Here is a 46,903-nt window from a genome sequence, read left to right as displayed (position 1 = left end):
CGATCGGCCTTTCCTCGTTCAGGATCAAGCGGCAAGGATGACGCCTTCGTCTGGCCGGAGCAGCAGCACATCGTTCTCGATGAGGGGCGCCGCGGCGAGCGTCGAAAGCAGCAAACGGCAACCGGTTGTGTCCCTGGGTAACGCCAGGCGCTGCGGCTGTCCGCCGAGATTGAGCGCGATGATCAGCCGCTGAGCGCCCTCGCGCCGCTCATAGGCAAGGACGTCGCCGTCGGATTCCAGCAGCGCGAAGGCGCCGACCGCCAAGGCCGGATGGTCGCGCCTGAGTGCCAGCAGCTGGTGATAGAGCCGGAGGATCGAGGCAGGCTCCGGCATCATCCGCGCGACATTCCGCGTCGGCCAGTCCGCATTGAGTGGCAACCAGGACTGGGCCGTGCTGAAGCCCGCATGGGCGCTTCCATCCCACGGCATCGGCGTACGCACCGGATCGCGGCCCAGGCCGAGCCCGGGTTCACGCAGGCCGCGCGGGTCGTGCAGCTGTTCGGGCGGGATTGCGACATCGCTCAGACCGAGTTCGTCCCCGTAGTAAAGCGTCGGACCGCCCCGCAGCGTCAGAAGCAGCATCGCCGCGACGCGGGCTTGAGCCTGTCCAAGCCTGGTGGCGACGCGGGGCCTGTCATGATTGCCAAGCACCCAGTTCGGCCAACCGCCCGGCGGAAGTGCCGCCTCGTAAGTGGCGATGAGCGCAGCCATCGCGCGCGCCTCCCAGACGGCCTCGATCAGTTGGAAGTTGAAAGGCAGATGCATTTCCGGCCGTTCACGTCCGTAATAGTGCATCAGGCGATCGACCGGCAGATAGATCTCGCCGATCAGCACGCGCTCACCGCGCCCGGCCGCGCCGTACCCGTCGGCAATCGCGCATCTCGGCAGCGATCACATGGACTTCCGCCTGGTCGGTCGAATGGAGCTGGAGCACGCGGTGCATCTCGGCGAGCGCGGGGTGATAGGCCGGGTTMGGCGGATTGTCCGGGAAGCTCCCTGCCTTGATCAGGTGCCAGAGTACGTCGATACGGAAACCGTCCACGCCACGGTCGAACCAGAAACGCATCACGTCGTACATCGCAGCCTGGACGGCGGGGCTGCGCCAGTTGAGGTCCGGCTGCTGCTTCAGGAAGGCGTGGTAGTAATATTGGCCGGTGGCTTCGTCCCATTCCCAGGCCGAACCGCCGAAATCGCTCACCCAGTTATTGGGCGGCCCGCCATCGGGAGCGGCATCGCGCCAGAGATACCAGTCGCGTTTCGGATTATCGTGCGAGGAGCGGCTCTCGACGAACCAGGGATGCCGGTCGGAGGTGTGGTTCGGGACGAAATCGAGCAGGATCTTGATCCCGCGCGCATGGGCCTGGGCGAGCAGATCGTCGAAATCGGCGAGCGCGCCGAAACGCGGATCGATGTCGCAGTAATCGGCAACGTCATACCCGAAATCGACCATCGGCGAKGGATAGATCGGGGAAATCCAGATCGCGTCGATCCCGAGGCCGGCGAGATAGTCGAGCCGTTGCCCGATACCCCTGAGATCGCCCATGCCATCGCCATTCCCATCCTGAAAGGAGCGGGGATAGATCTGGTAGATCACGCCGCTCTGCCACCAAGGCGCGGTCATGGGAGCGGGATGCCAGGAGCGGCCGCAGCGGCGGMGCGGTCGAGCGCTTCCTTGTTCAGCCGCTGATCCTTGAACCTGGCGGAGTTGGCGTCGCGGGCTTGAATGATGGCCTCAGTCTCTGAGCTGATCCGGTTGCGTGACAGGGATCGGGTTTGCGTCTTGAGGGATGCGGCTTCCGCCTGGGTGCGGGCTCTGGTTTTTTCGGACAGCGGCTTCTCCCGATCGGCGCTAAGCCAATACCACCGGCGGATATGAAAAAGGCCAGGCGTTGAACCTGGCCCTTCCTTCCAACCTCATGACCGACACCAGTACATCCGTGGCTATCGGTGAAGCTGAATAGCGATTACGCGGCTTGCAGCTGCTCGGCGGCCATCTTGCCGGATTTGGCGTCGCGGACCGCTTCATAGCCAAGCTTCTGGCCTTCGACGATCTCGCGCATACCAGCGCGTTCGATGGCGGAGATATGGACGAAGACGTCCTGGCTTCCGTCATCTGGCTGAATGAAGCCGAAGCCCTTGGTGGAATTGAACCATTTTACTGTGCGGGTGCTCATCACGAACTCTCCTTCTGGCAATACTTGTCGGCCACCGAGCGAATGCCCGATGGGTTCACCACGATTTTCGAAGGGGGTTCGTCAGGCGCGCATAAACACGCGGAGAAAACAGCCAAAAAATTATCGACAATCAGACAGTAAACGAATTATCGAAAAAGTAAACAACAAGTTTCATTACGGAAGAAATCAAAGAACAAGGTGCTTGGCTCGAGAAAGAATTGACCCTGTTCAGCGATGCCCGTTCGTCATGACGTGAAATATCGGTGCCGATGATGCCGAAATTGCCGAGGAAGCCCGGAAAGCTGAGAGTCCGCCTGAGGATGATCTGGGTTGGCGGAGCGCCCGCTTGAGCCGCTGCGCTCGCTGACGGGGAGCACGGGCTGACCCGTGARTTGACGAGGCCTCAATGTAAATTTCAAAAAACAGCAGAGAATGGCACTGCGGTGAAAAGAAAATCTGTGATCGAAAAAGATGATACTGTTGGTCATCGGACAATTTTATTCCGATGAGGAAAGATAAAATCATGAAAATCCCAGCAGAACTGAAGCCGGCCGCCTGGGGCGCCGTCGGTGGAGCTGTCGCGCTTGCAATTATCGGCTTCAGCTGGGGCGGCTGGGTCACGCAGGGTAGGGCGGAGCGCGACGCCGCGGCGCGTTCCAGCACGGCGGTGATCTCCGCCCTCTCGCCGATCTGCGTGGTCAGGTTCCAGCAGCAGGCCAACGCGACCGAACAACTTGTCGAGCTGAAGAAGATCGGCTCATGGCAGCAGGGCGAGTTCATCGCGAAGGGGGGATGGGCGACAATGCCGGGTAGCTCGTCACCCGATTCCGATGTCGCCAAAGCCTGCGCCATCGCTCTCGGGCTGACCAAGACCTGAGGTCACTCCGGCGTCGGGTGGCCGCTTGCGCGTGGCCCCTTGTCTTCGTCCGCGGATGGGCGGCTTTCGATGCCCAGCCGCGCGCGATAGGGGATTGTCCCTTCAGGCCTTCGGAAACCAGATCAGCCCGGCCGGCTTCGGGATAAGGCCGATTGGCTTGCCGGGCTCCAATCCCCTGGCATCCTCAGGCGGAACGCTGGCGACGATCGCGCTGCCGTCGCCGAGCCGGGCATGGAGATTGGCGATCGCGCCCTGATAGGAGATCTGCTCGACGGTGGCCTTGAGGCTGCCCGGGGAGGCGTGATCGGCAAGCGCGATCGCCTCCGGCCGCAGAAGGGCTTCGCCCTGGGCACCGGGTACCGCGGCGGCGCCGGGATCGTGCAGGCGCATCTCCAGCCCGGCCGCAAGCTCCGCGACGGCGTCCTGTCCCTCACGGCGCAGGATCCGGCCGGCGAGGAAGTTCGCCCTGCCGATGAAATCCGCGACGAAGCGATTGGCCGGCCGTTCGTAGATCTCGCTGGCCGAGCCGATCTGCTGCAGCTGGCCGTCCTTCATCACCGCGATCGTGTCGGCGATGCTCATGGCTTCGGTCTGGTCATGCGTCACGAAGATCGAGGTCAGCCCGAACTCGCGCTGCAGACGCGACATTTCGAGGCCTGTGCTCTCGCGCAGCTTGGCATCGAGATTGGAGAAGGGCTCGTCGAGAAGCAGGATCGACGGGTTGATGACGAGCGCGCGGGCGACCGCCACACGCTGCTGCTGGCCGCCCGAGAGCTGGCGTGGAAGCCTGTCTGCGAGGCCCGACAGCTTCAGCTTGCCCAGCATCGCCGTCACGCGCTGTTCGCGCTCGGCGCGCGCCACGCCGCGTCGGCGCAATCCGAAGGCGATGTTCTCGGCGGCGCTCAGATGCGGGAACAGGGCGTAGTTCTGAAACACGAGGCCGGTGTCGCGCTTATGCGCCGGAAGGGTCGTGATGTCGCTGTCGCCGACGCGGATCGAGCCGGATGTCGGCGCGATGAAGCCCGCCACCATCCGCAGCGTCGTCGTCTTGCCGCAGCCGGAAGGGCCGASCAGCGCGAGCATGCGGCCTTGCGGGATTTTTGCGCTCATGTCGGCGACGGCGACCGCCGAGCCATAGGTCTTGCGCAGGTTTTGAAGCTGGATGTCCATGGTCAGTTCCGGCGGCCTCCGAAGGTGCCCAGCAGGTGATAGAGGATCATCAGGCCGAGCGTCGCCAGGACGAGCAGGCCAGAGACCGCTGCAACGGATGGCTCGAAGCCGAGCTGGACCGCCGAGTAGATCATAACCGGCAGCGTCGGAGCCCCGGGCTCCGCCAGGAACAGCGCCAGCACCACCTCGTCGAAGGAGGTGATGAAGGCGAGAACCGTGCCGGCGACGATGCCGGGCCGGACCACCGGCAGAACGACCAGGAAGAAGGCGGCGACCGGCGAGGCCCCGAGATTGCGCGCGGCCTCCTCGAGGCTGCGGTCGAAGCGGCGCAGCACCGGCAGCGAGACGCGCAGCACATAGGGTGTGCAGACGATCACATGCGCGGCAACGAGCTTCCAGGAACCGGCAAGAAGGCCGGTGCGCGTGAAGAACAGCGTGAGCCCGACGGCGAGCACCAGGGTCGGCAGGATGAGCGGCGAGAGGAAGATGGCTTCGAGCAGCCGCCGGCCGGGAAAGCTGAAGCGGGTCAGCGCATAGGCCGCCGCGACGCCAATGGTGCAGGCGATCAGCGCGCTGACGAGCGCAATGCGCAGGCTGACGGCGAGCGCCGAGAGATAGCGCGTGTCATGCAGCGCGGCGGCGTACCATTTGAACGTCAGTCCCCGGGGCGGGAAGGCGAGGTAGCCGGTATCGCCGAGCGGTGCGGCGACGACGACGAGGATCGGCAGCAGCAGGTAGACGAAGGCGAGTACGGCCAGCAGCAGCAGCACGAAGCCGAGCGGTGAACGGAAGGAGATCGTCATCGCGCCGCCTCGCGTTCGCCACGGCCTTCGAGCAGGGCGCCATAGGCCAGGGACAGCGCGAGCACGGTGACCAGCAGGATGGTCGCCAGCGCCGCGGCAAAGGGCCAGTCGAGCAGCTCGATCGCCTGTTCGTAGATCGCCGTCGCCATCACATTGGCCCGCGCGCCGCCGACCAGGCTCGGGGTCGCAAACGCGCTGATCGCCAGCGAGAAGACCAGGAGCGAGCCGGCGACGATGCCGCCGCTCGCAAGCCGCAGCGTGACGAGGCCGAGCGCGACGCTTGGCCGGGCGCCGAGGCTCATCGCGGCATATTCCAGATCGCGGTCGATCGACTTGAAGACGCCGTGCAGCGTCAGGATCATCAGGGGCAGCAGCACCTGCGCCAGCGCGATGATGACGCCGGACATCGTATACATCGTCTGCACCGGCCGGTCGGCGAGCCCAAGCGCCATCWGGCCGTGGCTGAGGAGCCCGTCGCGGAAGAAGAGCACCATCCAGCCGAAGGAGCGCACCACGGCGCTGACCAGCAGGGGGAAGGTCGTGAGCAGCAGGAGAAAGCCCGCCCAGCGCGACTGTGCGCGGGCGAGCAGATAGGCGGTGGGCACGCCGAGCACCAGCGYGATGGCGGTCACGGCCGCACCGAGCCCGAGGGTGCGCCCCAGGATTTCCCAGTAATAGGAATCCCCGGCAAAGCGCTGATAATGCGCGAGCGTGATGCCGGTTGCGTCGCTCGCGCTGATCGCCAGCAGCGACGCCTGCGGCCAGATGAAGAAGACCGCGTAGACGAAGGCGCAGGGAGCAAACAGGAGGACGGGCGCGAAGAGCGCCCACCGCGGCCCGCTGCTGCGCGTCGCTGCCTTGGTCACCGTGCGATTTCCCGGTTCCAGCGCTCGATCCAGGAGGCGCGCTTGGCGTTGATCTTGTCGCGGTCGAGCTGCGCGAGCTTGTCCACCGAGGGAACCTCGCCGGTCAGATCGGCCGGGAGCTTGGTCTCGGGGTTCGAGGCGGTCCAGCGCATCGTGCGGGCGATTTCGATTTGTGCCTCAGGCTTCAGCATCGCGTCGATCGCGGCATTGGCGATGTCGGCATTCTTGGCGCCCTTGGCGACGCAGGCTGTGATGAAGACCGCCGGGCTGCCTTCCTTCGGCGTCGCAAAGGCKACCGGCAGGCCGGCCTGCTGCAGCTTGAACGTATTGCCGGTGTCGTAGGGCATGATCCAGATATCGCCCTGGCCGAACAGCGTCGGCAGGTCGGAAGCCGCCTTGAAGATCGTCTCACCCTTGATCTGCTTCATCGCCTCGAAGCCGGGCTCGATATTGTCCTCGCTGCCGCCAAAGGCCTTGGCGAGCATGACGAGGAAATCGACACCATAACCGTTGGTGATCGCCGGAAAGGCGATGTGACCCTTGTATTCCGGCTTCAGGAAGTCCTTGTAACTCGTTGGCGGAGTGGGAATCTTGTCCTTGCGGTAGACGATTCCTTCGGCGATCACTGCCCAGGTCACCCAATGGCCGTCCGGATCCTTCAGCCCCGCCGGGATCTGTCCAAGCCGGGAGACGCCCGAGAGCGGCTGGCTCAAGCCCTCGCTCTTGGCGAAGGCTTCCTGGCCGCCCGAGAACTGGAACAGGTCGATCTGCGGGTTGCCGGCCTCGGCCTTCATGCGGGCGAGCGCAGCCGCCGACTGCATCGGCACTTGCGTCGACGAGGCGCCGGTCGCCTTGTCGAAGGGGGTGAAGACGGCCGACTGGATGATGTCCATGGTCGAGCCGCCGAAGCCGGAGCTCACCAGCTTGCGGCCGGCGAAGGCTTGAGCCTGGGCCTGGCCCGAGGCAAACGGCAATGCCGTCGAGGCGGCGAGCGCTGCAAGAAGCTGGCGCCGGTCAAGAGAGCTGGTACCCATCACGATCCCCTGTTTGTTGGACCGGGCATCCGAACCCGGTCTGGAATTACCGAGTTCAAGTGCAAGGCTCAGGCCGCGTCATATCCCTTGGTCCCGACCAGCTCGAAAACCTGGTCGCCATTGTAGATCGGCATATGCGGGCGGCGGATCGAGCCGACCCAGGCCTTCTCAACCGGGCAGCGCACCTCCTCGACGACATCTCCGAAGAGATCGACGATATCGGCGAGATGCTGGTCCTTCACCACGTCGTCGCCAGGCCCGACCTTTGGAATGAACAGGCCGCCCTTGATCGCCTTGTGATGGATCGCGTCGCCGCCGAGGCGGAACTGCGCCGGCAGGACCGGCGCGCCCGGCAGCATGCCGCGCGCCTTGCAGACATTGAAGATCGCCAGGGTGAGGCGATCGAGATCCTCGGCGGTCACGCGGGCGCCGCCGCCGCTCTCGACGATGAGCGAGGGCTTGCCGCTCCTAGTGTAATGCGTGAAATGGCAGCCCGACAGGCCTTCTTCCAGCGAGTTCCAGACATTCGGCGCGCCGCAGGCGCGTCCCAGCCGCTCGGACTCGATGCCCTCGGGCGTGCCGTTATTGTGGAACAGCGTGTAATGGCAGGTGATCGTGRGATCGCCGCCCGAATGCAGGTCCAGCATCGCGTCGGAATGGGCCAGCGACAGATCGAGCAGCCGGTGAGCGAGCTGATAGGTGTGGTGGCCGCGCGGATCGCCGGGGAAGACGCGGTTGAGGTTGTAGCCGTCCTGTGGGGTGAGCCGGTTGTAGCCGCGGAAGCCGAGCGGATTGGCCAGCATCAGGCAGACCACCCGGCCGGAGAGCTCGTTCAGGTCCACCGTCTTCAGGAAGCGCTGGATCGCGAGCGGGCCAACCACTTCCGGGCCATGGATGCAGGCCTGGAGCCAGAGCGTCGGGCCGTCCTTGCGCCCTTCGGCGATCAGGACCGGCGAGTAGATCGCGCCATCCGGATAAGAGCCAAGCTCGACATGGCCGCGGGTGATCTCCCCCTTGGCCGGTTTGGCTGTCCCGATCATCATTGGCTCCGCTCTCTCGTTCGCGGCTGTGCAGTACGTGCTCGCTGTTGTTATGTATCCTGAGTCGTCCCATATATGTCAACACTGTTATCTCTAATGGAACAGCAATGAGCTCGCTCGAAAATGGACTGCGCATTCTCTCCCTCGTCAGAGAGGAGCGACCCGTGTTGCGTGTGGGCGAGGTCTGTCGCGAACTCGACATGCCGAAGGCCTCGGTCTCGCGGCTGCTCAAGACGCTCTCCGAGGCCGGCCTGCTGGAGCGCGAGGAGCGTGACCAGGGCTATGTGGTCGGTGGAAAGGCGCTGGATCTGGCCGCGCTCTATCTCGCGCGGCACAACCTGCTCGATCTCGTGCGGGTCGCTATCGACGATCTGGTTCGCGAATTCGGCTTCACCGGCCATGCCGGCATCGTCGCGGGTCACGAGCGCGTGCTGCTCGTCGCGCAGCAGGGCACCTATGCGCTGCAGCACACCGGCTCGGTCGCCGAGCGCAAGCCAGCCTTCGATTCGATCATCGGACGGGCGATCCTGGCTCGCCTCGATGACGCGCAGGCGATGGCGCAGCTCGATGCCCAGGGCAAGCTCGGCATCCGCGCCAGCATGAGCGACGACGATGTCAGGGCCGAGTTCGCCGCCATCCGCAAGGACCGGATCGCCCGCTCATCGAGCCTGATCACGCCGGGCATCTCCTCGATCGGCGCAGCCATTGCCGATCCCGGCCGCAACGAGATCATGGGCCTGTGCCTGTCGTTTCCGACGATTGCGGCCGATGCGGCGATCCAGGACCGCATCGCTTTGAGCGTCGCAAGGCATGCGCAGGCGATCGGCCTGCGCATGCGCGATCCGGTCTGGTTGCAGGGGGACTGACCGGAGCGGCCGGCGGGGCGTTTCAGCGAGCCCCGCCCTGGGCGCGAGGGGGCATGGTCCGGGCCGGATTGGGCGCGGCTGGTCTGCGCTTCGAGGCACCGCGACCGCGATGGCGGGGCGGATTGGGGGCGTCAGGCCCGCCAGGAAGCGGCCATGCCGCTCCACGCCGCGCGTGAGATGAGCGTCGAAGCGTTTGGCGAGGGAATGGAGCAGGGCCAGGAGTTTGAGGGTACGCTGCAACATTCATGACGGCACGCATTCTGTCGGTGCGCATCTCTTCACGGGATGTACCTGACAGATATTGCGCGTCATTCTGCTTGCGATGTGCTTCTGCAGAGCGCGCCATAAACGCTCCATAAGCCACCCGCCGGGCCGTTCTGCGCCCGGCATGTCAGCAGGGTTTGGGCTTGTCGATGCGAGCCCGGCCGGGCGTTCCCGGGCACGCGGCGCCCTTACGTGAGGCCCATGCCGATCCGCATCGAATCCTTATGCGGAACCAGCCGAGACTGTGACGGTGGTCGCGCCTGACCGTCCTCCCGAGCGGGACAGCCTGTCGGGACGATGGCCCGCAGCGACGTGCCACGATCGATGGTCTGACAGGGTGAGGTTTCCGATGGATCACTGGCTTCGCGGGATGTTCACCCCGTTGGTGACGCCCTTCAGCGGCAATAGCCTGGACGAACCAGCCTTCCTGCGACTGGTGGATTGGCAGATCCAGGAGGGCGCGGACGGCATCGTTCTCGGCTCTGCCAGCGGCGAAGGCTCGACGCTGACGGATGAGGAGCGCATGCGCTTGCTCAGGCTGGCGCGGGCCGCTGCGGGGCCGGTCTATCCCATCATCGCGGCGGCCGGGTCGAACGCGACGGCGCAGAGCATCGCCGATGTCCGCAACGCCACCGCGGCGGGAGCCAATGCGATCCTGCTGCGTCTGCCCTATTACAACAGGCCGACCCAGGCCGGTCTCGTCCAGCACATCCTGTCGGTTGCCGCCGCGACCCCCTTGCCGTTGATCATCGACAATGATCCCGAGCGCTGCGCGGTCGAGCTCGCGCCCGAAACCCTGGCCGAACTGGCGGCGACGCCGACCATCATGGGCGTGCTCGAGCGTCGCGGCGACGTCGCGCGCTGCGACCGGATCATGCGCAGCTGCAGCCGGCATTTCATGCGCCTGACCGGTGCCGGCGACACCATCCCCGCCTATCTTGCCTCCGGCGGCTGCGGTGCGATCACCAGCATCGGCAATCTTGCGCCGCGGCTGCTGGGCCGGATCAGGGAGGCCTGCCGCATCGGCTCCTTCGAGCAGGCGCAGATCCTGCAGCGCCGCCTGGTTCCGCTCCTCGGCCTCACCGCCCGGGAGCCGGACCCCGTCGCCATCAAACTGGCATTGTCGCTCCAGCATCCCGGCATCAGCCCCGCCTGTCGGCTGCCCCTTGTCACGGCGGCCGCGTCGCTCGTCGAGGACCTGACCTATGCGCTCGATGATCTGCCCCGGCCGATCAACGGCCGCGCGGTCCATCGGCTTTCCGCCGCCTAGATCATCGGACCGGAAATCGCTTCCGGACCGATGATCTAACCCTTTGTGTTTGCATCGGCTTTCCCGAAAACCGCAATCCACTTTTCGGGCCGATGCTTTAGGCGCGGAACCCAGCCCTGCCTCTGAAGGAACCACCGTGCCGGTGATGCCCCTTACGCCTGCCTTATGCCGCTGGATGAGAGCTCGCATAGCGAGCTTACGGGGAGAAGGCCGATCATCCGCTTTTCGCATGACGGAGGCGAACATGGTCACCTATGAGGCATCCCTGAGGCGGCGACGCGAAGCAGTCTATCGTGCCTCGCGCCGCCATCGGCCGTTCGGCGGGATCGCGCGCGACCTGTTGCAGTCCCTTGTCCTGCTGCTGCTCTTGGCCTGCATCCTGGCGGTCCGGATCAATTTTACGGCACCGCACTAGGCGCAGGCCGGAAGCGCGGCTGCCGATGCAGGATTGGCGCACCATATGGTGGGCATGCCCACCGGCATCAGGGAGATTGCCATGAGCACCCTCAGGTCTCCGGGTGAGTTCGAGCTTCTGCCGGACCCCGATACGCTGACGGCCTTGCAGCTCTTCAAGGCTCCGATGGTGGTTCGCTATGTCCTGGCGGTCGCGATGACCGTCATCGCAACCGTGGTGGCGGTCGGGCTCGACAACGCGGTGACGATCCCGAACCTGTCGCTCGTCTTTGTCGTCCCGGTGGTGATCGCGGCGGTTTTCTTCGGGCTGGGACCCTCGCTCTGCGCGGCTGTCCTCGGGGCGCTGTCCTATAATTTCTTCCTGACCGAGCCGCGTTTCACGCTGCGCGTCGACGACCCCGCCAGCATCTGGGCGATCGGGCTGCTCTTTGTCGTCGGTCTGATCACAAGCGCCGTGGCCTCGACCGCCCGCCGCAGGGCAGACGATGCGGTGCTGGCGCGGCGGCAGGCCGGGATCGTGCGGTCCTACAGCCGGGACATCGTCGCGGCCGGCGAACCCAGGGCGGTCTTCTCCCGCACCGCCAATGCGCTCGAAACCCTGTTTCAGGTCCCGGTCATCGTGATGCTGATGTCCGAGCCCCTGGGCGATTTCGTCGAGAGACGCGGCGCCATCGAGCCTCGCGAGGTCGACATCGACGCGGCGCGCTCGTCGCTGACCACCGGCGCGGTTTCGGCGGCCGACGTCTACCCCTTCAATGGCTCGCGCTTCGATTTCTGGCCGGTGATGACGTCAGTGGGAAACCGCGCCGTCATCGGGCTGGCGTTCGATCCCGAAGAGCGCCCGCCGCAGCCCGGCACCCTTGTCGAAATCATCGCAAGCCTTCTCGCCCTGGCCCTCGATCGTCAGCATCTCCGGACCGGGTCGGACAGCGTCGCGGACGGGCAGGGGGCATCCTAGGCCTTCCCCTGCCGTTGTGGACGCCTACGAGGAACTCCGTCCGATCAGCAGCGCTGCCCGGTAGCTCGGTTCKCCATACCGGGCCATGCGCTCCAGGACTGAGATATGGATGGGAAGGTCGAGCACGTCGGCCTCCGTTTCCAGTGCGTCCGTCTCGATCCAGGGATCATTCAGCAGGAACAGGTCGTCATGGACGGCGTGGACGACAACCCAGTGGGGCGCTGTCCGGCCGTGCGTTTCCATCTGGTCGATCAGAACGACGGCAATGGCACCCTCGGCGATGGCGTCGCGCAGCTCCCAGCTCTCGAAGGCGCGATGTTCGACATCGATGCCGGAGGCGAGCACCCGGCTCTTGAAGTCGGCCTGGACGAAGGTCATCAGCTCGCGCTTGGCCTCCGTGTTGCCGCGGTCAAGCAGGACCGGCTCCGAAGCGCTCGTGAACAGCCGGAGCGCATAGCCGCGCGCGGCAACGGCCAGTGCGAGCCCATACGGGTCGCAGCCGCCCGGACCCGTCAGCCCGATGACCGTCGTGGCTTCGCGCCACAGGGCGATTTCGAGCTGGCGATCGGGAACGACCGCGGGCTCGAGGCCAGCAAAGGCCATGGCAAGTGAAGCGGGGCCGCAGGTGAAGCCGGTCGATTGCGGGTAGAGCGGTGCGACCGGCTTCGGCGGCCGCTGCGCGTTGCGCAGCTTGCGCTCGGTGTAGACGGAGCCCTGTTCGGCAGCCGCAATACCGGTCAGCCTCCGCAGGGCCGGCGGCAGCTCGTCATCTCCGGTCGCACTGGCAATCCGCCAGGTCAGGATATCGGCCTCGAGCGAGATCAGTTCAAGCGCGGCGACCAGCGCGCGGCCAATCTCCTCGCCGGCGCCATTCGCGTCCGCTGGATCGACCCAGAACCTGACGATGCGCAGCATCGCGGTCGTCCGGCGGCGAAGCCCGGCGAGAACTCCGACAATCACGGACCCTTGTCTTGCGACGAGAATGAGCTGCCCGGGTGCGGACAGAAGAGGGCCCAGGCGGCTGGTGACCTCCGCCGGCAAGCCGTGCGGCGCGTCCTGGCCGCCGGGAATGCGCGTGACCTCGATTGCTGGCATGGTCAGTTGGTCCCGATGCGAGAGCCGGAGGCGGCCGCAGCACTGCGATAGAGCGACAGCAGCTGGGCGGTGCGCGGCGCATGCCGCGGGGGTTGCGCCGCGGCCGGAGTCGATGCGAGCTCGCGCCAGCGGTGGCAGGCAACCGAGCGCCCGTCATCGCCCGGTGTGAGCGCAGGCACTTCGCGCTGACAAAGCGCGACGGCGAATGGGCAGCGCGGATGGAAGCGGCAGCCGGACGGCGGATTGAGCGGGCTCGGCATGTCTCCGGACAGCACGGCGCGGCTTCGGCGTGCGCCAGGTCGCGCAACCGGCGCGGCGGCCAGAAGCGCCTGCGTATAGGGATGCGCCGGGTGGGCGAAGATCGCGTCCTTCGGGCCGATCTCGACGATATTGCCGAGATACATCACGGCGACGCGGTGGCTCAGGTGCCGGACGACGGACAGCCCGTGCGAAATGAAGAGATAGCTCAGTCCGAGCCGTTCCTGCAGGCTCCGCAACAGATTGACGATCTGGGCCTGGACCGAGACGTCGAGCGCAGAGACCGGCTCGTCGCAGACGATCAGCCGCGGCTCGACGGCCAGCGCACGCGCGATCCCGATGCGCTGGCGCTGTCCGCCGGAGAACTCGTGCGGGTAGCGATCTGCATGTCTGTCGGCGAGGCCGACCAGGCCGAGCAGCTCGGAGACCCGGGCGGCAACGCTGTGCCTGTCGGCGAGGCCGAAGAGYAGGGCGGGCTCGGCAATCAGCTCGCCGACCGTCATGCGGGGATTGAGCGAGCCGTAAGGGTCCTGGAAGATCAGCTGAACATTGCGGTGCAGGGCGCGCCGCTCGCTTGACGACAGGGTCGCGATATCTCGCCCCTCGAACAGGATGCGTCCGCTGCTGGGGGCCGTCAGCCCGACCAGCATTCGCCCCGCCGTGGACTTTCCGCAGCCGCTTTCGCCGACGAGCGACAGGGTTTCGCCCGGCGCGATCGAGAAGCTGATGTCGTTGACGGCGCTCAGCCTGCGCCTTTGCCACGGCCATGTGCCTGCGACGCTGAACTGCTTGCTCAGCCCGTCGACGGTGAGAAGCGTGGTGGCGGCATCCGCAGCCGGCATCATGCCTGCCCTTCCTGCATGAGGGTTTCCAGAAGCGGTGTGCGCCAGCAGGCGGAGGAATGCCCCGGCCTGACTGTGCGGAGTGGTGGGACCTGCGTGCTGCACCGCGCAATGGCGAACGGGCAGCGGGGCTGGAACCCGCAGCCGGGAGGCAGGGCCAATGGATCGGGCGGGCCGCCCTCGATCGGCGTGAGGGGCTCCTCGTCGCCCTCGATCGCCGGCATCGAGCTGAGGAGGCCGACGGTATAGGGATGCTCGGGGCTGTCGAACAAAGCCCCGACCGGAGCGGTCTCGACGATGCGCCCCGCATACATCACCGCGACACGGTCGGCCATCTCCGCGACGACGCCGAGGTCATGGGTGATGAGGATGATGGCGGCTCCGGTCGTGGCCTTCAGCTCCCGCATCAGGTCGAGAATCTGGGCCTGCACGGTCACGTCGAGAGCCGTTGTCGGCTCGTCGGCGATGAGCAGCCTGGGACGGCAGGCCAGCGCCATTGCGATCATCGCCCGCTGGCGCATGCCGCCGCTGAGCTCGTGCGGATAGGCCTTGACCCGCGTCTCCGGCGACGGAATGCCGGTCAGCTGCAGTACTTCGATCGCCCTTGCATGCGCCTGGGCATGGCTCGTCGGCTCATGCAACTGGATCGCTTCGATGATCTGGTCGCCGATCGTCTGGACGGGATTGAGCGACGTGTTGGGCTCCTGGAAGATCATGCCGATCTGGCCGCCGCGAATGTCGCGCATGGCATGGGCGGGCTTGGCGACGAGGTCCTCGCCGCGAAACAGGATCTGCCCCGCCGTGATCTCGCCCGGCGCAGGCACGAGCCTCAGCAGCGAGAGCGACATGATGCTCTTGCCCGAGCCGGATTCTCCGACGATGGCGAGCGTCTCGCCGGCGCCGACGGCGAAGTCGACCGCGTCGACCGCCATCACCTTGCCGGCAGCGGTGTTGAAGCAGACGCGCAGTCCGCGGACCTCGATCACGGGTGTCTCAGTCGTCATCGGCGCAATTTCGGATCCGTGAGGTCGCGGAAGGCGTCCCCGAGAACGTTACAGGACAGCACGATCACGAAGATCAGCAGGCTGGCGGCGGTCGACACATGCGGCGCCAGGAAGATGAAGCTCCGCCCCTCGGCCGCGATGCTGCCGAGTTCCGCGGTCGGCGGCTGCAGGCCGAGGCCGAGAAAGCCGAGAGCCGCTGCGAGCAGGATCGTCTCGCCGAATTGCAGCGTGCAGTAGACGACGATCGAGGCCGCGCAATTGCGCAGGAGGTAGCGATGGATCAGCGTCGCGTCGGATAGCCCGATCACGCGGCCGGCCTCCATATATTCCKCCTGCATGACTGTCGCGGCCGTCGCGCGGGTGACGCGGGCAATCCGGGGCGAGGCCGATAGCCCCAGCGCGATCACGAGGCTGTCCATCCCGATGCCGAGCATCGCTGCGAGCGCGAGGCCGAACAGGATCGAGGGAAACGAGAGCAGGACATCGACGATGCGCATCAACGGCCCTTCGAGCCGGCGATAGAACGCCGCCAGGAGCCCGATGCTGCCACCGATCAAGGTGCCGATGGCGACCCCGGCGAAGCCGAGGATCAGGGTCGTCCTCGTGCCGTAGAGCAGGCGGGTCAACAGGTCGCGGCCTTGAGAATCCGTTCCGAGGAGGTGAGCGCCGCCGGGAGGACGCAGCCGGAGCCGGAGATTGGTATGATAGGGGTCGAACGGCGTCAGAAGTGGCGCAAACACGGCTGCCGCGACGATGACGAGAAGGAGGATCAGCGCAGCGAGCGCGACCTTGTCGCTCCTGAGGCGCTGGAACATGCCCGGCCGAGACGGGCGAGCAGCTGTTACGGTCGATGCGGGACCCTGGGCGCTCATCGCAGGGCACTCCGGATGCGCGGATCGAGCAGGCCGTAGAGCGTATCGACGATCAGGTTTACGACGATGAAGCCGCAGGCGATCACGAGAATGGCGCCCTGCGCCATCGGGAAATCGCTCGACACGATGGCGCCCACCGCGAGCCGGCCGACGCCCGGCCAGGAGAAGATCGTCTCGGCGATGACTGCGCCGCCGAGCAGCGATCCGATCTGGAGGCCGATGAGCGTCACGACCGGGATCAGCGCCGTCCGCAGCGCATGGCGCGTGACGACCTGGAACTCGGATGCGCCCTTGGCCCGCGCGGTACGGATGAAATCGGCACCCAGCACCTCGACCACCGCCGTCCGCGTCATCCGTGCGACCGGGCCGATGAAGATGACGCCGAGCATCAGCGCCGGCAGTGCGACGTGATGCAGGCCCTGCAATGTCCAGAGCGGTCCGCCACGGCCCTGGAGCGGAAACAGCTGCCAGCGATAGGCCGCAAATTGCAGCAGCAGCAGCCCGACCCAGAAGGCCGGCACCGACACGCCGGCCACCGACAGCGCCATGACCGCGCGATCGAACGCTTTTCCGCGCCGCGTGGCGGCAAGCGTGCCGAACAGGATGCCGAGCGGCACCGCCCAGCTCAGGCTCGCCACCATGAGCTCCACGGTGGGGCCCAGTGCAGAGGCCAGTTCGTCGAGCACCGGGGCGTTGTTGATGATCGAGCGGCCAAGATCGCCCTGGGCGACCCGCAGGATGTAGAGCCAGAACTGCACCAGGATCGGGGCGTCGAGACCCAGCTGGCGCCGGATGGCATCGATTTCGGCCGCCGTCCCCGTGGGGCCAGCGATGATGGTTGCCGGGTCGGTGGGAATGACCTGCAAGAGCAGGAACCCGGCGAAGAGCACCCCCAGCAGGATCGGTAGCGAGCTCAGGAGGCGCCAAAACAGCTGTCGCGTCACGTCAATTCGTCCCTGGGCGCACGGCTTCCGGGCATCCAGGTGCCCCTTGCCGTCGCCTGTTCCACATCCGGCGCGCCGAGCGGCGCAGGCGGCTTGCTCGCCGTTACTTCGCCGGCATGAGGTCCAACCCGTTGTAGAGCGCCGCTCCGCTGATGCCGTGCGGCTTGAACGGCTTGAGGGTGGTCCGCGAGACGACGGTCAGTTTCTCGTTCACCAGCGGTTTCCAGAGCACGGCCTCATGGACGATCGCCTCGGCCTGGGCGAAGGCGCTGTAGCGCGCTTCCGGCGAGGTCGCGCGGTTGCCCTCCTCGATCAGGCGATCGGTATCCGGGTCGTTCCAGTTCATCCGGTTGGGCGTCGGCATGTTGCTGGAGAGGAAGTAGAGGTTCATCGCCTCGCCGGCGCTCAGATAGGGGTAGTTCATCTGGTAGAGATCGAAATCCTGGGTCCGCAATTTGCCCCAGACGATTGTCGCGTCGTAGAGCTCGACCTTGAGATCGATGCCGATCTTGCGCAGATCCCCTTGGATGGCCTCGGCCATCTGGCGATTGGCGTCGCCCGTGAAACCGTAGAAATTCAGCGAGAGCGGCTTGCCGTCCTTCATGCGGACGCCCTTGGGACCCGCGACCCAGCCGGCCTCGTCGAGTAGTGCCTTGGCCCGGACCGGATCGTAGCGGAAGGCGCCGAGCTTCATCCCGGGATTGAAGTCGAGGGTCGCCTTGGAGAAATAGGCGTTCGCCGCCTCGGCTTCGCCGAAGAAGATGGCATCGGCGATCGCGCCTTCGTCGATGGCGAGGCTGATGGCTTCGCGGATGCGCTTGTCCGCCAGATGCGGGCGCGTGATCTTCATGCCGACATAATGGGTGCGGAAGGCCAGGTCGGGATTGAGGAGCCGGATCTTCGGGTTCGCCTGCACCTCGGCAACGGCCCAGGCCGGTACCGAATAGGAGAGGTCGCCTTCGCCGGTCTGCAGGGCGGCGACGAGCGTCACAGCCTCCGGCACGATCTTCCAGACAAAGCGGGCGACACCTGCCGGCCCCGCATTCTCCATGAAGGCCGGCCCCCAGCGATAGGCGTCGTGCCGGGTCAGCACGGTCTCCGTCCGCGGCTTCCAGGAACGGAAGCAGAAAGGGCCGGTCCCATTGAATGCGGAAATGCCGAAATTGTCCTTCAGCGCCGCTGCTTGCTCCGGGTCGATGATGACGAAGTTGAACTGCGTCATCTGATAGAGCAGTTCGGAGTAGGGTTCCTTGAGACGATACTCCACGGTGTAGTCGTCGAGCGCCTTGATGCTCTCGACCTTGCCCGCCTTCCATTTGCTGACGCCGGCGAAGTCCGGATTGAGCCAGCGCTCGACCGTGCCCACGACAGCCGCAGCGGTAAAGCGCTTGCCGTCGCAGAAGCTCACGTCGCGGCGGAGATGGAACGTATAGGTCCGGCCGTCCGGGCTGACCTCCCAGCGTTCCGCCAGGCCGGGGCGAACGGTCTTCAGGTCGCGGTCGAGCGTGACCAGCGTTTCGCCGACCATGTACAGCACTTCTGCTGCGGCGAGCGTCGTGGTGCGTTGGGGGTCGTAGCGATCGGCGTCGCTCGTTCGCAGGGCCGTCAACGTGCTCTCTTGCGCCAAAGCAGCAGCCGGCGCGGCGAGAAGAAGCGCGAAAGCAAGGCTCGCCGCGCGTGACCCGAAAGAATCCAACAAAACCCGCTCCCGTGCGATTGAGCCGCTCTCCCTGCCAGATCCCGCAAACCCGGTTCTGGTGGTCGCGAACGGCATAGTAAGGTGGCTGCCAGCGCCGGCCATAACGATAAGATCGCGTCACTTCATTCCTTCGGGGAATGAAGTTTCAGCCCTTCGGTGCGAGCCGGTTTTCGTCGCGCTGGCGCTGCCGGAACACGCTCACCTCATCGAGGACCCAGCGTCGGAACGCCTGGACTGCCGGCAGATCTCGTTTCCGCTCGGGGCAGACGAGGTAGTAGGATTCCGCGCTCTTCATCGCGCGGGCGAATGGTGCGACCAGCCTTCCGTCGGCCAGTTCGGCTTCGATCATGAAGCGCGGCACGATCGCCATTCCCATGCCGCTGATCGCAGCCTGGATGATCATTTCGAACTGCTCGAAGCGAACGCCGTGGAACGGGTTGACCTCGCTCGCGCCGGCCAGCTGCAGCCAGTCCTTCCAGGCTCGCGGCCGTGCGCGGTGATGGAGCAGGGCGAGCCGATCGAGATCCGCGACCGTGCTGACGGGCCCGTGGGGAGCCAGCAGCGACGGAGCGCAGACAGGAATGATCTCTTCCTCCATCAGCAGGTCGGATGGACCGCCGGGCCAGGGCTTCTCGCCGAAATAGACAGCGATATCGATGTTCTCCTCGACGAGGTCGAAGGGCCAGGCCCGAACGGTCAGGCTGAGGGCGAAACGCGGATGCAGAGCCCGGAAACCGCCGATCCTCGGGGCAAGCCAGCGCGCACCGAAGGTGGGAAGGGTGGCGATGTTGAGTATTCCGCCGCCGCCCTGGAAGGCGAGCGCTTCCATGGTTGCCGATTCCATGATCTCGAGGGCCTCGCGCACCCTGGCGAGATAGAGCTGTCCCGCTTCGGTCAGGACAATGCGCTGTCTCACGCGCTCGAACAGGCGCAGGCCCAGGAAGGCCTCCAGCGACTGAACCTGTTTGCTGACCGCGCTCTGCGAGAGATTCAGTTCCTCGGCCGCGCGGGTGAAGCTCGAATGGCGCGCCGACGCCTCAAAGATCGTCAACGAAGGCAGAGACGGCAGGACGCGGCGCACGATGGGTTCCGGGCGGATCGACAAGGACCGTTCAATAGCGATGGGCCGTTGGGTTGGATACGGCAATTCGCCCGCGGACAGAGCGCATTTGCCCTGCGTCTCCGGCAGTTCGAGCCTCCGTTCCGAAGGGCCAGCTGCTAGTGCCTCAGGATACAGGCCACGCGCGACCCTGCCGCCGTCTCCAGCAGGGGCGGACGGGCCGCGCTGCAGGGCTCGATCCGGATCGGGCAACGGCTGACGAAGGGACAGCCTGGCGGCGGCGAGAGCGGGCTCGGCAGGTCTCCGGTCAGGATGATCTTCTCGCGCCGGCGTTGCAGCAGCGGGTCCGGCAGCGGGATCGCCGAGAGCAGCGCCTGCGTATAGGGGTGCTGCGGCGCCTCGAACATCGTATCGATCGGCCCGCTTTCCATGACCGTGCCGAGATAGAGCACCATCGCCTCGTCGGCGATATGCCTGACGACCGACAGGTCATGCGAGATGAACAGATAGGCGAGGTTGAGATCGCGCTGCAGCTCGAGCAGCAGGTTCAGCACCTGCGAGCGGATCGAGACATCGAGCGCCGAGACCGGCTCGTCGAGAATGAGCAGGCGCGGCGACAGGGCCAGCGCGCGTGCGATCACCACGCGCTGGCGTTGCCCGCCCGAGAGCGCGCTCGGCAGACGCTCCGCGAAGGCGGCGGGAAGGCCGACCCGGTCGAGCAGCTCGGCCACCCGCTTTCGCCGGTCGCTGCGCGTCCAGCCGGCGATGGCGAGCGGCTCGCTGATGCTGGCTTCGATACTCATCTTCGGGTCGAGCGCGGCGCTCGGATCCTGGAAGACGATCTGGATTTCCTGGGCGAGTTGCGCCCGCTCGCGCCCCTTCAGCCCGGTGATGTCGCGGCCATCGAACGCGACCGTGCCACCCGTCGCCTGTTCGAGGCCGATCACGGCATAGGCGGTCGTCGATTTGCCGCAGCCGGATTCGCCGACCAGCGCCAATGTGCGGCCGGCCGCAACGTCGAAGGAGACGCCGTCCACTGCCTTGACCACGCCGCCCGGCGTACCGACGCCGCGACGCAGCTTGAAATGGACCTTGAGATCGCGGACCTGAAGCAGCGGCGATGCGGTCATACCAGCGCCTCGACATGGTCCGAATGCCAGCAGGCGGTGCGATGGCTTTCTCCGACGCAGGCGAGAGGCGGCGGCGCCAGGCAGGCCTCGTCCGCCAGCGGGCAGCGCGTCCGAAAGCGGCAGCCATCGGGCCAGGACCCGGCGCTCGGGACCATGCCCTCGATGGTGCGCAGCACGGCCTTGCGCTGGCCCTGCAGCGTCGGAATCGTGGCGAGCAGGAGCTTGGTATAGGGGTGGTGCGGTTCGGCGAAGATCGGTTCGACCGCGCCGCTCTCGACGATGCGCCCGCCATACATCACGCAGACATCGTCGGCGAGATCGGCAACGACGCCCATGTCATGGGTAATCAGCACGATCGCGGTGCCGACCTCTTCGCGCAGGCGGCRCATCAGGTCGAGGATCTGGGCCTGGATCGTCACGTCGAGCGCCGTCGTCGGCTCGTCGGCGATCAGCAGGGCCGGGCGACAGATCAGTGCCGAGGCGATCATGATGCGCTGGCACATCCCGCCCGAGAGCTCGAACGGATATTGGCGCGCGCGCCGCGTCGCATCGGGAATGCCGACGCGCGTCATCATCGCGATCGCCTCCTCGCGCGCGGCGCTGGCCGAGAGGCCGCGATGCAGGATCAGCGCCTCCTCGACCTGCTCGCCGACACGCATCAGCGGGTTCAGCGAGGCGACCGGCTCCTGAAAGATGATCGTCGCCTCATTGCCCCTGACATCGGAGAGCGCGGCCTCGCCAAGCCCTGTCAGGTCGCGCCCGTTGAGCCGGATCGCGCCGCCCTTGAACCGTGCCGCCTTCGGCAGCAGGCCGAGCACCGAGAGCGCGGTCAGGCTCTTGCCGCAGCCGGATTCGCCGACGATGGCGAGGATCCGTCCRGCACCGACCGAAAGCGAGACCTGATCGATGATGCGGTTGCCGTCGATCTCGACGACGAGATCCTCGATCGCCAGGACGGGGGCCTCGGTCGTGCTCATGCGGTTGCCGCGACGACTGCCGCCCAGGCGCTGGTCGGATGGGCCATGCCGATGAAGCCGCCGACGGAAGAGGTCATCACCGCCGAGGGAATCGAGAAATTTACGGGATAGAGCGTGTCCTCGACGATCTCGACCGGGAAGGCGGTGGCGACGGTCGCGGCGACGTCGGGTTCGGCGCGGGCGTCGATCTTGATGCGCGGCGTCGAGGCATCGATACGCGGGCGATGGAAGGCCTCCTCCAGGGACAGACCGAGATCGGCGATGCCGGAGATCAGCTGGAGCACGGTCGGGAAGATCGTGCGCCCGCCGGCCGCGCCGATGGCGAGCACCGGTCGCCCGTCCTGGCTCAGCACCAGCGGGCACATATTGGCGAGCGGCTTCTGGCCGGCTGCGATGCTGTTCGGCTGGCCGGGGCGTGGATCGAACCACATCATGCCGTTATTCATGATGATGCCGGCATTAGGCAGCGCGACCTTGGCACCGAAACGTGAGAGCAGGGTGTTGGTCAAGGAGACCATGGTCCCGTCGCGATCGACCACGCTGACATGGGAGGTGCAGCCCGCTTGCGGTGTCGCTGCATGGCCGAGCGTGGTCAGGCGCGTGGCATAGGCCTCGCGGATGGCGCTGGCATAGAGCAGGGCCCGTTGCGCAGGCGTCGTCTCGCGCGAGAGCGGGCCGGACGCCAGACGCACCGCCGCATCGAGGAAGCTCGGCCCGCCGCTGAGGCCGGGAATGGCGGCGATGTCGAAATCGCGATAACGCCCGGTCAGCGGCGGCGCCCAGGTGACGTCATAGGCTGCGAGATCGCCCGGCCGGATGGCCGAGCCGCCGGCGGCGAGATCGACTGCCAGCATGCGCGCCGTCTCGCCCTCGTAGAAATCGCGCGCGCCGGACGTCGCCAACCGCCTGAGCAAGGCCGCCTTCTGCACCATCGGCTTGAAGCGCCGCGTATCGGCTCCGGCCTTGGGCGCATGGCCATTGTCGAGCAGCAGGGCGGCGAGCACCGGGTCGCGGGCGATGCCCGCCATTTCGATCGCGATGCAGAGCGCCGCGAACCAGTCGATCTCCAGCCCGCGCTCGGCATGCTCGATCGCCGGTTGCAGCGCTTCCTCCCAGGACAGGGTGCCATGACGCTCCAACGCCGCGGCGAAACCGGCGATCGCGCCGGGAACGCAGATCGCACCATAGCCGGAGACGTTCCGGTCCCCCACCACGGAGGGCCAGGCGAACCAGTTGCCGGTCTGAGCATCGGTGAGCGGATAATCCGCCGGGTCGATGCCGGCAGGCGCACGGACATTGAAATCGAGCGTTTCGGTCGCCCCCGTCCGACCATCGGCATGGACGAGGAAACCACCGCCGCCGATGCCGGAGAGCCAGGGCTCGACCGTGCTGAGCACCAATGCGGTGACGATGGCCGCATCCATCGCATTGCCGCCGCGAGAGAGCACGGCCGCGCCGGCCTCGGCTGCGTGCCGGTTCTGTGCGGCGACGAGGCCATGGGCCGAATGGACGGCAGGCCGGCGGACGGTGAAGGTCTGCATCAGCACGGCGCCTTGAAGCGTCGTGGCGCGCTTGGCTCGGCCAGGCGCAACGGCACGCTGAAGCGCTGGGCATTGGCGCTTGCGGCATGATGGGCCGCGAGTTCGCCTACGGTCGCGATCCAGACGCCGGGCGAAGAGGTCACCGCGTCGAGCAGCCGCTCCAGCATCCTGATCCGCCCGGCCCGGCCGGAAATCCAGTCATGGATCGTCAGCATCATCATCCGGCCCTCGCGATGCAGCATGTGCCACTCGTCGAGCCAGGCTTCGAGGATGCCGCCCTGCGGCGAGGGCGGGGCGCGGTCCGTCGGGCTGCCGGTGAAGCGGAAATAGATCGCGTCATCGACCGCCCAGAGCACCGGAACCTGGGTAATGCCGTCGATCGTGTAGGGATGGTCGAAGCCCATCAGCGAGCTGTCATAGAGGCCGCGCCGCTTCACCTCCGCCAGCATGGCCGGCGTCATCTCCCAGGCCGGCGAGCGGAACCCCTTCGGCACGATTCCGGCCTGGGCTTTGAACAGCGCCAGCGATTCATCGAGCGCGCGGGCGAATTCCTCGGGACCGGCTTCGGTCGCGATCTCGTGGAAATAGCCGTGCAGGCCGATCTCGTGGCCGCGCTCGACGAAGGCCGGCAGCAATTCCGGATGGTTCTTCGCCACCAGCCCCGGCACGAACATCGTCGCCTTGATGCCGTAGCGGTCGAGCAGGTCGAGGATGCGCCAGATGCCGATGCGCGGGCCGAACAGCCGCTGCTCGATCTGTCCGAGCGTGGCGGGCGCGCCCTCGGACAGGTTCCAGAGATAGGGGCTCTCGGCATCGACATCGACGCTGAAGCAGAAGGCGCTGCTCTTGCCGGCCGGCCATTCGTAATCCGAGACGGGAAAGCGCGCAGGCGCAAGGGAGGTTGTCATCGTGCCCTCCACTAGAGCGGGTTCTTCTTGTCCTGATGGACGGCGAGCGAGCCGATGGAGTTGCCTCCGTCGATCGTCAGGGTCGCGCCGGTGACATAGGCCGAGGCGCTGCTGGCGAGATAAAGCAGGCCATTGCCGACATCCTCGCGCGAGGAGGGGCGGCCGAGCGGGATCTGGGAGATCGTGCTCTGGATATGCGCCTCGGTCAGGTCGCTGACCTTGCTGCCGGCGGCAAAGCCGGGCTCGAGCGCATTCACGCGGATGCCGAATTCGGCGAGCTCGACGCCAAAGCCCTTGGTCAGCCGGTCGAGCGCCGTCTTGGAGGTGCAATAGGGCACGACGGTGCGCCGCATCTTGCGCGAGGCGCCCGACGAGATGTTGATGATCGAGCCCTTGACGCCCTGGCGCACCATCTGCGTCGCGATCTCCCGGGTCAGGATGAAGGGTGCGCGCAGGTTGACCGAGAAGATCCGGTCGAACTCTTCCGTCGAGGTGTCGAGCAGGAAGCCGCTGGGATAGATGCCGGCATTGTTGACGAGGATGTCGACCGCGCCCCAGCGCGTACCGATCTCGGCCGCAAGCGCCTTGATCGAGGCTTCGTCGGTCAGGTCGGCCGCCTTGGTGAAGCTCTCGCCGCCGAGCCCGAGCGAAGCCGCTAGGGCCGCAAGCTCGTCTTCGCGCGCATCGGTCAGCGCCAGCACCGCGCCGGCCTCGTGCAGCGTTTCCGCGATCCAGCGTCCGATCACGCCGCAGGCGCCGGTGACGAGCGCGCGTCTTCCCTTGATGTCGTCGAACATGGTCATGATCCCTAGCGGAAACGGGGGTCGAGGCGGTCGCGCACGGCATCGCCCGTCAGATTGACGGCCAGCACGAGCACAAAGAGGCAAAGCCCGGGGAGGGTCGCAGCCCACCAGGCGGTCGCGAMATAGTTGCGGCCGGTCGAGAGCATCGCCCCCCAGCTCGCGGTCGGCGGCTGCACGCCGAGCCCCAGGAAGGAAAGGCCCGCCTCGAACAGCACCATCAGCCCGAATTCGAGCGTCGCGACGACGCTGACCGCGCCGATGATGTTGGGCAGGATATGGCGGAAGAGGATGCGCCCGGCGCCGGCGCCCATCAGCGCGGCCAGCCGGACATAGGGCATCGTCGCGACCGTGAGTGTCTGGCTATAGGCCACGCGGGCGTATCGCGGCCAGCGCGTCAGCGCGAGCACCATGATGACGTTGACGAGGCTCGGCCCCAGCACCGCGACGGTGATGATCGCGAGCAGCACGGCCGGGATCGAGAGGAAGACATCGACGACGCGCATCACCGCGACCTCGACGAACCCGCGCCGATAGCCGGCAATCATGCCCAGGACCGTGCCGACGGTCCCCGACAGGATGACCGAGGCGAAGGCGACGATCAGCGAGACCCGCGAACCATGGATGATCCGGCTGAGCAKGTCGCGGCCGAGCTCGTCACTGCCCAGCCAGTAATGGAAGCTGCGCGAGACGGTGCCTGGTGGCTTCAGCCGGCCGGCGAGGTTCTGGGCATTGGGGTCATAGGGCGCGAGCCAGGGCGCCAGGATCGCGACCAGCACCACGAGCGCGATGATCGCGACCGGCCACCAGCGGCCAAGCGCGAGGCGGCGGCGCGGGCCAGGGCTGGAGGCAGCGATCGCGCTCATCGCGCCCCGTCCAGCACGATGCGCGGATCGATGATGCTGTAGAGCACGTCGGAGAGCAGGTTGAGCAGCACGGTGACGAAGGCCCCCATCAGCACGACGCCCTGCACGATCATGAAATCGCGGGCCAGGATCGCCTGCACAGTCACCTGGCCGATGCCGGGCCAGGCGAACACCGTCTCGACGATCACCGCACCGGCGAGCAGGTTCGAGATTTCCAGCGCCGCGACTGTGATCAGCGGGATCGAGGCGTTGCGGGCGACATGGCGCAGCAGCAGCCGGCCGGTGCGGACCCCGCGCGAGCGGGCGGTGCGGGCATAGTCCTTCGAGAGCTCGTCGAGCAGGGCCGAGCGGGTGATCCGCGCAAAGGTCGCCATGCTGAGCAGGCCGAGCGCGAAGGAGGGCATGATGAGATGCGAAAAATCGCCGGTGGAGGAGGGTGGCAGCCAGCCGAGCAGCACCGAGAAGACCAGGATCATCAGGATGCCGCTCCAGAAGGTCGGCATGCTCTGGGCCGCCAGCACGATGCCGGAAGCAGCCTTGGCGATCGGCCTGTCGCGAAACACCGCGAGCAGGATGCCCATCGGCACGCCGATGCCGCAGGCGACGACGAGCGCGCCCGCCGCCAGCATCAGCGTGTAGGGCAGGCGCGAGGCGATGATCGTCAGCACCGGCACGCGCTGCACCACGGACTGGCCGAGATCGAAACGGGCGAGATCAGCCAGGAAGTCGAGATATTGCAGCAGAAGCGGCCGGTCGAAGCCGAGCGCATGGCGCAGCGCCTCGACATCGGCCTTGGTCGCGGTCTCCGACACCAGCAGATAGGTCGGATCGCCGGTCAGGCGCTGGACGAAGAAGATCAGCGTCACCACCCCGAGGATGGTGACGAGCGCCTGTCCGGCACGCCTGAGAAGAAAGCCCTGCACGAAGCCTCAGTCCACCCAGCTCATGCGGTTCAGGAACATGCTTTCATTCGGCGTCGGCTTGAACTGCAGGTTCTTGGTCGCGCCGTAGAGCACGGCCGCCTGATAGAGCGGCACGAGCGGGGCTTCCGTCGCGATGATCTCGTGAACCTGCTTGTAGGCGGCAAGCCGCTTGTCCTTGTCGAGCGTCTGGCGCGCCTCCTCGAGCAGGCTGTCGGCCTTCGGGTTGCGATAGGCCGACCAGCCGCTGCTCTTGTGGACCAGCGGGAAGAGCACGCCATCGGCATCCTGGCAGGCGCAGGACCAGCGCCCGAAGCTCAGCGTCGAGGTGGCCTCGGGGCCGGCCTGCGAGCGCTTGAGATAGGTCGCCATGTCGGTCATCGCGATCTTGACGGTGAAGCCGGCATCGACGAGCTGCTGCTGGATCGCCTGGACGATGCGCTGATCGAAGACCGGTGCGGTCGCAAGCTCGATCTCGGCCTTTGCCGCCGGGCCGGCCTCCGCGACTAGGGCCTTGGCCTTGGCGAGGTCGAAGCCAGGGCCGCTCATGCCCTCGATCCAGCCAAAACTCGCAGGCGTCAGCAATTGCGAGACGGGCTTGTCGAAGCCACCGAGCAGGCCGTCGACCATGCCTTCCTTGTCGATGGCATGGGCCGCCGCCACGCGCAGCTTGACGTTGTCGAACGGCGGCTTGGTGGTGTTGAGGCGCAGATAGGCGACGCGCTCGGTCAGGCCGATCAGGGCCTTGGCCTTGGCCGACGACTTGAGCTGGGCCGCCTGATCGCTGTCGAGCGTCACGCCGAGATCGCTGGTGCCGGCCTGGAGATTGGCGACCCGGGTCGCTCCGTCCGGCACGGCGCGGAAGATCACCGCCGGAAACGGACCCTTGTCGCCCCAATAGGCATCGTTGCGGGTGAGCGAGACCTGGACGCCGCGCTGCCAGCCTTCGAATTTATAGGGGCCACTGCCGATGGGCTTCAGGTTGAACGCATCCTTGCCGACGGCCTCGACAACCGCCTTCGGCACGATCGAGAGCTTGACCAGCTGGGCCAGCAGGGCGGGATAGGCGCCGTTGGTGGTGAGCTTCACCTTGGTCGGCGAGAGCGCGACGGCATCGGTGATCTTGTCGAACTGGCCGAGCTGCGGGCTGCCGAATTTCGGGTCGGTGATGCGCTTGACGCTGTAGGCGACATCCTCGGCGGTCAGCTTCGAACCGTCGTGGAAGAGGATATCGGAGCGCAGTTCGAATTCGATCTCGGTGTCGGAGAGGTATTTCCAGCTCGTCGCGACCTGCGGGACGATCTCGCCCTTGTCGTCGCGGGTGACGAGATTGTCGAAGATGTTGCGGTAGACATAGTAGCTGTCGGGGTTCCACTGCACCTGCGGATCAAGCGAGGACGGCTCGTTGACGAGGTCGACGACGAAGCGCTCCTTCGATGCATGGGCGGGGGCGGCAGAGAAAGCGAGCGCTGCGGCCAGCGCAGCAAGACGAGCATTCCGTGAGAGAGGGGTCATCGCTGCTGCTCCTTCGAGAGGGGGCGGGGCTGGTCGGTGGTGATGGTCGTCGTCCGTCGCGAGCGCCTTGCCGAGCGGGCCGGTGGTGGCGCGGGCCGCGATGCCGCCAGCATCAGGCCCTGGGCGAGTGCCTCGGTGAAGCGCCGGTGCTCCGCGGCGATGGCGAGGCTCGCCGCCTCGGCATCGCCAGCGGCAAGTGCGCTCACGAGATCGCCGAGCTCAGCCGGCGCAATCGGATGGCCGGCGAGGTCGAGCATGCGCACGATCCGATCGGCATGGTCCCAGATGTCGCCGAGCCAGCGGCGGGCAAGCGTCCCGGTCGCCGCGGCCAGCAGGTTGCGCAGCTGCCGTTCGGCGGAGCGCGCGGTCGAAAGCGCCACCGGCTCGGTCCGGCCCCGGACAGAGTCCATCACGCCAAGCAGCGCGGCCAGTGCAGCCTGGGTCTGCCCGCTCGGCTGCAGCGTCGCCAGCGACGGCTCCAGCCTGCGGCGGCCGTCCAGTACGCTCGCGATCAGGGCGCCGTCGACGGGTGCGATCTGCCAACCCTGGCGGGCGTGCCGGTCGACGAAGCAGGCCGCGGTGAGCTCGGTCAGCGCGACGCGGATACCGGCGCGGCCCAGTGCGAAGCGTTCGGCCAGGGCGGCCTCATGGACGAATTCGCCCGGCGCAAGCTCGCAGGAGACGACCGCCTTGCGCAGCCGCCGGCTTGCGACATCGAGCTGCGTCTCCGCAACCGGGAGCGACGAGGATGGCGCGAACGCAGGCGAGGTATCGAGCATGGCAGGCATGCTGGATCAGCTTCTGAGATTTCACAAGTGCTTTGTGACATCTCAAATAGAATGCCTTGGAGGCGTCGAACGCGCACGACGCGGTCGGCTGTTCGGGCCGGGCCGATAGCGCAGGGGCTACAGTCTCTTCGGAGGCGGTGAGGACCTGAAGCATGGGCCCGAAAAGTGGATTGCGGATTTCGGGAAAGCTGATGCCCATTAAGAAAGATTGGATCATCGGACCGGATCCGCATCCGGTCCGATGATCTGGCCCGGGCGTTCGGTCAACTGATGAGATCGATCTTCTGAAGCGCCATCTGGACCTCGCGCAGGAATTGAGTGAGCGAGGCGCCGAACAGTCCAACGGACAGGACGAAGAGAAACGCTACGCCGCGCTCGTGAGCTAAGCCCAGGAAGGCGAGGGCGAAGGCAACAACCATCAGCAGGATCGTCGTCACCCCGCTGGAAATCGCGAACACGATGGCGCTGTTGATCAAGCCTGCTCGCCGTTCGAGGCGGGGCAAGTCAGCCTTGAGATCCGGGGCGATCGAACGATCCAGCGCGTTCAATGTTCGCGACCGGTCGAGAATGCGCTCGAGGCGGTTGATCAAGACCGAGATGAGGCCGACCACCGCGCCAAGGAGGAAGGCGGGTGCCGCTGCCTGGGTTATGACCAGCGACAGGTGATTGACGGAGGGAAGCTCGGACAGCACCGTTTCACCGTGCCCGCTGCGTCTGCTTGACGTGCGGGGCGTGACGGCCCTGCGGCGCCCATAGGGGCGCGAGTGGGGCTGCAGCGTATTTGGGGTTCATGGCGCCCTTCCAGAAAGCGTCGCGATCTGCGGATAAGTCACGTCGGGCAGCTTTGATCCGCCTGCCGTGATATGGCTTTGGCCGTAGGCTTGGCCCTTACTTGACCATGTCGGTTCGGGCGACGTCGATTTTCGCCTTCACCGCATCGAGGTTGAAGCCCGCGCCCTTCTGCATCGGTGAAAATTCAAACGTCCTCATGACAGGTTTCTCGACCTGCTGCTGAACGAAGACGAAGCGCCAGAATTCAGATATGAGCCAAGAGAGGTATTGCCGCGCACCATACTTGGTTCCGCTGTCGGGCCAACCCGTACGCTCGAACGGGGCCGAGGCGAACGTGGACCTTGGCCTTCTCGCACAGCCAGCCACCGGGGTTGGTCAATGAAGCGGTTGCCATTCTCGGCTTTGCCCGCCTGCACTCTGTCCGGCCAGAGGTTCATCACCGGGAGGCGGAACCCACCTTCCGTGAGGCCCTTGCCCCGAACGACAGCTCGAAATGCGAGCGGTCCATGTGCTTGTAGCCGCGGAAACGGCCCCCCCAGCGCAGCGATACGCCCAGTTCGGTGGCGGCACGCTTGAGTGCAACTGCGATCCGGTTCTGGGCATTCGGATCGAAGATCACCCGGCCCTCCACATCGAGCGGCCACAGATCCACGGCATTACCCGAACGGTGTGAGCTCGCATGCACCCTGGACCAGCCCCAGGCGACCGCCTGGCGTTGCAGTGTGCGGTCGCGCCGGCCTGAGCCGATCACGAAGCGCAGGTCGGGATTGTCGGCCTGGGCCCGGCCCACCACCCTGGCGAGCGCCGGCTGGATCGCCCGGAGATTGGCCTCGTGATGTCCGAGCGGATCGGGATTCCAGGCGCGGAACATCGCCAGTTGATCCCGTCCGTATTCATCGACAGCCGGAATCCGCGCGTAGACGCCGCCCGGTCCGTAGGGGCCAGCGACATCCGCAGTTGCCGGCACGCCCGTTCTGGCTTGACCATGGGCGCCGCTCCCCCAGCCGCTGCCGAGGAGCGCGATGGCGAGGAGACCCAGGCGCAGGGGGCGTGCGAGGAAGCGTGCAAGGGAGCGTAGAGGTGCAGGCATGGCCAGCACAGTCGCAGCCCGATGCAGTCAAGGGAAGGCGGGATCGTCCGGCCCTCGGGGATGGGCAAGGCAGTGCGCGTCAGGGACGCTGCCGCAGKCTGGCCGGGGTCATCTCGCCTGGAATTCCGCCGCGAGAAAGTCGATGAAGCCGCGCACAGCCGGTGACAGCCCACGGCGCGAGGGAAAGACCGCATGCACGATTCCGCTCGGCAGCGTCCAATCCGGCAGGATGATTTCCAGTGTTCCTGAGGCGACCTTGTCCATGACCAGATAGTCCGCGAGCTGAGCGATGCCGACGCCGTCCTCGGCCGCCTGCCGCAGGGCGTCYATGTCGTCGGTGGCGTATCGCGGCTCGAACGCGATGCTGACAGGTTCGCCCGCAGCGTTGCGAAGCTCCCAGGCATGTCTGGGGGGGGGACCRGATCAGATCCAGCCCTGGCAGCCGGCTCAACTGCGTAGGCGTTTCCGGCCGGCCGAACCGGTCGAGCAGAGCCGGGCTTCCGACCAGGAGCTGCCGGCTCTCTGCGAGCCGCTTCATCACCAGCCCCTCATTCTCGAGCGGAGGAAACCGGACGCGCAGGGCGATGTCGACCCCTTCCTCGATCACGTCGACGCGGCGGTTCGTTGCAGAGAGCTGCACGCGCACCTGCGGGTGGGCGATCAGGAAACGCGACATGACCGGGGAAACAAAGCTCAGCATCAGCGAGATCGGGCATGTCACGCGGATCATCCCGCGTGGTTCGGCGCTGGTGTTGTCGATCGCCTCCTGGGCGGCTTCTGCCTCGGCGATCATCGCCACGCAGTGCCGGTAATAGACTTCGCCGACTTCGGTCATCCCGAAATGCCGCGTCGAACGTTGCAGGAGCCGGCTCCCCAACCTGTCCTCGAGCAGCGCGATGCGGCGGCTCAGCGTCGATTTAGGCATGCCGAGCGCGCGCCCGGCTGGTGCGAATCCGCCATGCTCGACGACACGGGCGAAATAGAAAAGGTCATTGAGATCCTGCATCGCGTCGTTCCATTTTTGGAACGGACAGTACCGTTATGGCCGACTACAGGCAAATTCGTTCCACGAATATCTCTTGAGGCATCGGGGCCGCGGCCTCGATCGAACCCTACGGAGATATCGATATGGCCAAGAGTTCTCTGCTCACCCCCGATGATCACGCGCTCTTGCTGATCGATCACCAGTACCTGCAGCTGCTGGCGCTGCGCTCCCACACCAGCGAAGCGGTCGTCAACAACACGACCTTCCTCGCCAAGGCGGCGAAGCTGTTCAAGGTGCCGACCCTGCTCACCACGGCCTTCGCCGAGCGCCAGGCGCTGTTCGAGGAGGTCCAGGCCGTCTTCCCGGATCAGACGCCGGTCGACCGGACCGGGCTGAATTCCTGGGATGATCAGCGCGTCCTCGATTGGGTCAAGAAATCCGGCAAGAAGAAGCTGGTGATGGCGGGTCTGTGGACCGAAGTGTGCCTGAGCATGCCGGTGATCGACGCGCTTGCCGACGGCTACGAGGTCTACATCGTCACCGATGCATCCGGCGGAGGCAGCACCGAGGGCCATGAGCGCGGCGTGCAGCGCATGGTCCAGGCCGGCGCGCAGCCGCTCACCACCATTGCCTATGTCTCCGAGCTGCAGCGCGACTGGGCGCGCCCGACGGCTGACGAGGTCGCCAAGCTTTTCGCCGAACATGGCGGTGGCTTCGGACAGGGGCTGCGCTGGGAATGGCAGCTGCTCGGCCTGAAGGAAGGCACGCGCTGATAGGCCTGGGCCGGCCGTGGTTCTCGGCCACGGCCGGCCCAGCGCCCCAATGCGGAAAGGAGCGACGAAATGAAGGACATCGACAGGGCACTCAATGTCGAGGTGAGGGGCGGCCTGCCGGATGAGCTACTCGCATTGCTGCGCAAGTTCCCGCGCGACCAGTGGGCGAATGATCCGAGCCTGCACGGGCTGGCCGAAGGCTGGCTCCAGAGGCATGATCTGTTTCGGGAGCTCTCGGTGCTGATCGGCGGCATGACAACCGATCTCAGGGAAGGTCGCACGTCCCCAGCCGCGTTCTTACCGCTCTTCCAGCGCCGGATGGGCCTTTTGCTCGGCGAGCTCGATGGACATCACCGCGTCGAGGATGAGCACTACTTCCCGTCCTTTGCCGCCGCGGCACCGAGGCTGCAGAAGGGGTTCGATATCCTCGACAATGACCACGATGTGATCCATGGCGCGATCGACCGGCTCGGAAGCGCCAGCCGCGAGCTCATCGCAGCGCTGTCGGGCGAGGTCTCGGGGCGCGACGGGGACGTGTTGCGCGTGGCCGAGCGGATCGCCGGAGAGATCGAGGGCTTCGACCGAACCCTGCTGCGGCATCTCTGGGATGAAGAGGATCTGATTATCCCCCTCATCCTGGAACGCACCCGGGATGATCCGGAATTCGGGTGACCCTTCGCGGCAAGCGGCGTCGACCGCGCCGCGGCAGGTGTCGTGCCTGCGCTTTGGGAGGATGRCTTGAGTTCGCGCGCTTCCTGTCTCATGGCTTTGGGAATGAGCGCCGATCTCGAGCCTTCCGACCCGCCCGATACGACCGAGTCGTCCCCACTGAGGGGCGATGTCCGAGCCGTGATCAAGGTCGATATCATGGTCATCGGCGCCGGCCAGGCGGGGCTGTCCAGCGCCTATCACCTGCAGAATCTCGGTCTTCTGGCCGGCAGGAACTATCTCGTTCTCGACAAGTCCCCGGAAGCCGGCGGCGCCTGGCAATATCGCTGGCCGTCGCTGACGCTCAGCACGGTCAACCGGATTCATGACCTGCCGGGCATGCAGTTCTCCGATGTGATCGAACCCGGCCTGACCGAGGTGAGGGCGTCCGAGGCTGTTCCCCGGTATTTCGCGGCCTATGAACGCAAGTTTCAGCTGCCGGTCTATCGCCCGGTGGCGGTCAAGGTCGTCTGCGACCGCGGCGACCGCTTCAGGATCGAGACCGATCGCGAAACCTTCTCGGCCCGCAGCATCATCAATGCCACCGGCACCTGGGAGACACCCTATATTCCGAGTTATCCGGGAGCCGACCGCTTCCTGGGCCGGCAGCTTCACACCCGCGATTACCGCACAGCCGACGCGTTCGCCGGGAAGCATGTCATCGTGGTCGGCGACGGCATCTCCGCTCTGCAATTGCTCGATGAGATTTCCCGCGTCACCTCGACCACCTGGGTCACCAGGCGGGAGCCGCAGTTTCGGGACCGTCCCTTCACGGCGAAAGATGGGCGCGCCGCCGTCGCCATGGTCGAAGACCGGGTCAGGCAGGGCCTGATCCCCGGCTCCGTCGTGTCGGTGACCGGGATTCCACTGACACCGGCCTTGCTTGCCGCCCGCGAGCGCGGCGTGCTGAAGCGTGTGCCGATGTTCAGCGAGATCACCGAACAGGGTGTGCGCTGGGCCGACGGAGCCGAGCAGAGGGCCGATGTCATTCTCTGGTGCACCGGTTTTCGCAGCTCGCTCGACCATCTGGCGCCGCTGCAGATCCGGGACGAGAAGGGCGGCATCGTCATGACAGCCCGGCTCGCGACCCAGGTCGCCAAGGACCCGCGCATCCATCTGGTCGGCTATGGCCCCTCGGCCTCGACGATCGGCGCCAACCGGGCGGGCGCTGCCGCGGCGCGCGAACTTGCGGGCTATCTCGGCCTCGTCAGCTAGCTGCTCGATTGCCGAAACCTGACCGTCGATCGGCTGTATCCTGGCCTTCAAGTCCTCGACCTCGCCGAGCAGCGCGGCGCGCTTCCGAGGGCTTCGCCATCATCCGCTATGAGCCGTCGTCATCGGCTCTGGGTGCGAGCCATCCGCCCCGCAAGCCAAAGCGGCGTGAACCACGTCAGAAATCATGGTTGAGCTTCAGCTTGGCGATGTGGTGGGAGAAGTTCGTCAGATCGACATTGCCGCCAACACCGGTGGCGCGACCGGCCACCTGGATACTCCAGGCACCGGAGAGTGCCCAATCTTTCGTGAAGGCCCAATAGAAGTTCGGCCCCGCGAACGTTGCCTGACCGAGGAGATGACCGAAGGCAAGGTTATCGTAACGCCGGAAATGGCTTGCCTCGGCGCCGATGAAAAAACTGTCCGCAAGCTGATAGGTCAGCGCGCCGCCGATGCGAGCTATCGAGGTTCTGGCATAGCCGCCGCTTGGCGAGCCGAGGTCCTGATAGTTCCAGTCGTAGCTGACGTTGAGAGCCCCGTAGAGCTTGCCGGCGACCAGTTCCTTGTCGAGGAACACCGAGAAGACGCCGTCATAGACACTGCGCGATCGTCCGGTGAGCGTGTAGAACGCGCCAGCGGTTGCCGCGCCTTGGAGCACGGCGTCGAAGGTCAGGCCGACGCCATTTGTATCGCGCCCGAGCAGCTTGTACTTCATCTCGATACCGCCGCCGACGGTGGAGCCGTTGGCCTTCGCACCGAACGTCTTCGAATTGGTCACACCGGCAAAGGCGAAGGGATCGAGCTCGACACAGCGCCATGGCGAGTAGGTCGCCTGGACATTGAGGTTGTGCKACGCGAGTGGGCCGCTGCGCGCTCCGAACGAACCGCCATACGCTCCCGAGAGAGAAAACTGTCCGAGATCATTGACGTCACTTCCCGAATTGAAGCCGAAAACGTCGTTTGGCAGGCTGTTCAGCTCAAGGCAGGCTGCCGTTGCCGATGCAGGCGGAAGAGCCTTGCTCGGCTGCGGTTCGGCGGCGAGGGCCGCACCGGCGAACGCAACGGCGATCGTGATCAGCACCGAGCGGGCCACAGGACTTCTCTTTCGATGGAGCCAGGTTCTTTGCGAGCGGCAGCTTGCATCCGACATTCTGCAATCAAGACCAAGCTTCGTCATCACGCCGCCATGCCCCGGTAACCGGTCGTTCCTACCACTTGTTGACCGTAGCGGCTAAGACCGCCTTGGCGCCTCTGTGTACCAAACGAACGTCAAACTGGATTGGGACCGAGGGGCAACGTCACGTGGGCCTGTGCCAACCGAGCTGGGACTGGGGGAGAGCACTGTTGTCGTCGGTGCACCTGTTGGCCCATGCGGCCGTGCCTGCGACAGGGTGTGTCCCGGCGCATGATCACCGACAAGCTAGGCATCTGTCGTAAAGGCGGATGCCGGATTTCGGGAAGGCTGATGGCGTTCAGCCCTGTTTCATTTGGATCAGCTGGATGAGGTTGCCGCAGGTGTCGTCCAGGACCGCCATCCGCACAGGTCCTGCATCCATCGGCTCCTGCGTGAACACGACCCCGCGCTCGCTAAGCCTTGCAAATTCTCCATTCAGATCCTGGACCTGGAACGAGGTTGCGGGAATGCCRTCCTTGACGAGAGCGTCCTTGTAAGGCTTGACCGCCGGATGCGCGCTGGGCTCCAGCAGCAGTTCCGTTCCCCCTGGTTCCTCCGGTGATACGACCGTCAGCCAACGGTAGTCGCCGACGGGAACATCGTTCTTCACGATGAAGCCAAGCGTGCCGGTATAGAAGTCCAGTGCCTTGGCCTGGTCGTCGACGAAGACGCTGCTCACATAGATTCGCATGATGAGTGCCTTAGAGCTGTTTCCTGAGGAATGGATTGTGGTCCACTCTCGCCCTGTTCCGCATGTCGAGCTTTGTCCGGACAGGGCCCCGATCCCTTGTTGTCTCCCGTGTCCATCCGCAATTTAGAGGAATACAACCTGGACGGGAAGGGCGGAGGCGTCTCCAGCGGCCGGTCTGTGTCGATCACATTCGGGTAACCGGCCGCTCAATCATCGTCGGGGCCTTGTGTCGATCAGGCCGGTTCATACCTTTTGAGAGAGCTATCCAGTTTCTGCCGGCCGGCGCACCGCCTCGATCTCAGCGCCGCGCCCTTTCAGGATGGAACGATGAGCATCGGCCCGATCTTGCACTCCGTCGTGGGCGTTCGCTCGTCCATTCCTGCCGATGCCTTTACGGCCTCCGCGCTGGGTACAAGGCGGGAAGGCAGCGGTGTCGTCATTCGGGACAATGGGCTGGTGCTCACCATCGGCTATCTGATTACCGAAGCTGAGGACGTCTGGCTGACGACGTGGACTGGTCGCGTGGTGCCAGCGCATGCGCTGGCCTATGATCAGGAGACCGGCTTTGGCCTGGTCCAGGCGCTTGAGCGGCTCGACCTGCCGGCGGTCGCGTTCGGCGCCGCCACTGATGCCGAAATCGGCGAGTCCGTCCTGCTTGCAGACGGCATCGGGCAAGTCGTGGAGGCCAATATCGTGGCCAAGCAGGAATTCGCCGGCTACTGGGAATATCTGCTGGACGAAGCCATCTTCACCGCCCCGGCGCACCCGTCCTGGGGTGGTGCGGCGCTGTTCGGACCGGATGGAAAGCTCCTGGGCATCGGCTCGCTGCACCTGCGGATGGGCCGGGCCGGCGAGATCTTTGACGTCAATATGGTCGTGCCGATCGATCTGCTTCCGCCGATCCTCGACGATCTGCTCGCCCGGGGCCGGGTCGACAAGCCGCCACGCCCCTGGCTCGGCGCCTTCTCGGCCGAGAGCAATGGCAAGGTCGTGGTGATGAGCGTGGCCGAAGGCGGGCCGGCAGCCCAGGCGGGCCTGCGTCCCGGCGACATCATCTCGGATGTTCGCGATGGCGAGATCGACGGCCTGGCCGATTTCTATCGGAAGCTCTGGGCGAGCGGCCCGGCAGGCGCCGAGGTCCCGATCAGGGTCGTCCGCGACGGCCGCGAGACATGGCTTCGCATCCGGTCGGCCGACAGGGGCAGCTTTCTGAAGAAGCCGCATCTGCAGTGAGCGGCGAAGCGGGGCGGAGCAGACTCCGGGCCGAGCGCCGACGCGTACGGAATCCCGCCGCACTGCACCGTAAGGCTGGGAACCGGGCTGCGGCAGAGTTATACTTGAACGGCCGGAATAGGTTCCTGCCTGCCGGCCGAGGCCCCGGCATGATCCTGCCGGTTCTCAACTGATCCAGTTCGTCAGGCGGAGAGTCTTCGTATGGCAAATGGATTCCGGCCCCCGGCCTCGCCAGGCGAATTGGCGCCTGATTTTGTCCTCCCTACGGTCGACGGAAGCGGGATCGCGTCGCTCTCCGATTACCGCGAAAGGCATTCGGTGTTTCTTGCGCTGTTCGTGGGGCTGTGGTGCCCGTTCTGCCGGCGGGCGATCGCGCACATGGCGGCGACCGATCGCGAGCTCAAGGCCATCGGTGTGGAAACGCTTGGGATTGTGGCAACGCCGCTGGAGAACGCGCAGCTCTACTTCAAATTCCGCCCGAGCAACCTGCGCCTGGCGGTCGATCCGGAGCTCTCCACCCATCGCGCCTATGGTGTGCCGAAGCCGCCTGCGACCCCGGAGTTACTGGAGGCTTTTGCGACGCTGCGGATCAATCCGAATGATGAGTTCCCGCAGCCCGTGCCGATCAGGGAGGCCTCTGACAGGCTGACCAGGCTCGACGGCTATAGGGAGAGCCCGACCGACCACTCCGACATGGAGAAGCAATGGCCCCAGCTCAAGGGCCAGTTCCTGATCGATCCGCATGGAGTCATCCGCTGGGCGAACATCGAATGCGGCTCCGAAGGGCTCGCCGGTATCGGAAAATTCCCCTCGACGGCGGAAATCCTCGCTGCAGCGCGAGCCCTCTTTGCGTCCTGAACCAGGCAGCGGGCGGGCGCACTCGATGAAGAGCGGGAGGAGGAGCGGCGAACAGCGGTGATCACGCCTGTTCGCTCTGAACCGTAGCGGCCGGGCAGGCAACCTATCTCGGTAGCACCAGCGGGAACCGCTTCCTTTCGAGGCTTTTCTCACCAGGAGAGGATGACGAGCCGACAGAGGCGCCGTTATCAGCCCCGACGACGATCGGCTCCCCCTCCAATTCCTGCTTCCTTCCAGAAGCGCATGGCTGAGGCGATCATCGCCCCAGCCATGCATGTAGCTCCGGCGGCACCCCCTCGAAAAGCGTGGGCTGGCGGCCTGTCCTTGCCGGCGAACTGTGCTCTGATCGCATCCAGCCTGAGGACAGGGACGCAAGGACGACTGACGATGCATGGCCGCCGCCCCACGTTGTTTTCTCGCCACGGCATGGTTGCCGCGGCGCACCCGCTCGCCGCCCAGGCCGGCGCCAGGCTCCTGATCCAGGGAGGCAACGCTTTCGACGCGATTGCAGCAACCGCTGCCGCCCTGACCGTGGTCGAGCCCTTCATGTCGAGCCTGACCGGCATGGGCTCGGCGACGCTCTGGAGCGCCGCCGAGCAACGCGTCCGCGTGCTCGACTTCGTACCGCCGATCCAGGCGAGCTTCCCGGCCGAACGCTTCACCAAGCGGGCCGAACTGGAGCGCGGCCCGCATGCGGTCGCGGTTCCCGGCAATCTCGCGGGCTGGTGCGAGCTGGCGGCGCGCTATGGCAGGAAGCCCCTCAGTGAGATCCTGGCGCCGGCGATCGCGCTCGCCCGGGACGGATTCGCGCTCTCCGAATTCGGTGTGGAGGAGTTCAACGAGCAGGCGCCGCTCCTCGCGGCCTCGCCGGAGCTTTATCCCGCCTTCAGCGCCAATTACCTGCCGGATGGCGGACCGGTGAAGCTCGGCCAGGTACTGCGCCAGGCCGATCTCGCGGGCACATTCGCKGAGATCGCGGCCAAGGGACCGGACCATCTTTATCGCGGCGCGCTGGGCGAAAGGATCGTCGGACATCTGAGCGGGCTCGGCGGCAAGATGAACATGGCCGATCTCGCGGCCGTGCAACCGCGCTGGCGCGAGCCGCATGCCGTGAGCTATCGCGGCCTCGATATCCATGTTCCGCCGCCGCCCTGCGAGGCATTCCAGTTCCTGCTGAGCCTCAAGATCCTCGAAGGTTTCGATCTGGGAGGCCTGAGCAAGGATRGGCCGGAGCATCTCGACCTGGTCTATCGGGCCATCAGGCTCGCGGCCGGCCTCAGGATCGCCAGCAACAATCCCTCCGCCGAGATCCTGGCCGAGATCTTCTCCGATGCCGCGATCGCGGGCCTGCGCCAGCGCATCGGCGACGGGGAGCCGATCGAAGGCCCGACCGAGCAATGGACGCCGCAGGACAAGGAGGATCCCGCCCATACCACCTCGTTCTCGGCCGCTGATGCCGAGGGCAATCTGGTCTGCATCACCAACAGCCTCGGCAGCCCCTTCGGCAGCGGCATCGTCGTGCCGGGCACCGGGCTCTGCCTCAACAATTTCCTGTACTGGGCCGATGTCCAGCCCGGCAGTCCGAACCGCTCGAAGCCGGGCGACGAATTGCCGATGTGCATGTCGCCCAGCATCACGACGCGCGCCGGAAAGCCGGTGCTCGCGCTCGGCACGCCCGGCAGCTACGGCATCATGCAGACCCAGACCCAGGCTATGGTGCAGCATCTCGATTTCGGCCTGCCGCTGCAGGAGGCGATCGAGGCGCCGCGGGCACGGCTCTGGGACGGGCGCTTCATCCAGGCCGAGAACCGTATCGCAGCCGGGACGATTGAAGAGCTGCGGCGGCGCGGCCACGAGATCGAGGCCTTTGATGCCGGCTGGACGATGCGATGCGGCGGCATGCAAGCCGTGGCGATCGACCCCGCAACCGGCGTGATGACCGGCGCAGCCGACCCGCGCCGCGATGGATATGTTGTGGCGGTTTGAGGCCGCCGGATGACGCGTGCCGGCCTTCGGGCCGGCGCGTCAGTTCGGCTTGAGGCGGCACTCATCGGGGAGGGCCGCAGAAATCTCTTGCGATCCAGGGGCACTATGCCGGATGCCATGATCGCTGTGGCGGCTTTGGCGCCTGGGAAGACATGTGATGACCCATTCGAACGACCAGATCACCGAGCCTTCTGCGGCGGATGACGCCTTTCGCCCGCATACCTCGCATTGGGGCGTGTTCTCGGCCCGCATGCAGGATGGCCGGCTCGAAGTCCGGCCCCACCCGGGCGATCCCGATCCGAACGAAATCATCCAGAACTTCCCGGCCGCCTTGCGCCATCGCGCGCGGATCGCACAGCCCATGGTCCGCCGCGGCTGGCTCGAGCGCGGCCCGGGGCCGGACGATCGGCGCGGACGCGACGAGTACCTGCCGATGTCCTGGGGGGCCGTGCTCGATCTGCTCGGGGGCGAGCTCGCGCGCATCCGCGACGATCACGGCCCGGGTGCGATCTTCGGTGGCTCCTATGGCTGGGCAAGCGCAGGGCGCTTCCACCACGCCCAGAGCCAGATCCACCGTTTCCTGAATACCTCGGTCGGCGGCTATGTCCGCTCGGTCAATAGCTATTCCTCGGGCGCGTCCTCGGTCCTGGTGCCCCATGTCATCGGCGACTACGAGGACCTGGTGAAGCGCAACGTCTCCTGGGAGCAGATCGCCGATCACAGCGAGATCGTGCTCGCCTTTGGCGGCATGGCCCTGAAGAACAGCATGGTGGCCGGCGGCAGCATCAGCAAGCATGTCGAGCGCGGCGCCATGGACCGGGCGAGGGCACGCGGTTGCCAGTTCGTGCTGGTCGGGCCGCTCCGGGGCGACCTGCCGGAGGAGGCAGGTGCGGAGTGGGTCTCCTCCAATCCCGGCAGCGACACGGCGTTGATGATGGCGCTGGTCCACACCCTCGTCGTCAATGGCCTGCATGATCGCGAATTCCTCGCGCGTTGCACGGTCGGCTGGCCGATCTTCGAGCGCTATCTCCTGGGCGAGACCGACGGCCAGCCCAAGGATGCGGCCTGGGCCGCGGCGATTGCCGGCGTTCCGGCCGATGCGATCACGGCGCTGGCGACACGGCTGCATGGCCGGCGCGCGCTGATCGTCGTCGCCCATGCGCTGCAGCGCGCCGAGCACGGCGAGCAGCCGGTCTGGATGGGCATGGTGCTGGCGGCTGCGCTCGGCCAGATCGGCCTGCCGGKCGGCGGTTATGGCTATGGGCTGGGCGCAATCGCCTATTACGGGCGGCGCTACAATGCCGTGCCGGTGCCGACCTTCGCGCAGGGTCGGAATGGGGTGTCCGACTTCATTCCGGTCGCCCGCATCGCCGACATGCTGCTGAACCCGGGGACCAGCTATCGCTATAACGGCCAGACCCGAACCTATCCCGAGATCAAGCTGGTCTACTGGGCCGGCGGCAATCCGTTCCACCACCATCAGGACCTGAACCGCCTGCGCCAGGCCTTCGCCCGGCTCGACACACTGGTCGTGCACGAGCTGGCCTGGACGGCGACGGCGCGCCATGCCGACATCGTGCTGCCCTGCACGATGACGCTCGAGCGCGAGGATATCGGCGGCAGTTCCAACGACCCGCTGCTCGTCCCGATGCAGCCCGTCGTCGAGCCCTATGGGGAAGCGCGCGACGACTACGCGATCTTCGCCGATCTCGCCGAGCGGCTCGGCACACGCCAGGCCTTCACCGAGGGCCGTACGGTGCGGCAATGGCTGGAGCATCTCTACGAGCCGACGCGCGTCGAACTCGCGGCCCAGGGCCTGCCGGCACCGAGCTTCCAGGAATTCTGGGCGGGCGAGGGTTTTGAGCTGCCACAACTGCCCGATGGTGGCGGCCGCCTGCGGAAATTCCGCGAGGACCCCGCGGGGCATCCGCTGCCGACGCCGACCGGCAAGCTGGAGATCTATTCGGAGACGATCGCGAGCTTTGGCGAGGCGGATTGCCCGGGCCACCCGACCTGGCTCGGGCCGACCAATGTGCCGGACAAGGCCTCGCCCTATGTGCTGGTCGCGAACCAGCCGCGCACGCGGCTGCACAGCCAGTTCGACTTCGGCGGCCATAGCAGCGAGGCCAAGCACCGCGGCCGCGAGGTCGCCAGCATGCATCCCGCGGACGCGGCCGCGCGCGGCATCGCCGATGGCGACATCATTCGGATCTCGAACGAGCGGGGCGCCTGCCTTGCCGGCATACGCGTCACCGGTGGCATCCGCCAGGGCGTGATCCAGCTCCCGACCGGTGCCTGGTATGATCCCGCCGACCCGAGCGAGGACAAATCGCTCTGCGTCCACGGCAACCCCAATGTCCTGACCCGGGATGTCGGAACCTCGGCGCTGGCGCAGGGCTGCACGGGGCAGCTGACGACCGTCCAGGTCGAGCGTTTCGACGGCAATCTGCCGCCGATCCAGGCCTATGACCCGCCCGCGCGCCAGGTGATACCGACCTAGCATCCGAAGCGGCACAATGACCATTCCGGCGTTTGCGCCGCTCTTTTCTGGCGAACTGGCGGCCTATGGCGACCGTTTCGTCCTGGCGGCGGATGCGCCGGCCCCTTCGCCGGGCAGCGATCTCGGCGATGCCGCGCGGCTGGCCGAGTTGCTCGCGCTCTATTCCCAGCAATGCCCTGGAGGCGACCGCCGCGCGATCGCCTCGCTCTGGTCGAAACAGCATTTCGCCACGCTGCTGCCGCCCTATCTGGCGCTCGCGCTGATGGCGCAAAGTGCGGTCGATATCGACCTGGCCGCCATTGGCTGCACCTTCGGTCCCGATGGCGCGACACGCCACATCCACCTGCGCGGCATCGGGAGCAATGCGGCCCCGGCTGATGAAGGCCCGCGCTTCATGCCGCTGATCCAGGGACATATCGAGCCCATGGTCCTGACGCTGTCGGCGGCTGCCGGCGTCTCGCGAAAAGTGCTCTGGAGCAATGCCGGCAACATGTTCGAATTCGTCGTGCGGCGCATCGAACGCGCCATGGGCGTCAATGACGCCGTCGCCGAGGCCTTGAGCTTTCTGGAGAGTGCACGCTTGCCGAATGGCAAGCCCAACCCGCTCTTCAAGCCCGTGTCCTATACCGATCCGGATGAGGGAAGCGGCCGGCGGCGCCGGATCTGCTGCATCCGCTATCTCGTTCCCGAGCGCAGCTATTGCTCTACCTGCCCGTTGCCGGCCGCAAGGGCGGTGCCTGAATAGCCGGCGCTTCAGCGCGCCCAGGCAGCGAATGTCGGCGCCATTGGACGTGGAAGCGCGAGGCCGTCTGTCGAACGCCGAGGCAGGGCTATGATTCAGCCGGCACCGCCGCCGGCTCTTGATCGTCGCGGCGTTGCTGGAGACGAAGTCCAAGAGTCCAGCAGAGCGCGGCCCAGACACTGCCGATGCACCATCCTGCCAGGACATCGCTGGGATAATGCACGCCGAGATAGATGCGGCTGAGGCCGACCGCCAAAGTCAGGATGATCGCAAGGGACATCAGATAGACCCTGACCCGCTTGTCGGTCGCCAGCTGGGATAGCAAGGCGCCAAGCGTCAGGAATGTCATCGCGGACAGTGTCGCATGCTCGCTCGGAAAGCTCGCGGTGAAGACGATATAGGGCCCGTCGGGGCCCGGCCGGTCGAGCCAGAGCTGGAGCGCGGCGCTGACCACAGCTCCGCCCATCACGGTCACRCTCACGAGCTTCGCCGCATCCCGCCTGCCGATCAGGATGAGATAGCCGACCGTCGCAGCGAACAGAATGCCGAGAATGGCAAAGCTGCCCAATGCCGTGATATCGCGGCCCGCCTCCTTCAGCCATGCCGGGCCAAGCGGCTGCCCCAGATCACCGGCGCTTCTGAAAGCAGCCAGCACCGCCATGTCGAGGCGCGCGAGATCGCCTGCGATCATTTCGCCGGCAAGGAAGCACAGGCCAAGCACAGCGACGGCAAAGGCGGTCGGCGCCAGCCGCGAGGGCTGTACCCTGTTGCCGACCCGGCCAAAGGCGCGATGCGGGGCTTCCATCGGGCCAGAGTAACCCGGCGCTTTGCCGAGGAATAGCGGGATCTGCGCTCGGCCCCGCGCGGCGTATTCGTAGAACGGGATCGTCGTACCGGCCCTGCAAAAGGGGACCGCACGATCTATTGCGCATCAAGCGCCCTGAGCAGCGTGCTGGCCATCGCTGGGGGCATCGCGACAATCTCCTGATAGAACGCGGTCGATATCGCGCAGTAATCGGCATGCTGCGCAGGCGCGACCGTCTCTGCAGCAAAAATCGCAATCCGGTCAGCGCCATAGCGACGGATCAGCGACTGCCGGACTTTGCTCAGCAAGACGTCCGAGACTGCTTCGGGAATCGGCGGATGCGGGCCGGAGGTCATGATCATGCGTTCCTGCAGCATCAGATCGCGCTGAGTGAGCTCATCGGAGAGCGCTCCCGCTGTGTTCACTTTGCCGCCACCAAAGGCAGCATATTGATAGCACAGCGTAGGATCCGAGCGCCCAAGCGCCCGATACTGATCGATCAGGAGATTCGCCTGATCGATCAGCACCTGATCGTCGGCCTTTGATCTGTGGACTGCCAACAATCGTGCCAGCACAGCCCTGTAGTCCGCGATGATCTGGCCCTCGGTGGCTCCGGCTGTGAACCCATCGGCGAAGACGCGCCTGATGCGCTCGTAGTCGTCAGGAAGGCGCGCCTGGATCGCTGCCAGAGCCGGCCAGCCCTTTCGGTACGGTGATAGCAGCTGGTCAGGCGTAGGGTTGGCACCATAGCCCGATATCGCAAACTCACTCCCAGTCGCTTGGTGCGTGACCGCGTTTGCGGCGACAAGCTCCTGGATGGTCGGCCGCCACATCTTGTCGCTGGGCACGGCGAGTCCGCGGTCGACAAAACTGGTGGACAGTCCAGCTTCAACATAGGCGGCCTTCCAGGCCAATACGGACGGAGCCAGATCCGCCGCTGTCATGCCGGGAAAGGCTGGGCCGTGATAGCCGAGGCCACCGGACCGGGGCGCCCATCGCTCGCGGCCGCCTGCAAAGATAAGCGTGCAGGCGGACTCGCACCGCGCGGAAACATAAGTGATCAGTCCGCGCGCCTCGATGTTCTGTCGCAGCTTCTCGGCCTCTCCGAGGCGCCCTCCAAAACTGTGCAGATGGACGACCTTGATCCGAGGCGAGGCCTTGATCACGCGCTCGAAATCCGCAGCCAGTCCGAATTTGATCCCGCCTGTGATCTCGATCTCCGTCCCATCTCGCATGACCCGCAAGGAATAGGCTGGAAGCCGAGGGTCGCCTCTCCAGGCCATGTCGTAGAGCTCGGCGAGCTGAGGCGCTGCCCCGTTGACCAGATCGCTCAGGAACCTGAGAACGCCGAGACCGAGACTGACCTTGGCGGCCCTGGACCAGAAAGCGCCCAGGCTCAAGGCCGCACGCCGCTCCGCGTGATGTGTCGCTGACCTCCAGGTGCCGACGACCTGCCAGACCGCGATGAGCGTCACGACAAGCCAGGTCAGAACATTGAGCCAAAAGAGCGGTGCCGGATCGTATCCCGTGTCGGTGGAGAAGATCAGGTTGAGCACCAGGATCGTGATCAGCGCGACGATGTTGCCCAGGACGGCGATGCCCCAGAAGGACCAGCCGAGACTCAGCTCGCCGCGCCAGTGCCGGACGATGAAGTTCTTCCGGGGATTGGTGGGGCCAGCCGGCTCGATCGGTGGTGGCAGGAGGCGCGCCTGCCGATCGGCCTCGGGGCCGGATGCCGCCGCAGCGGACGAAGGCGCAGCAGGCGCGGCGATATCGCGCGCAGCACCGCGCATGGGCGGATCAGCCCGATTGAGGGCCATCGATTTGGGCTTTGTCCGCCCGCGTGCAGCCGCGCCACGGCTACGCAGGAAGTCGATGGCAAATACCGCCAGTTGGGGAAGGACGTATGTTCCAAAGGAGTTGAAAAAATCTGGATCGCCGCCATCGGCCATTCCCAGACCGCCCAGCAACGTTGCGATGGTCAGTGAGAGCCCATTGGCGATGAACACGCGGGAGGTGGTGGTGAATCTGCGAATGAGCGCGGAGATGATCGTCGTCAGAATGACGGCCAACAGAAAGGCGCCGATGAATTGCCCGAACGCGATAGCCACGACAGTCTCCCCTGACCTAACGCAACCATACAGAGAGACCTGGGGCGTCCGCTAGCGGGGGATGAAGCTGGATTGTGGACGGCATGGCTGGCGAGCCGGCTAAATCCACGCACAGGCGGTCTGTTCCGGACGCGCACCGGACGATCGGCGCGCGTTGCGGCGGCGGAGATCAACTCGTCCAGGGCAGGGACCATGTCTTGACGTTGGTGAAGCTCTTCATGGCTTCGACGACGCCCTCCTTGTAGCCGAGGCCTGAATCCTTGATGCCGCCGAAGGGCGACATCTCGA

At 66.0% G+C, this 46,903-nt stretch carries 43 protein-coding genes and 2 pseudogenes; 13 read left to right on the top strand and 32 right to left on the bottom strand.

Annotation, left to right across the window (positions count from 1 at the left end; all coding sequences use genetic code 11):
• Positions 1–24: 24 nt before the first annotated feature.
• Positions 25–1,621, bottom strand: a pseudogene (locus AC1DJT_RS05945) (alpha-amylase family glycosyl hydrolase).
• 343 nt (positions 1,622–1,964) lie between these two features.
• Positions 1,965–2,174 (bottom strand): cold-shock protein, encoded by a 210-nt coding sequence (locus AC1DJT_RS05940; protein WP_476768954.1) that lies wholly within the window; start codon positions 2,172–2,174, stop codon positions 1,965–1,967.
• Between the two features lie 523 nt (positions 2,175–2,697).
• Here AC1DJT_RS05940 and AC1DJT_RS05935 point away from each other — a divergent pair.
• Positions 2,698–3,051, top strand: a complete 354-nt coding sequence (locus AC1DJT_RS05935) for a hypothetical protein (protein WP_441492359.1) — start codon at positions 2,698–2,700, stop codon at positions 3,049–3,051.
• 102 nt (positions 3,052–3,153) lie between these two features.
• Here the strand turns inward: AC1DJT_RS05935 and AC1DJT_RS05930 are convergent, their stop codons facing one another.
• The 5 genes from AC1DJT_RS05930 to AC1DJT_RS05910 all read right to left on the bottom strand — a co-directional run bounded on the left by AC1DJT_RS05930 (position 3,154) and on the right by AC1DJT_RS05910 (position 7,964).
• Positions 3,154–4,221 (bottom strand): ABC transporter ATP-binding protein, encoded by a 1,068-nt coding sequence (locus AC1DJT_RS05930; protein WP_476833709.1) that lies wholly within the window; start codon positions 4,219–4,221, stop codon positions 3,154–3,156.
• Positions 4,222–4,223: 2 nt separating this feature from the next.
• On the bottom strand, positions 4,224–5,024 hold the full coding sequence (locus tag AC1DJT_RS05925; protein ID WP_441508141.1) for an ABC transporter permease: 801 nt from the start codon (positions 5,022–5,024) through the stop codon (positions 4,224–4,226).
• On the bottom strand, positions 5,021–5,890 hold the full coding sequence (locus AC1DJT_RS05920) for an ABC transporter permease (protein WP_476833708.1): 870 nt from the start codon (positions 5,888–5,890) through the stop codon (positions 5,021–5,023). Before AC1DJT_RS05920 ends, AC1DJT_RS05925 begins: the two co-directional genes overlap by 4 nt.
• The gene (locus AC1DJT_RS05915) at positions 5,887–6,924 is read right to left on the bottom strand and encodes an extracellular solute-binding protein (protein WP_441508140.1); all 1,038 of its coding nucleotides are present in this window, start codon (positions 6,922–6,924) and stop codon (positions 5,887–5,889) included. Before AC1DJT_RS05915 ends, AC1DJT_RS05920 begins: the two co-directional genes overlap by 4 nt.
• 68 nt (positions 6,925–6,992) lie before the next feature.
• Entirely contained in the window at positions 6,993–7,964 is a 972-nt protein-coding gene (locus tag AC1DJT_RS05910; RefSeq protein WP_476833707.1) for a succinylglutamate desuccinylase/aspartoacylase family protein, read from the bottom strand.
• 107 nt (positions 7,965–8,071) lie between these two features.
• Here AC1DJT_RS05910 and AC1DJT_RS05905 point away from each other — a divergent pair, with 107 nt between their 5' ends.
• The 4 genes from AC1DJT_RS05905 to AC1DJT_RS05890 all read left to right on the top strand — a co-directional run bounded on the left by AC1DJT_RS05905 (position 8,072) and on the right by AC1DJT_RS05890 (position 11,736).
• A complete protein-coding gene (locus AC1DJT_RS05905) occupies positions 8,072–8,830 on the top strand; it encodes an IclR family transcriptional regulator (protein ID WP_441508138.1) in 759 nt (252 codons plus the stop codon).
• A gap of 613 nt (positions 8,831–9,443) precedes the next feature.
• Complete coding sequence (locus tag AC1DJT_RS05900; protein ID WP_441492367.1) at positions 9,444–10,364, top strand: dihydrodipicolinate synthase family protein; 921 nt, start codon at positions 9,444–9,446, stop codon at positions 10,362–10,364.
• Positions 10,365–10,608: 244 nt separating this feature from the next.
• Positions 10,609–10,779 carry a hypothetical protein gene (locus AC1DJT_RS05895; RefSeq protein ID WP_441508137.1) on the top strand — a complete coding sequence of 57 codons (171 nt, stop codon included), beginning with the start codon at positions 10,609–10,611 and terminating at the stop codon, positions 10,777–10,779.
• A gap of 81 nt (positions 10,780–10,860) precedes the next feature.
• Positions 10,861–11,736 carry a DUF4118 domain-containing protein gene (locus tag AC1DJT_RS05890; RefSeq protein ID WP_476768952.1) on the top strand — a complete coding sequence of 292 codons (876 nt, stop codon included), beginning with the start codon at positions 10,861–10,863 and terminating at the stop codon, positions 11,734–11,736.
• 24 nt (positions 11,737–11,760) lie between these two features.
• Here AC1DJT_RS05890 and AC1DJT_RS05885 read toward each other — a convergent pair whose 3' ends face one another.
• From AC1DJT_RS05885 to AC1DJT_RS05790, 20 genes and pseudogenes are all read right to left on the bottom strand, one after another.
• Positions 11,761–12,831 (bottom strand): peptidase C39 family protein, encoded by a 1,071-nt coding sequence (locus tag AC1DJT_RS05885; RefSeq protein ID WP_441508135.1) that lies wholly within the window; start codon positions 12,829–12,831, stop codon positions 11,761–11,763.
• A 2-nt stretch (positions 12,832–12,833) separates the two neighbouring features.
• Positions 12,834–13,934, bottom strand: coding sequence for an ABC transporter ATP-binding protein (locus AC1DJT_RS05880; protein WP_441508134.1), 1,101 nt, complete (start codon positions 13,932–13,934; stop codon positions 12,834–12,836).
• Positions 13,931–14,935, bottom strand: a complete 1,005-nt coding sequence (locus tag AC1DJT_RS05875; protein ID WP_476768951.1) for an ABC transporter ATP-binding protein — start codon at positions 14,933–14,935, stop codon at positions 13,931–13,933. Before AC1DJT_RS05875 ends, AC1DJT_RS05880 begins: the two co-directional genes overlap by 4 nt.
• Positions 14,932–15,807 (bottom strand): ABC transporter permease, encoded by an 876-nt coding sequence (locus AC1DJT_RS05870; RefSeq protein WP_476833706.1) that lies wholly within the window; start codon positions 15,805–15,807, stop codon positions 14,932–14,934. Before AC1DJT_RS05870 ends, AC1DJT_RS05875 begins: the two co-directional genes overlap by 4 nt.
• Positions 15,804–16,751 (bottom strand): ABC transporter permease, encoded by a 948-nt coding sequence (locus AC1DJT_RS05865; protein ID WP_441508131.1) that lies wholly within the window; start codon positions 16,749–16,751, stop codon positions 15,804–15,806. The genes AC1DJT_RS05870 and AC1DJT_RS05865 overlap by 4 nt, the downstream gene beginning before the upstream one ends.
• 103 nt (positions 16,752–16,854) lie before the next feature.
• Complete coding sequence (locus tag AC1DJT_RS05860; protein ID WP_476768950.1) at positions 16,855–18,360, bottom strand: ABC transporter substrate-binding protein; 1,506 nt, start codon at positions 18,358–18,360, stop codon at positions 16,855–16,857.
• A gap of 235 nt (positions 18,361–18,595) precedes the next feature.
• On the bottom strand, positions 18,596–19,531 hold the full coding sequence (gene gcvA / locus AC1DJT_RS05855; protein WP_476770911.1) for a transcriptional regulator GcvA: 936 nt from the start codon (positions 19,529–19,531) through the stop codon (positions 18,596–18,598).
• Positions 19,532–19,668: 137 nt separating this feature from the next.
• Entirely contained in the window at positions 19,669–20,640 is a 972-nt protein-coding gene (locus AC1DJT_RS05850; RefSeq protein WP_441508128.1) for an ABC transporter ATP-binding protein, read from the bottom strand.
• Positions 20,637–21,617 carry an ABC transporter ATP-binding protein gene (locus AC1DJT_RS05845; protein ID WP_476833705.1) on the bottom strand — a complete coding sequence of 327 codons (981 nt, stop codon included), beginning with the start codon at positions 21,615–21,617 and terminating at the stop codon, positions 20,637–20,639. Before AC1DJT_RS05845 ends, AC1DJT_RS05850 begins: the two co-directional genes overlap by 4 nt.
• Positions 21,614–23,158 carry a gamma-glutamyltransferase family protein gene (locus AC1DJT_RS05840; protein WP_476770909.1) on the bottom strand — a complete coding sequence of 515 codons (1,545 nt, stop codon included), beginning with the start codon at positions 23,156–23,158 and terminating at the stop codon, positions 21,614–21,616. The genes AC1DJT_RS05845 and AC1DJT_RS05840 overlap by 4 nt, the downstream gene beginning before the upstream one ends.
• Entirely contained in the window at positions 23,158–24,066 is a 909-nt protein-coding gene (locus AC1DJT_RS05835) for a polysaccharide deacetylase family protein (protein WP_476833704.1), read from the bottom strand. Before AC1DJT_RS05835 ends, AC1DJT_RS05840 begins: the two co-directional genes overlap by 1 nt.
• A gap of 11 nt (positions 24,067–24,077) precedes the next feature.
• Complete coding sequence (locus AC1DJT_RS05830; RefSeq protein WP_476769384.1) at positions 24,078–24,863, bottom strand: SDR family NAD(P)-dependent oxidoreductase; 786 nt, start codon at positions 24,861–24,863, stop codon at positions 24,078–24,080.
• An 11-nt stretch (positions 24,864–24,874) separates the two neighbouring features.
• The gene (locus tag AC1DJT_RS05825) at positions 24,875–25,732 is read right to left on the bottom strand and encodes an ABC transporter permease (protein WP_476833703.1); all 858 of its coding nucleotides are present in this window, start codon (positions 25,730–25,732) and stop codon (positions 24,875–24,877) included.
• Positions 25,729–26,655 (bottom strand): ABC transporter permease, encoded by a 927-nt coding sequence (locus AC1DJT_RS05820; protein ID WP_476833702.1) that lies wholly within the window; start codon positions 26,653–26,655, stop codon positions 25,729–25,731. The genes AC1DJT_RS05825 and AC1DJT_RS05820 overlap by 4 nt, the downstream gene beginning before the upstream one ends.
• A gap of 6 nt (positions 26,656–26,661) precedes the next feature.
• Positions 26,662–28,167 carry an ABC transporter substrate-binding protein gene (locus AC1DJT_RS05815; protein ID WP_476776858.1) on the bottom strand — a complete coding sequence of 502 codons (1,506 nt, stop codon included), beginning with the start codon at positions 28,165–28,167 and terminating at the stop codon, positions 26,662–26,664.
• A complete protein-coding gene (locus AC1DJT_RS05810; RefSeq protein ID WP_441493720.1) occupies positions 28,164–28,946 on the bottom strand; it encodes a GntR family transcriptional regulator in 783 nt (260 codons plus the stop codon). Before AC1DJT_RS05810 ends, AC1DJT_RS05815 begins: the two co-directional genes overlap by 4 nt.
• Positions 28,947–29,218: 272 nt before the next feature.
• The gene (locus AC1DJT_RS05805; protein ID WP_441493719.1) at positions 29,219–29,647 is read right to left on the bottom strand and encodes a DUF2721 domain-containing protein; all 429 of its coding nucleotides are present in this window, start codon (positions 29,645–29,647) and stop codon (positions 29,219–29,221) included.
• A gap of 536 nt (positions 29,648–30,183) precedes the next feature.
• Entirely contained in the window at positions 30,184–30,837 is a 654-nt protein-coding gene (locus tag AC1DJT_RS05800; RefSeq protein ID WP_476769388.1) for a M15 family metallopeptidase, read from the bottom strand.
• Positions 30,838–30,945: 108 nt separating this feature from the next.
• A complete protein-coding gene (locus AC1DJT_RS05795; protein ID WP_476833711.1) occupies positions 30,946–31,200 on the bottom strand; it encodes a LysR substrate-binding domain-containing protein in 255 nt (84 codons plus the stop codon).
• Positions 31,201–31,327: 127 nt separating this feature from the next.
• A pseudogene (locus AC1DJT_RS05790) lies at positions 31,328–31,843 on the bottom strand (LysR family transcriptional regulator); the annotation flags it as partial.
• A gap of 122 nt (positions 31,844–31,965) precedes the next feature.
• On the opposite strand from AC1DJT_RS05790, the gene AC1DJT_RS05785 reads away from it, so the two are divergent.
• The 3 genes from AC1DJT_RS05785 (at position 31,966) to AC1DJT_RS05775 (ending at position 34,518) form a co-directional block, all read left to right on the top strand.
• Positions 31,966–32,595, top strand: a complete 630-nt coding sequence (locus AC1DJT_RS05785) for a hydrolase (protein WP_441508120.1) — start codon at positions 31,966–31,968, stop codon at positions 32,593–32,595.
• A gap of 69 nt (positions 32,596–32,664) precedes the next feature.
• Entirely contained in the window at positions 32,665–33,267 is a 603-nt protein-coding gene (locus AC1DJT_RS05780) for a hemerythrin domain-containing protein (RefSeq protein ID WP_476769389.1), read from the top strand.
• 102 nt (positions 33,268–33,369) lie between these two features.
• Positions 33,370–34,518 carry an NAD(P)-binding domain-containing protein gene (locus AC1DJT_RS05775; RefSeq protein WP_476769390.1) on the top strand — a complete coding sequence of 383 codons (1,149 nt, stop codon included), beginning with the start codon at positions 33,370–33,372 and terminating at the stop codon, positions 34,516–34,518.
• 175 nt (positions 34,519–34,693) lie between these two features.
• Here the strand turns inward: AC1DJT_RS05775 and AC1DJT_RS05770 are convergent, their stop codons facing one another.
• Together AC1DJT_RS05770 and AC1DJT_RS05765 are read right to left on the bottom strand one after the other, a co-directional pair.
• Positions 34,694–35,608 (bottom strand): hypothetical protein, encoded by a 915-nt coding sequence (locus AC1DJT_RS05770; protein WP_476833701.1) that lies wholly within the window; start codon positions 35,606–35,608, stop codon positions 34,694–34,696.
• Positions 35,609–35,987: 379 nt separating this feature from the next.
• Positions 35,988–36,368: a VOC family protein gene (locus AC1DJT_RS05765; protein WP_476769392.1), complete on the bottom strand. Its 381-nt coding sequence runs from the start codon at positions 36,366–36,368 to the stop codon at positions 35,988–35,990.
• Positions 36,369–36,707: 339 nt separating this feature from the next.
• Here AC1DJT_RS05765 and AC1DJT_RS05760 point away from each other — a divergent pair, with 339 nt between their 5' ends.
• From AC1DJT_RS05760 to fhuF, 5 genes are all read left to right on the top strand, one after another.
• A complete protein-coding gene (locus AC1DJT_RS05760) occupies positions 36,708–37,613 on the top strand; it encodes a S1C family serine protease (RefSeq protein WP_476769393.1) in 906 nt (301 codons plus the stop codon).
• 201 nt (positions 37,614–37,814) lie between these two features.
• On the top strand, positions 37,815–38,471 hold the full coding sequence (locus tag AC1DJT_RS05755; protein WP_476769394.1) for a redoxin domain-containing protein: 657 nt from the start codon (positions 37,815–37,817) through the stop codon (positions 38,469–38,471).
• Between the two features lie 387 nt (positions 38,472–38,858).
• Positions 38,859–40,457: a gamma-glutamyltransferase family protein gene (locus AC1DJT_RS05750; protein WP_476833700.1), complete on the top strand. Its 1,599-nt coding sequence runs from the start codon at positions 38,859–38,861 to the stop codon at positions 40,455–40,457.
• Between the two features lie 157 nt (positions 40,458–40,614).
• The gene (locus AC1DJT_RS05745) at positions 40,615–42,957 is read left to right on the top strand and encodes a molybdopterin-dependent oxidoreductase (RefSeq protein WP_476833699.1); all 2,343 of its coding nucleotides are present in this window, start codon (positions 40,615–40,617) and stop codon (positions 42,955–42,957) included.
• 16 nt (positions 42,958–42,973) lie between these two features.
• Positions 42,974–43,702 (top strand): siderophore-iron reductase FhuF, encoded by a 729-nt coding sequence (gene fhuF, locus AC1DJT_RS05740; protein WP_476833698.1) that lies wholly within the window; start codon positions 42,974–42,976, stop codon positions 43,700–43,702.
• A gap of 85 nt (positions 43,703–43,787) precedes the next feature.
• Here fhuF and AC1DJT_RS05735 read toward each other — a convergent pair whose 3' ends face one another.
• The 3 genes from AC1DJT_RS05735 to AC1DJT_RS05725 all read right to left on the bottom strand — a co-directional run.
• Positions 43,788–44,504, bottom strand: coding sequence for a phosphatase PAP2 family protein (locus AC1DJT_RS05735; protein WP_441508113.1), 717 nt, complete (start codon positions 44,502–44,504; stop codon positions 43,788–43,790).
• Between the two features lie 116 nt (positions 44,505–44,620).
• Positions 44,621–46,615 carry a COG3904 family protein gene (locus tag AC1DJT_RS05730; protein WP_476833697.1) on the bottom strand — a complete coding sequence of 665 codons (1,995 nt, stop codon included), beginning with the start codon at positions 46,613–46,615 and terminating at the stop codon, positions 44,621–44,623.
• Between the two features lie 169 nt (positions 46,616–46,784).
• Positions 46,785–46,903, bottom strand: a 119-nt coding sequence (locus AC1DJT_RS05725; protein ID WP_476833710.1) for an aldehyde dehydrogenase family protein, incomplete at its 5' end; no start/stop codon positions are given.

This window comes from Allobosea sp. 05T422_2 (genome assembly GCF_056396265.1).
Note: the sequence above shows the minus strand (reverse complement) of the source record. Positions and strands in the feature narration are given on the sequence as shown.

Bases quoted from the DNA above. Each gene is read 5' to 3' on its own strand.
- AC1DJT_RS05785 (WP_441508120.1), top strand. From the start codon at position 31,966: ATGGCCAAGAGTTCTCTGCTCACCCCCGATGATCACGCGCTCTTGCTG.
- AC1DJT_RS05925 (WP_441508141.1), bottom strand. From the start codon at position 5,024: ATGACGATCTCCTTCCGTTCACCGCTCGGCTTCGTGCTGCTGCTGCTG.
- AC1DJT_RS05835 (WP_476833704.1), bottom strand. From the start codon at position 24,066: ATGACAACCTCCCTTGCGCCTGCGCGCTTTCCCGTCTCGGATTACGAA.
- AC1DJT_RS05755 (WP_476769394.1), top strand. From the start codon at position 37,815: ATGGCAAATGGATTCCGGCCCCCGGCCTCGCCAGGCGAATTGGCGCCT.
- AC1DJT_RS05840 (WP_476770909.1), bottom strand. From the start codon at position 23,158: ATGCAGACCTTCACCGTCCGCCGGCCTGCCGTCCATTCGGCCCATGGC.
- AC1DJT_RS05760 (WP_476769393.1), top strand. From the start codon at position 36,708: ATGAGCATCGGCCCGATCTTGCACTCCGTCGTGGGCGTTCGCTCGTCC.
- AC1DJT_RS05900 (WP_441492367.1), top strand. From the start codon at position 9,444: ATGGATCACTGGCTTCGCGGGATGTTCACCCCGTTGGTGACGCCCTTC.
- AC1DJT_RS05800 (WP_476769388.1), bottom strand. From the start codon at position 30,837: ATGCCTGCACCTCTACGCTCCCTTGCACGCTTCCTCGCACGCCCCCTG.
- AC1DJT_RS05780 (WP_476769389.1), top strand. From the start codon at position 32,665: ATGAAGGACATCGACAGGGCACTCAATGTCGAGGTGAGGGGCGGCCTG.
- fhuF (WP_476833698.1), top strand. From the start codon at position 42,974: ATGACCATTCCGGCGTTTGCGCCGCTCTTTTCTGGCGAACTGGCGGCC.
- AC1DJT_RS05895 (WP_441508137.1), top strand. From the start codon at position 10,609: ATGGTCACCTATGAGGCATCCCTGAGGCGGCGACGCGAAGCAGTCTAT.
- AC1DJT_RS05775 (WP_476769390.1), top strand. From the start codon at position 33,370: ATGAGCGCCGATCTCGAGCCTTCCGACCCGCCCGATACGACCGAGTCG.
- AC1DJT_RS05830 (WP_476769384.1), bottom strand. From the start codon at position 24,863: ATGTTCGACGACATCAAGGGAAGACGCGCGCTCGTCACCGGCGCCTGC.
- AC1DJT_RS05940 (WP_476768954.1), bottom strand. From the start codon at position 2,174: ATGAGCACCCGCACAGTAAAATGGTTCAATTCCACCAAGGGCTTCGGC.
- AC1DJT_RS05810 (WP_441493720.1), bottom strand. From the start codon at position 28,946: ATGCTCGATACCTCGCCTGCGTTCGCGCCATCCTCGTCGCTCCCGGTT.
- AC1DJT_RS05875 (WP_476768951.1), bottom strand. From the start codon at position 14,935: ATGACGACTGAGACACCCGTGATCGAGGTCCGCGGACTGCGCGTCTGC.
- AC1DJT_RS05890 (WP_476768952.1), top strand. From the start codon at position 10,861: ATGAGCACCCTCAGGTCTCCGGGTGAGTTCGAGCTTCTGCCGGACCCC.
- AC1DJT_RS05935 (WP_441492359.1), top strand. From the start codon at position 2,698: ATGAAAATCCCAGCAGAACTGAAGCCGGCCGCCTGGGGCGCCGTCGGT.
- AC1DJT_RS05850 (WP_441508128.1), bottom strand. From the start codon at position 20,640: ATGACCGCATCGCCGCTGCTTCAGGTCCGCGATCTCAAGGTCCATTTC.
- AC1DJT_RS05905 (WP_441508138.1), top strand. From the start codon at position 8,072: ATGAGCTCGCTCGAAAATGGACTGCGCATTCTCTCCCTCGTCAGAGAG.
- AC1DJT_RS05815 (WP_476776858.1), bottom strand. From the start codon at position 28,167: ATGACCCCTCTCTCACGGAATGCTCGTCTTGCTGCGCTGGCCGCAGCG.